Here is a 57,671-nt window from a genome sequence, read left to right on the forward strand (position 1 = left end):
GAGTTAACTGTAAAAGCATTATCTTTTCGTTATCGTAATTTCTAGCTGTTGATTGGAGCAAAAGGCGAAGACTCCTGAGGGAGATAGTGCTAGGTGGAGACCCCGCAGGCTTGCCGAGGAGGCTCCAGCAGCGCCCCTAGCAAAGCGAAGCCATTTGCGGAGATCAACAGTGGTGTCTAACAAAAACTAATCTTTGTAAAAACCTCCACTAATTCCCTCGCTTTATGCTACGTTAATATATATCTACCAAAAAAACATTTTTTTGCAAAAAGTTGAAACTATTTATGATGAACCTGCATCTTTAGTATATACCTCAAAAGAAAGGGGGGTGAGCGAGCTTTGCACCTAGTAGAACGATTAAAAAATAAAGAGGAATCCGCACTAAAAGAAATGATGAACTTTTATGGTGACTATCTGTTACGAACGGCGTATTTACTGGTAAAAGATAATCATCTTGCTGAAGAAATAGTGCAGGATACCTTCATCACAGCTTATCAAAAGATTCATCAACTAGATGAAGAAGAAAAACTAAAAAGCTGGCTCACCTCCATTACAGTCAACCGTTGCAAAATGCAAATGCGTAAATGGAGCTTCAGGCGAATTCTGTTAAACTTTGAATTTGCTGAACGGGTTACAGAGGACGAAGTGACAGATGGTCCTGAAGCGCAGTTATTGCTAGATTTTCAAAATCAATCTTTAAGCGAATCGATACAAAAGTTGGATTATAAATACAGGGAAGTAATCATTCTTTATTATTTCAATGAGATGAAAATAAGCGAAATCGCAGTACTGTTAGCTATTGCAGAAAGTACCGTGAAAACAAGATTAAAAAGAGGGCGTTCTTATTTAAAGGACATTATCGAGAAAGGGGAGGATGAAAGTGCAACACAAAGAAAAACAAGCGGTTAAAGAAAGACTTGACCAAGAATTAAAGGACTTCCATTTTACCGGATGTGAAAAAGTTTTACAGAAAACTCATACGAAAAGTTTTGTAGATAAACTTTCATCCTTCTGGAATAAGGAAATCGAGGTGCCTGTCCTTCCAATCGTAGTGGCCGCAACCTTAATACTCTCGACTATTTCATTAAAGGATGACTTAAAAAACAATGAAATAACCACAACTCAGGCCGAACGTGAAATAATCCAGATAGCCGGATACACCTATTGGAAGGACGACTACGAAAGAGCGGTGAAGTTACATGAAAATAAAAGTGAAAATTAAACACATAGTACTAACTGTGGTTTCATTTGTTTTATTTCTTCCAGTATTCTTCTATTTAATACAACCCCAGTACACTATATACATGGCTAAACAGCAGATGGCAAACGGGGAGCAAATTGGAAAAGAGAGAATACAGGAGCTGCTAGACAATGGAAATATTTTTTCTGAGCAGAGATTTGCACTTATCCGGGAGTTTATGATCGAGGACTCCAATACCATGGAATATGATGTATATGTCGGCACTACCTTAACTCATTGGTCTGATCCTAATCAGGCAAAAGTGAAATTCTCCTTTGAAGAACGCCAACCTTACTTGTTGGAGTATGTAGAAGAAGGACCGGCTGATGGATATATGGAGGCAGCGGCCAAGGAACTAGCGGATTATTATAACCGGGAGGGAGAATGGCAAAAAGGGGACAAAGTGCTGCAATCTGCTTTAGATAGGGGAAGTGAAACTTATTTCAGATCTGAATTGGCAACAAAACAAATCGATTTGGCAGTTCAAAATGAAAAACACGAGCTTGCCTTACAATATATAGAAGAATTTACTTCAAAGGTTTCAAATGAGGACACATATACAAAAGCAATAGTGGATAAGATTAAAAACAGGCTAAACTCAGGTAATACTGTTCGAGGAAAAGTACTAGTCAACTCCGATGGTGAAACACCTGTGGAAGGTGTGGGGGTATATCTGCGTGATAAAAATAATTTATACTATAGTATTGGGGCAGAAGAACAATACCAATCAGTTACGGATAAAAATGGAGAATACGTCTTCCAGAACGTTTCACCCGGCAGTTATCAGCTTGGATTTGGATTTACCTTTGAACAGATAGATGGTTTTGCTTTATCCATTCCTTCTAATCCTTGGATTGAAGTAGACGACAAAAATGTTGTTGCGCAGGATTCATATATTCATCCATTGATTGAAATCCATCAGCCGGTTAATTCCGAAGAGATTTCAGAAGATCAACTTCAGATTTCATGGGAACCTGTGGAAGGGGCGGAATATTACAATATCAGTGTAGGCAGGGAAATTGAAGGTGGCTCCGTATCACATGATCTAAAGAGCGGTATAAAAAGTACAAAACTTACTGTCCCGGTAGAAGACCTCTACTTTTCGCAAGGAGGCATTCAGTTTACGGAAGACAGTGACTGGAAGGGGATTGATTACTCCTCAGTACTTGGTTTCGCAGATCCTCGAGGACGCTTTTTCTGGAATGTGGAGGCATATGATGAAAATGGTAATTTAATCACGCAAAGTCACGGTTACAGATTAGGAGCCGACACATTTGGAAACCTGCCGACTTTTTATTTAAAGAACAGAGAATTATCAAAGGCAGATAAAGTTTTATTAAAGAATAAGCCGGAAGAAGCGTTGGAAATGTATAAGCGGAATTATGCAAAGGACCCAGATGACCTGCATAGTTTGCTAATGATTAGCAAGATTATTGGTGTCGAGGAGTCGGTGGTGAATAAGTCATCAAAAGAGTTGGCAATACCTTACTTAGAGCAATTGGCTGAAAAAGCCCCTAACGAAATCTTGTTTCTCGATATTCTCCAATACTATTATGAAAAGGAAGATTGGCAAACCTATAAAAAATGGTATGAAAGGTTTGGAGTTATTAAGGGAGATATTTTAAATGAATATATTGAGGGGAATCACGCAATGGCCCTCTTAAAGCAAAAAAAGTATGAAGAGGCAAGATTACAGTTTCAACTGGTAATGGAGCAAGGAAATCGCCATGAATATATCGGCGAATGGATAGCATTAGAACTGCTTTTAGGTGAGCCTCTTGATAAGGCAGTAGAATTGGCTAAAGAACATCCAGAGCAAGGGATTTATGATGTGAGAATTGATTGGGAACTTTTGATTAAAAATATCCAGCGAGAAGAAGTGCAGTTTGATGGATATTTGAAAGAACTTGAAAAGGTATTGGGATGGCACTTTAAAGGGGAAAATAAAAGATTGGAAGATTGGTCGAATACCACAGAAAAGGTAGAATTGAAAAGGTTTATGGAAGAGCTTAGAAAATAAAAGGGAAAAGGAACGACTCATTGTGCAGAGAGTCGTTCCTTTTCTACTTAGAAGTTATTCAAAAACCGTTCCATACGGTCCATAGCTTTTTCAAGGGTTTGCATGTCATAGGCATAGGAGAGTCTTACATACCCTTCTCCAAGCTCGGAGAAGGCACTACCTGGTACAACTGCAACTCCAGCTTCCTCTACAAGTTTTAACGCAAAATCAAATGACTTTATGTTAAACTTTTGGATCGAAGGGAAAAGGTAAAACGCTCCATCTGGCTTCACTACTTCAAGCCCCATGTTGACAAGGCGATTATATACATAATTCATTCTCTTCTGATACTGTGTTTTCATAACATCTGCATCATTTATCCCTGCAGTTAATGCTTGCAATGCTGCGTATTGCGAGACGGAGCTTGCGCAAGAAACATTGTACTGATGCACTTTTAGCATCTGTTTCATGACAAATTCAGGACCGAAAACAAGGCCTATTCTCCAACCTGTCATGGAATGAGATTTGGATACTCCATTGATGACGATGGTTTTCTCTCTCATGCCGGGTAGAGTGGCGATGGATTGGTGGCTGCCCTCAAAAACAAGTTCACTATAAATTTCATCTGACAAAATAAAAATATCCTTGTCCTGCAACAAGTCTGCAATTTTTCTTAATTCCGTTTCTGATATTGCTGCACCAGTCGGATTAGAAGGATAGGGCAGAATGATACAACGGGTTTTATCGGTAATGTTTTTTTCTATTAATTCTGCCGTTAATTGAAAATCAGTTTCTCTTGTATCAATATGAACAGGGGTTGCACCGCATAATTTGATAATGGGTTCGTAACCTGGATAGACTGGTCCAGGTAGGATAACTTGGGTACCGGGTTCTAATATGGTACGAAAAGCAATATCAATTCCTTGGCTTGCGCCTATGGAAACGATCACCTCAGAATCAGGATCATAATCCATATTGTATTTCTTTTTAACAAAGTCACTTGCAGCCTTACGGAGTTCAGGAATACCAGCATTTGGAGTATAAACGGTTTTATTCATTTCGATTGCAGCTTTGCCGGCTTCTTTTACATGTGTTGGAGTAGGGAAATCTGGTTGCCCGATGGTAAGTGAAAGTACATCATCATATTTTGCTACAAGGTTGAAAAACTTGCGAATGCCTGAAATTTCAATATCTCGCACATTCGAGTTGATTAGATGTTCCATATAAATTGCCCCTTTATGTATTCAAGCTTTTTAAGTTAGTGTAACTGACTTTTTTCCCCTTGTCCAAGAGATTATTGTAGTAAAATGAATAGGTATGAAGAGGGATTCCTTGATACCTAGAAAGGGAAGGGAAACGTTTGTTTGGTCCTTGACATAATAGGGAAGACCTATAAAAATAAGAAGCTAGTAGGATAGGAAAAAACTTACATAAGATTTATAATAATTATAAACACAGAATATTCACATAACTTTAACTGCCGTCTCCATTGCCTTTGGATGCACTCCTTTCACCTTTGAATTACTGGGATTTGGTGTCTGTTGGATTCCGTCTGAAAGGGGATTGTGTAATGGATATTGTGCTACAAATTTGGGTTACGTTGTTGGAAAGGTATGCAGAGGAGTTATTTTTTCAGGATTCATCATCAGGGGTCTTTTCGTTTATGATTATTGGGGTGCTCGCTTACTTGTACAAGCAGGAAAAAGAGACAAAGAAAAATTGTTCTTGTTGCCAAACAGAGGCGAAAACAGAAGAGAAAAAGCTCCCCGAAAAGCAAGAAGAAGCGGAATGAGTTTCCGCTTCTTTTTTTGTGGGATAAGGTAAACCCGCTGTTGATTTCCGCAAATGGCTTCGCTTTCCGCGGGGCGACCTTGAGCCTCCTCACTTCGTTGCGGGGTCTCAACATTGCCGCTACTCCCCCGCTGGAGTCTTCGCCTTTTGCTCCAATCAACAGCTATAAATCCTCAATTTTTCGAATTCAACTTTAACTTAATTTTACTGTAAATGAGAGAACTGATCTAGTAGGGTGTTATATTCGCTTGATAAGGTTTTGAATTTTTGACGGTTGCCTTCACCTAATGCTTGATCTATTTCGTTCATCAGCCTGTTTTTATGGAATTGAAAGACAGAAGAGTCGACAATGATTTGAGCGACTTTCTCCTCTCTGGTCATATCAAAGCTTTTGAGATTGGAAACAGATTGTTCAGGTTGAAAAGAAAAATGCTTATTCATAATTTCTACCCCCTGTGCGGAATTTTGGAATGCTTATTAATGGGTGAATCATGAAAAGGATGTGAAAGTATGCTTGCTCATCCTTTTTCCTATTATCTGATATTTTGTCCTGTTTGTGAAGTATAATTTTTAGAAAATTTAGATATATCAGAAAAAATAGCGGAAACTTTGTAAAAGAGTGACATTTGATTAAATGATTTTGTTTGGTTACTTATTTTTGAATATACCCAAAATAGCAATGGGGAAAACAAGTAGAGCGTATTAACCTGAAGAAGTTGAAAAAAGTTAGCTAACTTATGAAAAAAGGTGATTCGGAAAAATAATAAAGTCATGGATAGGAATTTTCGATTTTCTCTTGAAAAATCAATAGAAAACGAATATTATTAGTAAGGTTTCAATAATACATTCGTTTTTGGGGGATTTTTAAGTTGGAAAACTATTTTGATTTTAAAAAGTTTAATACGTCAATTAAACAAGAGGTATTAGCGGGGATAACGACTTTCCTTACGATGGTTTATATAATTTTTGTCAATCCGGCTATTCTTTCAGCAGCTGGTATTCCATTTGAGCAAGTGTTTATGGCAACGATCATTGCTGCTGTGATCGGGACGGTAACGATGGGTCTATTTGCAAAGTATCCAATAGCGGTTGCTCCCGGGATGGGCCTTAATGCATATTTTACAAGTGTTGTAGCTACTCAGGGACTTACCTATCAAGCAGTGTTGGGAACGGTGTTTTTAGCTGGACTTGTTATTATTATTTTAAGTTTGACCAATTTAAGAAAAGCGCTTATTGAAGCGATTCCTGCGCCTTTAAAGTATGGGATTACAGCGGGTATTGGCTTATTCATTGCGTTTCTTGGTTTAAAGATGGCAGGTATTGTTGTACCGAGTGAAGCAACGATGATTACACTTGGGGACCTCACAAGTCCGGTTACGGCTCTTGCTATCGGTGGACTGTTCGTCACCCTCATCCTTATGGCAAAACGGGTATCCGGTGCGCTATTTTATGGGATGGTATTGACGGCAATCGCAGGCTATTTCTTTAATATGCTTTCATTTAATGGCATTGTGGATATGCCTCCTGCACCTCAATTTATCCATATTGGAGATGCACTTAGTGGTGTGGTTACAAACGGTTTATATACGGTGGTATTTGCATTCATTCTTGTTACTATTTTTGATTCTACTGGTACGCTTGTAGGAGTTTCAGAACAAGCTGGATTTATGAAGGATGGCAAACTAGAAAGAACGAAGCCTGCGACACTTTCCGATGCGATAGCAACGACAGCTGGTGCTGCCCTTGGGACAAGTCCTTCTTGTGCTTATATCGAATCTTCTGCTGGGGTTGCAGCGGGTGGCAGAACAGGATTGACCTCTATTGTGGTAGCTGGTTTGTTTCTTTTATCGATGTTCTTTTCCCCGGCAATTTCCGCTATATCCAGTTTACCGGCGATCACTGCACCGATATTAATTATTGTCGGGTGTTTTATGATGGAAGGTTTAGCGAAGATACAATGGAGAAATTTTGATGAAGCGTTTCCTGCTTTCGCGATTATTTTGACGATGCCATTGACTTCAAGCATCGCTACAGGGATTGCTGTTGGTTTTATTACGTATCCAATCATGAAAGCTGTAAATGGAAAATGGAAAGATGTTCATCCGCTCATTTACGTATTTGCAGTTATTTTCTTAATTCAAATGATTTATTTTCCGGCACACTAAAGGATAAAAAAACGACGCACCCAACATTTCGGGTGCGTCGTTTCTTATTTAAATGTAGGAAGGTGTAGATTCCAGTTGATTTCCATTCCAGGCGCTTCGCTTGCCTGCGGGCGGTCCGTGAGCCTCCTCGGCTTGCAGCCTGTGGGGTCTCACCTGTCCCTTCCTCCCGCGGGCGTCTGCGCGCCTTCCACTCCAATCAACAAGATGTTTTCATTCACCTTAAGATCAAAGAGGCTATTTAACCGATTTACTGAAAACCCAATAACCATTCTTTAAAGAAATTTCTAGCTGTGTATTGGAGCAAATGGCGGAGACTCCTACGGGGAAGTAGCGGCAATGTTGATACCCCGCAGGCTTGCCGAGGAGGCTCAAGGTCGCCCCGTGGAAAGCGCAGCCATTTGCGGAAAGGAACAGCGGACTAAACAAATAACTTATAATTAAAAAGGGGAGAGGGGGATCCGCTCCTTCTTAGCCTTCCTGATTAAATAACCCTTCTTCTGCATCTTCTTGAAGTCTTTGTAGCCATTTTAATTCTACTTGGCATAGTTCATGGGCATTTTCCATGATGGCTTGTGACCCTTTGGGGGCATGGATACCAAATTGGTTATACACTCTTTCCAGCATTTCAAGTTGCATTTTGGTATGGGAGATTCGCTCAGATAAAGCTTCTCTAATCAGGTTTGCATCCCCAAGATGTATAAATGCAAGTGCGGTGTACATTGGATGAAAGTGCGTGCTTTCTGCTTGTAGCTGCTTTTTCAGTAATTGTTGAAAAGCTTCTATCCCATCAGGAGTAATGCTATATATGGTCTTATCAGGACGTGTCTGGTCCGTTACAACTTGTTTGACTTTAATTAGTTTTTTGTTGAGTAGCTGCTCTACAGCATAATAGAGTGACCCTTTTGCCATTTTGATATATTGATCCATATTGCGGTCATGCATCACTTGTTGGATTTCGTATGGATGCTTGTCTCCTTCCATGAGAAGACCAAGTATTACAAGTTTTATTGCCAAATTCGTTCACACCTTTGTATGTAAAGAGTGGTTTGTCTTCTATTATAAAGGAAAGATGAGATGCCGGATACTAATAATAGGTTTAGTGAAATATTCAAGTATTAATTAATATCCCACTATTCAGGTGAGCTTTTAAGAAAATGTCATGTGCTTCTAGACGAACTCTTACAAGAAGCCTATAATGGATGGGGTGCTGAATTATAAAATTTAACACTTTACCCATTAAATTGAGAAGGGTGGGTAATATAAGTAATGTTGTTATTAATTGGAGGATTTGTTGTGAATGATTTACCTAATTAAACCGCTAATTGTTAATATAACCATCATCTTTTCTTTGATGTTCAATGCGAATTTATTTTTTCCCTTCAGCAAAAGAAAACCCCTTAATTTTAAACAGCAAACCATTCTAGGGCTGTTTAGTGCATTTTCTGCAAAGTTATGTATGCTTTATCCCATTGAAACACTGGAAGACACCAATTTTGACTTTAGGATGATACCTATCCTAATTGTTACGCTGTATGGAGGCTGGTACCCTGGCCTACTTTGTACAGCTATTGTGGTGATGCTGCGATACTTGATTGGTGGAGAATATGTTTACGTTGGTATAGCGGTCTCCATTCTTGCTTTAGGAATCGGTGTTCTGTTCCGTTCTGGTTTTCTAAGGAGTGCCAATAAAGTGTTATATGGAGTAATCGTCATATCCTTTTATTATTTGGTTTACATTTTCATTTTGTTTAGTACGGTATCTTTTTTAGATATTAATTTTTATATTGTTTATTTTCTTGCATTCAGCTTAACTTTTACTGCTTTGATCTATACGGTAGAAAAATTAATCATTGCTAATCAACAGTTTGATGAGACATTGTATCTTGATAAGCTTTCAACAGTCAGTCAAATGGCAGCAGCATTTGCTCACGAAATCAGAAACCCCATTACAACTGTCAGAGGCTTTATTCAGTTTATTAACTCCGACACCAAAGATGAAAATTTAAAGCAATTTGCTCCACTAATTCTTGATGAATTGGATAGGACGAATAAAATAATTACGAATTATTTGACTGTGGCACGGCCGACAAACTTCACTTTATCTTATATCGATGTTAATAAAGCCCTGCAAGACTCCGTTGAGTTGCTCAGACCATTTGGATCATACCGGAATGTTTCCATAGACCTTAAATTAGAGGGGGAGCATTATATCTACAGTGATGAACAACATTTAAAGCAAGTATTAATGAACATCATTAAAAATGGAATTGAGGCAGTGGAAGAGGAACAAGGTGGATATGTGAAAATCGTGAAAAAGCCTGCAGATGAAAGAGGGCAGATTGAAATCACCTTTGTGGATAATGGAATAGGGATGAGCGAGGAGCAATTAGAGAAGCTCGGATTACCTTATTATACGACAAAAACAAAAGGGACAGGATTGGGAAGCATGATAACGAACAGGTTGATTCATGAAATGAAAGGTAAAATACATTATGAAAGCAAGGTTCATAATGGAACATCTGTCACGGTTATATTACCAACTGTTAGCAAAGAGTAAGGAAACAAAAGAGGCTGATGTTGAAAATCAACGCCAGCCTCTTTTTCATTTTTTCCATAAAGAAACTTCACCAGTATTTCGATTGACCTTGTACCATCCGCGTGATAATTTTTCCGGTTGATTATTAAAATGTACAAGATCAGAAACATGGAATAAATAAAATTCCCCATCAATGCCCTCATAAGCAACATCTGTACTATCATGCCTGGTAAGCTCCAAATACTCCATTAAACTTGATCTCGCTTCTTGTCTGGAGATCTTTACTTGATCACTATTGCCATTTGTGTTGTCTACATTTATTAATGCTTCATTCCGTGAATCTCTTATCAATTCATCATTGGACATCAATCCAGGTTGATTTCTTTCTTCTGTAATAGTTGGTCCCTTTGCGCTTGGTTCTTCCCTTTGATTGGCACAACCACAGGAAAGAACCAATACTAATGGGATAATCAGCAGTTTTAGATGCATACATGACACCCTCCTTCATATTTTCCACATGTTGATTATTGATAGTATGAAGTAGGAAGAAAGATTTCATGCAAGTTAGCGCTTTTTGCAGAATTGAGCAGCATATAATGGATAAAGACAGACATCGTGTAAATATTACGTAAAAAATCATGAAGAAAGGAGGAGTGGAGGGTTTATTAGAGAATAGTCTTCTTATCACATTAATTGATGGAGGAAGTTTCAATGGCAAATTTGGAACCAAAAGTGGAACAAGGAAACAATCAAGAAAAACCAAGATCTCCATTGGCCTTATATTTTTCTCTGCCTATTATTTCTTGGGCTCTTTATGATTTTGCCAATACTATTTTTTCATCCAATATCATTACGATCTTTTTCCCTTTTTATCTACAGGAAGTGATAGGGACAAATGAAAGAATGGATCAAATTGCAAGTACATTCCTATCCTATGCAAATGCAACGGCAAGTTTTTTTCTCGTATTGTTTTCCCCGTTATTCGGGGTAATGATTGACCGGACAGGCAAAAGGAAAAAATTTATCATTCCTTTTACCTTAATAGCCGTTTTTTCCACCATCTTAATGGGCGTTTTTGCATCACTTCAAACTTCCCAAACTATGTTCGGATTACCGATTAGTTTCATCCTGGTGCTCCTGTTGTTTGTTGTAGCGAAATTTTTCTTTCATTCCTCGCTCATATTTTATGACACGATGCTTCCTGACCTGGGGACAAAAAAGGAATTGCCGCTAATATCAGGGTTTGGTATCGCAGTAGGTTATATGGGGACATTGCTCGGACTAACCGTGTACCTATATGTTGGGGATAGTGATTTTCATCGTGCTTTCATCCCGACCGGAGTGTTATTTCTTTTATTCTCCTTGCCCCTGTTTTTCATCTTTAAGGAAAAGCCTAAAGAAATACAAGAGAAAAAGTCATTTTTCAGTGGCTATAAAGAGATATACCAGACATTTAAAGAGATGCGTTTGTATCGGCCTGTCTTTCTCTTTATGATTGCATATTTCTTTATCAATGATGCAATTGCAACGGCGATTGCGATGATGGCTATCTATGCGAGGGCAATCGGGGGCTTTTCGGCAACAGAATTTATTTTGCTTTATCTTGTTTCGACTTTTTCAAGTATCATCGGGTCATTTATCTACGGGTATATCTCAAGAAATATCGGATCAAAGCTTGCAGTAGCATCAGTAGCCGGGCTCTTGATAGTGGCATTGTGTTTTGCCGTTTTTGCCATTGTTCCTTGGATGCTTTGGCTTGCAGGAAGTTTATTTGGAGTCGCTCTCGGTGCAACATGGGTAACGTCCAGAACATTTATCATTGAGCTGACACCAGAAGGAAAAAGAGGGCAGTTCTTCGGGCTCTTTGCCTTCTCCGGTAAAGTTTCATCAATTGTTGGACCGCTGTTATACGGAACCATCACCTTAGTCCTTGCAGGGTATGGAAACCTCGCAAGCCGAACAGCACTTGGCTCCCTAATCATCCTAGCCTTCATCGGCCTAATCATCACCCTGAGAGTACCATACAAAAAAGAAGCGTAAGTTAGCTTCTTTTTTTTTATCCCTAAGCATTTTATTTTAATTATCTATTTATAATAAGTATAATCTAGTTGACAGTAAATAATGATATGAATATAATATAAAATGTATTAAATAATAATTATTATAAAAAGATAATTCATATAAAAACAAAAGGGAGAGAGTAGAATGAAATTAAGAGAACAAATGCCCGAACTAACAGGCGCGACGGAATGGATTAATGAAGAAATAACAATGGACGAGCTAAAGGGGAAAGCGACCCTAATCCATTTCTGGTCCGTTAGCTGCCATCTTTGTAAGGAAGCAATGCCTGAAATCAACGAACTGCGTGACGAATATGATGACGACTTGAATGTAATTGCTGTTCACATGCCACGTTCTGAAGATGACCTTGATATGGGCGTAATCCGTTCCATGGCAATGGGGCATGACATCACACAACCGATTTTTGTAGACAGTGAACATAAACTAACGGAAGCATTTGAAAACAAATACGTACCAGCTTACTATGTATTTGACGAGGAAGGAAAACTTCGTCATTTCCAAGCAGGCGGAAGTGGAATGAAAATGCTAAAAAAACGCATCAACCGCGTTTTAGGCATAGAAGAAAAATAATGAGTAATTAAAACCATAGTTGATCGTAGTGGAAAGCGAAGCGCCTGCAACGAAGATCAACAGTCTAAGAGAAACCATAAATACGGTTTCTCTTTTTTGTCTGAATAAAAGCATGAACTCCCCACATATACATAGCTATAGAGTTTTATCGAGAATATAACTGGGGAGGAGGCTGATGAAAAAAAAGCATACAAACCCATGGGAAACGATGAACGATAAAATTGACGAGGTATTGGGAGATAAGTTTTGGAAAGACATGCTCCCGGTCATGCCAAAAAGAATCCCTCTAATCGACATCATGGAAACAGAAGATAAAGGACTAATAATAATGGAACTTCCCGGATTAAAATCTGCTGAAGACATCCAAATCTCCGTCAAAAACAATCAGTTATTCATTAAAGGCAGCATCCCGTACCCATACCCGATACCAAGAGAAAACCTACTCCAAGGAGAAAGGTTTTTTGGTGACTTTCAGCGTGTTGTTCAAATACCCTTTTCATTTGTACCAGAGAAATTGACAGCACAATACAAGCAAGGTTTACTAACGCTCATTTTTCAAAAGAATGCACAAGATGTTTCGGTGGAGATAGATTTTATAGAATAAATTTACTTTGTAAGGAGGGGGCGGCTTGAAGTTTGAGGTGAAAGATTTCAAAGTGGATATACTGATGAACTCATCCTCTTTAAATAAAGGCAAAAACGTAAGTTGGAATACGAAGTCAACCCAAAAGGAAAATCAAGGTTTTGGAATACTTTCGGGTGAAAGAAACACTATCCGACAATCAAGTAATACAGTAAAAAGCCAAGGTGACGGCAACGAACAAACATCTTCCTAATTGGTTGTGATGATTTATGTCTAACAATGATGAAATGGTAAAAAGGCTTGAAGAGCTGGAGCAAAAAGTGGAGCAACTTACAACACTATTTTACAAGATGAATGATACAAGGCAACAGGTTGTCCACTATCATATTAAAACGCTGGAGATTCAAAACGCACAAATTGAAAAGCTTCACTATCATCTCGATAGTATTGGCATAGAACAGCTTAGCGGTACGTTAAATATTGGTAATAATTTTGACGCTAAACAGCCAACTCCCATACAGAAACCCACGTTGAAAAAAGATAAGGAATCCAAAGAAAAAATCAGTACATCGTATCGTCCTTTAAAAAAGCAGAACAACCAAAGCGAGGAAAGCCGTCATATAAGTGTTACAAATAGAAAAAACGGGTTTTTTGTTAAGATAAATGGGAAGGAGGAGAGTTGATGAGTGATTATTCGCCTAATTTCTTCATAGGAAGCATCCGGATCGGAGTGGTGGAAAGTGCTTCTTGCATTAACATGGGGAACAATTACCCCTCCCAGTTTCAAAGTCATAAAAAGCATAACCAGGGGGTAGGAAATATAAGTGGCGATGAAAATGATATTCATGGAACGAAAAGCCAGGTTAGTGACTCTTCCTTTATTGATATGTTTGAACAATCAGATGATACGCAAGAATTGCCGCAATGGCTACAAAATGTGATAAAAGAAAAGGAGGATATGCAAGACGGAGAAAACCCCGATTAATTGCTAGATTTATTCTGTACCGGCATATCCACCACATCAGGGTCATGAACGATATTTACATTGGAATCGGAATCATTATATTCTCCTGCCACCACGCCAAACCCCATATTCGTTTTTTGGTAGGTCCTCCAATTGGCCTGCATGTTTTCTCCTGTAAATATCCCGGAACAATTCATAATGGACATGACTTCAATTTTATCAAGCAGTATGTGAATTTGCGAAGATTGCTTTCTTTTCAAATTAAAGCCCCCTTTAGAATTGTGCGGTCGGTTGCGGGTTGTTGATTTCTGGATTCGCAATGGAAGTATCAACACCGTCTGCATCAAATACTACGTTACAAACATTTGTAACTGCTACCGCTCCTATTTCAATTCCATTTCCCATATTGATTTTTCCTTGTGTGCTCCAATCAGGTTGGTTGTTTTGACCTGTAGCAATGGTAGAACTCTGACTGATGCTGTTAACGTTGATTTGATTAAATATGATGGAAACTGGCAATATGAACCCTCCAATCCGTGGCATTTCGGACTTCTTTAATGTAAGGTATTCCTTTAAAATGAATAACGTGAAGAAAGTAGGGAATTAACAGAAAATAAAAAATGTTTGTTGAAAATAAAAAACGGTATGGTAATATGTAATTACGGCACAATTAAGGAATATTTCCTTTATTTAATTTTACAACTTGAAAGGACGTGCTCCATCGATGACTCAAACAGTTCCAGCAATGGACGATACAATACGGAAACAGTTGATTGAGTTTAGAAGAGACATTCACCAGTTTCCCGAAGTAAGCGGCGAAGAATACGAAACCTCTAAAAAAATTCAGTCGCAACTGAGTAAACATGGCATCCCTTTTCAGACAGGTTTTGCCAAGACAGGTGTCCTTGGAATAATAAAGGGTGCTAAGCCTGGTCCTACAGTTGCATTAAGAGCGGATATAGATGCTCTGCCTATTACGGAGAAAACGGACCTGCCATTTGCATCTCTTAAAGAAGGAAGCATGCATGCCTGTGGTCATGATGCCCATACGACGATGCTTTTAGGCGCAGGAATTTTATTAAACCATCATAAAAATGAACTGGCTGGAACGGTACTGTTGGTCTTTCAACCTGCAGAAGAAGCTTCACCTAATGGTGGTGCGAAACCTATGATGGATGACGGAGTGTTTGATGAATATGTACCCGATGTCATTTTTGGACAACATGTTTGGCCGGATCTGCCTGTTGGCCAGATTGGTGTCCGGTCTAAAGAAATGATGGGGGCAACCGATCGATTCAAAGTGGTGATAAACGGTTCAGGTGGTCATGCGAGCATGCCGCATCAAACCAATGATGCCATCATTGCAGCTAATCATGTGGTGACCATGCTACAAACCATCGTGAGCAGAAATGTGAACCCTATTGATGCAGCCGTTGTAACGGTCGGAAGAATAGAAGGCGGATACAGATATAATGTGATAGCTGATACTGTAACGTTGGAAGGCTCCATCCGTACCTATAAAGAAGAAACAAAAGCAAGAGTAAAACAAAGGTTCTTTGAAGTAGTGGATCATGCTGCAAAAGCAATGGGTGCAACTGCTGAAATTGAATATATTGACGGTTATGAAGCAACCATTAATACACCTGAATGGGCTGAAGTTGTAAAAGAAACAGCCAATAACATACTCGGATCTGAAGAAGCTACCCCAACTGTTGACCCTTCACTGGGAGGGGAAGACTTTTCAAGATTCCTTAACCGGTATCCAGGCGCCTTTTTCTGGTTGGGCTCAGCCATAGAAGGGAGAGAAGTTCAAAAACCTCTCCATGACCCCAAATTTGAATTCAATGAAAAAGCCCTGCCAATAGGTGTGAACATGCTTGTTGAGGTCACATTGAACGCACTGGAAAAACTCCAACATAAAAACTAGGAGGTGGATATGATGGTGATAGACGTTTCAGATTTTGTTTCTTCCATATCGGATTCTTTGATCTCCTGGCGTAGACATTTACACAAATTTCCCGAACTAGGTTGGACCGAATATGAGACAACCTACCTTATTGCCAAGGAACTTGATAAGCTTGGTTATACTCTATTCTTGGGTAAGGATGCCTTAGTGTCCCAAGAAAGAATGGGCGTTCCAACTCCTGATGTCCTTCGTAACGCTGAAAATAAAGCGCTCCAAAACGGTGTGCCTATAGAATGGATGTCAAAAATGGAGAGTGGTCATACTGGTGTAGTTGCTACGCTTGATACAGGAAGGCCTGGAAAGCATATAGCGCTTCGTTTTGATATAGATGCCCTGCCAATATTGGAAAATAAAGATTCGTCAAAGGATCACTTTCCTACTTCAAATGAATTTTCATCACAATGTTTAAACGTGATGCACGCATGCGGCCATGATGGACATGCAGCAATCGGACTTGGTGTAGCTTCTTTTCTTGCAACCTATCAAGGAGAGTTATCAGGAACCTTTACCCTTCTTTTTCAGCCTGCAGAAGAGGGAAGCAGAGGGGCAAAGGCAATGGTCGCTAAGGGATGGTTGGATGATGTGGATGTATTTTTAAGTGGTCATATCGGAATATCATCGATGCAAATTGGAGATGTGGTAGCATCGGCACATGGATTTCTTGCTACCTCCAAACTTGATGTATCGTTCAACGGAAGATCCGCCCACGCAGGGGTGGAACCCCAAGAAGGAAGGAACGCCTTGCTTGCTGCAGCCTCCGCATCCTTACACCTACATGCTATCCCAAGGCACTCAGGCGGTGAAACGAGAATAAACGTTGGGACGCTTCAAGCGGGTAGCGGTAGAAATGTCATCCCGGATCACGCGGTTATGTCATTGGAAACACGCGGGGAAACAAGCATCCTCAATCAATACATGGAGGATGAAGCCACTAAAATCATTCAACATTCCGCTGCTATCTATGGTGTGGAATGTGACATTCGGATTGTGGGTAAAGGAGTGGAAGCCACATCAGAGCAAGGATGGAAAGAATTTTTGGAAGATGCAACAAAGAGCAGCAAGTTGGTGAAGATGGTGAAAGAAACGTTGCCCCTTAAGGCATCAGAGGATGCAGCTTATATGCTCAATCATGTTAGAGACCGAGGAGGGAAAGCCACTTATTTCATCTTCGGTACCCCACTTGCAGCTGGCCATCATCATCCATTATTTGATTATGATGAAAAGGTTCTTGAAGTGGCACTTGACGTATATATCTCCTCTATTCTATCTTTATCCTAGAATAGAAAAGTGTGGTATATCTGCTTTATTATGAGGTGAAGAAGTGAAAGTTAAAATAGGTATAATCGGTCCGAGTGATTCCATCGAGAGAATCATGTTAGTGGGAAAAGAATTTAAGAGTGTAGACATGTTTTCTTTTCCATATACAGCTCTAGAAGAAATCGATTTAATTATCAATAACAACAGGGGATCAGTCGATCAATGGATGTTTTCTGGTCAAGTTCCCTTCACATATGCAATGTCCCTGGATTTGCTGAAAGAAAATGAGGGTGGATTCGCAGAACTTTATGGTTCTAGTTTTCTTGGCACCCTTTTGGAAGCCCAAGTGAAGGAAGAGAAGATTCTTAAAACAGTTAGCCTAGATACAATAAGACAAGACAGAATTGAGATGAACAGAAACTTTTTCTCTCTTCAAGCAATCAACTTCCACTCCTATTCCTATGAGGGGATTGTAGCGGTAGAAGATTTGGTCTCTTTTCATCAAGAATTATATGAAAATAAAAAAATAGAGGTAGCCTTTACCTGCATTCAAGCAGTCTATAGAAAGCTGAAGAAACTAAACATCCCTTGCTACCGGGTCATTCCTTCTGACCTTGCCATATTGTCTACATTGGAAATACTGATTGAACGGGCGCATTCATTGCGTTACAGGAAATCACAGATTGCCATTCTAGGTATTGAAGTCATCCATACCCAAGCTTCGTTAGAAGAAATGCATTACTCTCATAAAATGAAAATCAAGGAGCTGGAATTAAAAAGATTGATGCTCCGATTTGCAGAAGAGGTAAATGGTTCTTTTGTACAGTTTGGTGACGGGCTTTTCTTCCTCTTCACAACAAGAGGGGAGCTTGAGTGGCATATTGAAGGAGAGTCCTTACTTCAATTGGTAGAGGATATTAATGTGCAAAGCGGCTTGAAAGTAAGGCTAGGCCTAGGGTTTGGTGAGACAGTACTTGCTGCAGAAGAAAATGTACGTCAAGCTTTCCACCATGCAAGAGCGCAGGGGTCCTCCACACTTGTTTGTGTCAATGAGGATAGAGAAATCACTGAATTCTTTGGATCGACTGATAAACTTTCCTTTCAATCCCGTTCACTTGGGGAAGAGTGGGAAGAAAAGCTTAAGGATCTTTCTATCAGCCCTACCATCGTTTCTAGAATAAAGTCATTAGCCCACTACTATCAAAAAGATGTCGTCACATCACAGGACTTGGCAAGTTGGCTGAAAAGTACAGAAAGAAATGCACGTAGAATCCTTACTGAAATGGAACGGTCTGGGCTTATAAAAGTTTCAGGAGAAGAACAATCCGGACACCGTGGCAGACCAAGAAAAATATATCAATTATCGTTTCTGTGAATAGGTGGGAAATCTTAGTTAGATTTCCCAGTTTTCAAAAACGGATGAAATGACTGAAAATTTATTTTATTATAAATGGAACAAATCTTTTGACTAGATTGCCCACGATTATTAAGCAGTAATTTCGGAACAAAAAAGGAACTATACCTAAAAGGAGTGAGGAGAATGAGTCAATTACAAACACAGCAAGAGAAATCCACCTCTATGCTTGATAGATTCTTAGGGGGCGTCGAGCGGATAGGCAACAAACTACCAGATCCTTTTATGCTATTTGTCTATTTATCTCTATTCATCATAGGAGTTTCTTTTGCCGTCAATCAATTTGGAGTAACGGTTGAACATCCTGGTACTGGAGAAGAACTGGCCATTAAGAGCTTATTGTCAGGGGAAGGAATTGAATTCATTCTGACCTCCATGCTTACCAACTTCACTGGGTTTGCTCCTTTAGGTCTAGTGTTGGCAATGATGCTCGGAATAGGTCTTGCTGATAAAGTGGGATTAATTGAAGCGGGTATCAAAAAGACCATTTTAAATGCACCAAAAGCATTGATCACTTATGCGGTGGTTGGTACAGGTATTTTAGGAAACCTTGCATCTGATGCAGCGTTTGTTATAGTACCGCCCCTTGCTGCCATGATCTTTTATACGGTTGGCAGACACCCTCTTGCAGGGCTTGCAGCAGGTTTTGCTGGTGTTGGCGCAGGGTTTACAGCAAATGTCATAGTTGCCGGTACGGATGCATTATTGTCTGGCATTGCGACAGAAGCCATTAAACCTTTTGATGAGTCGTTAATCGTCACACCTGTAGACAATTATTATTTTATGGTTGTCTCTGTGTTTATACTTGCGGTGGTAGGTGCTTTAATTACAGAAAAAATTATCGAACCGCGTCTTGGCACATATAAAGGGAAAGTAGACAAGGAACTAGAAGAACCAAACCCTCTTGAAAGCAAAGGATTGAGAAATGCTATTCTGGCTGGACTTGCTTACTTGATCCTGTTGGCAGTTGGAGTATTTTGGCCTGATTCCATATTAAGAAATGAAGACGGTGGACTTGTTCCTTCCCTTTTCCTTACTGCCATCGTACCCATCACCCTATTCTTTTTTATCGTGGTAGGTGTAGCTTATGGGGTGACAGTAGGGAAAATTAAAAATACGGCAGATGTGCCAAAATTGATGACAGAATCCATGAAAGATATGGCGGGATATATCGTCCTCATTTTCGCAGCGGCACAGTTTATCGCATACTTTAACTGGTCGAACCTTGGAATATGGATTGCTGTTAATGGGGCAGGATTCTTAGAAAGCATGAACCTGACAGGAATTCCAGGAATTATTGGTTTTGTTCTTCTTGCAGCCGTGTTGAACCTGATCATTTTCAGTGGATCTGCACAATGGGCTCTGATGGCTCCAATATTTATCCCTATGTTTTGGATGTTGGATTATCACCCTGCATTTATTCAGGCGGCATTCCGTATCGCAGATTCGTCCACAAATATTATTACGCCATTGAATCCCTATATTATCGTCGTCTTGGCGTTTATGAAAGATTATGATAAAAAAGCAGGACTGGGGACTTTAATTGCTCTGATGTTGCCATACAGCCTTATTTTCTTAGGTGTCTGGATCATCCTGCTGGTTATATTTGCACTAGGTGGCATACCGATCGGGCCAGGTGTAGAGATGATGATTAAATAAGTTCAGGTTTAGGCAAAAGTACTATTTTACGAAAATTATTCATGAAGTTATATACCCTCACATACCATATATAAATTTGGTATTGTGGGGGATTTTTTTATGGTATCGAAGCAAATAACAGTCGCACTTGAAAACGGACTTCATTCTAAGCCAGCTCACTACTTTGTGGAGAAAGCAAGTAGTTTTGTTTCAGACATACGTGTAGTAAGGCACAATAAGGTAATTGACGCAAAGAGTTTCCTCGGATTATTGTCCCTGGGAATTTCTAATGGCAGTGTCGTAACAGTGAAAGCGGAAGGTTCTGATGAAAAGGAAGCAGTAGATTGGTTGACCAGGTTTTTAAAAGGAGAAGACGTGTTGTACTGAAAGAGACAGGTGGATGAAGGTGTCCATCTGTTCTTATTTTTTTGTGGAAGATGAAAGGAAATTATTACATTCCTCCAACGGACAAGTTCATGTTATACTCTTCGAATGAATATATGTCCATGTTTATGTGGTGCATAAATGTGGGTAAATACCTTCGTATAACTGGAAATGGAGGAGAACACCATGAAAACTCGCGATTCCTTCTTTGATAATGCGAAGTTTATCTTAATTTTTCTTGTCGTATTTGGACATATCATTTCGCCATATCGTGCAAATGATGAGTGGCTTGTGTCCATCTACCATTTTATCTTTATTTTTCATATGCCGGCATTTATTCTATTGGCTGGACATTTCAGTACCAACTTTCATAAAAAAGGCTATTATGTAAAAATTATTACGAGATTACTAGTACCATATTTAATTTTGCAAACCATCTATACACTGTTTTACAGTCAGCTTTATGCAGATCCTTCCATGACTTTGGAGTACTTTACACCAAGATGGGCTATGTGGTTCTTATTAAGTATGATTGCCTGGAAACTGATGTTGCCACTGTTCGGGAAATTACAGGCGAGATACAGTATACCATTGGCAATACTACTGGGTGTCGTAATTGGGTTTGTTGATATTCCGGAAAGATTCTTAAGCTTGGACAGAACGTTTTATTTCTTTCCATTCTTTTTGATAGGGTACTATTTAACAAGAACAGACTTATTTGAGAAATTGAAAAACGGTGCGTATCGTGTGTATGCAACTGCATTTCTTGTCGTGCTGTTTGCTGGAATTTACGTTTGGTTAGGTGGAATTGACGGAGCGAGTATCCTTTATGGGACTTACACTTTCTCTTCTGTGACCGATCTGTTGATTCGGATTGGCATATATGCAGGCAGCATGCTTGTAACCATTGCATTTTTCGCACTCGTGCCTAAAGATAAATATATTTTTACAGGCATCGGACGAAGATCGTTCTATGTGTATATCCTACACGGCTTTATCATCAAATGGTTCTTTGAAACAAGTTTCGGCCAAGCCGTCAATTCTCCTGCAGGATATATGTTGCTGCTGTTATTGAGTATTCTGGTGACGGTGATAACAGGTAATAAATACGTGGTAAAAGCCATTCAGACGCCATTTGGGTATTTGAAGGAAAGTTTGTCGTTGAAGAATGGTTAATAAGTGAGCCGCCCCGGTAACTTTTATGGTTGTCGGGGCGGTATTTTTGTTGGATAGGAGAAATTATAATATGAGCGTATTGTGTAGTAGTCTTTATGCTGATTCTTCAGGGGGCGTGATGAAGACCTGTGTGACCAGGGAAAAGGTGGGGGGAGGTCCTCATGGTCGATATGAAGACCTCAGTTATTAGGGAAAAGGAGTCGGGAGGTCCTCATCGCGGTAATGAAGACTTCTGTGGCTAGGAAAAAGGAGTCGGGAGGTCCTCATCGCGGTAATGAAGACTTCTGTGACCAGGAAAAAGGAGTGCGGATGTTCTCATCGTGGTTATGAAGATCTCTGTGACTAGAGAAAAGGAAGAGAGAAGTCCTCATCGCCGGTATAAAGAAAGAACTAAATGAATATAGCCGCTTTTTAGGTGTGAAAAAATGGTTCGGACAAAAATCATCTTGCTTCAGACAAAAAAATCTTGAAAAACTGGAAGGTTCGGTCAAGTTTCTGAGGTCTTCGGTCAACTTTTACCGGTGGTTCGGCCATATCAAATTAAATTTTGGTTCGGTCAAATATCGAAAAACTTCGGTCAACTTTCCCAAAACTTCGGTAAACTCTGCGAAATCTTTGGTCAACTTTCAAAAATCTTCGGACATTTGCTTTGGACAGCCCAATATACCAACCAAGTTACCTCAGCATCCTGCGCTATTCAGTAGCAATAAATCCTTATTACTGAAAAGCCTTTTCCCATTCGCTCAAATGTAATACACCTAATTCAGGTTTTGGTTCCTGGTCGATTAGAGCGAGATACTCCAAACTATTGCCGTCAGGATCTGAGAAATAATAGCAGGCTGCCGGCATCCATGCGTGGACAACGGGTTGGCTTGCGTCCAATCCAAAGCTTGGGGAAAGCGCAATACCCTTTGCATCTAAAAATGTTGGAATGCCCAGCAACTGTTCGAGCGTGACCTTAAAAGCAAAATGGGAGCGAACAAATTCATGCTCATTAACCTCCCAAACCCCCAACATCTGTTGTTTCTTATCTGAATCACCTAAAAAGAAAAATGCTACTCTCCGCTCCTCTAAAAAGTATGCAAGCTCCAACCCTAGGCTTTTATAGAAAGCTACCGCCGACTTCAAATTTACCGTTTTCACATGCGTTTCATATAATTCCGCGTTTTTCATTGAAAGTTACCTCCTAATATTTTTTAACTACTTTTATTGTATAGGAGTTTCTAGACCAGACCTCCGGAATAAGTGTGGAGATCCCATTCTACTTGAGACGGAAAAAACACACAACCAAATGTGGTTATGTGCCTTTATCACAATATATTATGGAGTTTGTTTATCTAATTGTTTCGGAGCGATTTTGACAGTACGATAGTTGTTCACAACCCATATCCCTAACAGTGAGAGGACGGTGGACATCGTAATTATGGCAGGTAACCAATCGGTGATTCTTGCAATCAGACTATATAAGATTCCAAAACTGACCATGGTAAGAATCACACTGACAAAATGAACTTTTTTGTTCAAGTATGCCATTAAACTGCCACCTGAAAATACAAGCATACCTAACAAGAATAGCGCAATCACTGGAAAAAGATATTCCATGTCTTGCATAACCTCCGTTATGATGGTTTCTGTTTCTTTATCTATAGTATATCATAAAAGTGATAAAAGATTCAGAAATCGGAAAGTAGGTCGGTTATGAAAGTCAGAAAAGCCGTTGGGGCAATTGTAACGATTGGTGAAGATTATGTTTTAATTTTGAAAACAAAAATACATACAACAGAAGGAAAAAAAGAAATTGAGGGAGAATGGGATTTTATAAAAGGCGGGGTGGAGGAAGAGGATTCTTCTCTTGAGGAAGCTATTTTAAGGGAATTAGAGGAAGAGACGGGAATGAAGGTATTTCTAGTTAAGAAAGAATTTGAAGAAAAAATAAGCTTCAAATTTCCTAAAGAAGTAGCTGACAAGATCGGATATCATTCCCAAGAGACAACCATGTTTCTTGTTGAATATAGAGGGGAAAACAAAGATTGGTTGCCACAAGATGACGAGGTCAGTGAGATTGGTTTTTTCAAAAAAGAAGTGGTGCTTAGAAAGCTTGCACACGAGGAAACAAGGAAATATTTCAAAAAGCATTGTTTGAATTAGGATTGACAATATGTAAAAGGGAAAATATACTAATAGTGCAAGACGATACGAGAAAAGGAAGGTACTAGGTGCGATGTGGAATTAATCTATTTTTTAGGAGTGAACTCATGTGATTAATAAAATGAGAACCCTGGAGAATTGGATTAGTCTGCCCGTTTTTTACCTGCCATAAGTATCGATGTATAGTTTCTTCGCTATCCGTGATGGATTAGTGTTATTTTGTGATACTTACTTGTAGAATAGGCGTTGTTTGCATATGCAATCGACTTTTCTTTTAAACCTCTCCAGGATTCCGGGGAGGTTTTTTGTGAGTGTGCCAGGCATGGCATCTATCTAGGTGGTGAAAGTCCACTGTGGGGGTACACATCGACCAACCACTAAGGAAGCGCAAGGTACTTACCGTGAGGTAAGGGCGGGAGGAAGCGTGGAATAAAATCTTGGCTCGACGAACAGAAATCTGATACTAAGGCTCTTCAAAGGGATGAGGCTCCTCAACAAGTCAAAGTCCAAAAGATGTGCGTAACTTTGTAGGGTAAATCAGGCGAGTAAAAGAGGAAAGATAGTTGTCTTACCCTGGGAGGTCTTGCGGATGTACCAAGGTACAGTCGAAAAAGGTTTGCCGCAAGAAGTCAGCCGAAGCCATAGTAGTGGAATTATTCCATGAAGGGCTGAACAATTTATAGTGTTTCGACACCACGAATGCGTAAGTGAAGTGTTCCGAATGTGTTAATGGTGAACGTATGAGCGTATCTCAGAGGATAACCAAAATGGAATAATCACTTACTACGTGAACGGATAGGAGAAACGAGTGTGGAACTTTTAGAACAAATACTAAGTAATCAAAACATGAATGAAGCTTACCTTCGTGTCTATAAAAACAAAGGTGCGAGTGGGGTCGACGGAATAACGGTCGATGAATTAAAGCAATATCTGAAAGAGCACAAAGACGAGCTGCGTCAGCGCATCAGAACAAGAAAATACCAACCACAAGCTGCCTTAAGAGTGGAAATCCCAAAAGAAAATGGCAAGATGCGCAAATTGGGAATACCAACAGTAGTGGATAGGGTAGTTCAACAAGCCATCCATCAAATACTCAGCCCGATATTTGAAAAGCAGTTCAGCGAATTTAGTTATGGCTTCAGACCCAAAAGAAGCTGTGAGATGGCAATTATTAAAAGCCTTGAATTTCTAAATGATGGACATAACTGGGTTGTGGACATTGATCTTGAAAGGTTTTTCGATACAGTCCACCATGATAAACTCATGCGAATCATCTCTAACACAATAGATGATGGAGATGTCATCTCTCTAATAAGAAAATATCTCGTCAGTGGAGTGATGGTGAATGGAAGATATGAGACCACACCAGTTGGGACTCCGCAAGGAGGAAACCTAAGTCCACTTCTGAGTAATATTATGTTGAACGAATTGGATAAGGAACTAGAAAGTAGAGGACTCCAATTTGTAAGATATGCAGATGACGCCCTAATTTTTGTGAAGAGTGAGAAAGCGGCTAATAGAGTGATGGATTCAATTGTACGGTTCATAGAAAAGAAATTAGGACTGATAGTCAACATGGAAAAGAGTAAAATCTCTCGTCCCAATGACTTGAAATTCTTAGGTTTTGGTTACTACTACGATAGTAAAAGTAAGAAATATCAAGTACGACCTCATCCTGACTCCATTCAAAAATTCCAACGGAAGCTTCGGAAATTAACAAAGCGAAATTGGAGTATACGGTTGGACTATCGAATAATAAAACTAAAACAAGTCATAATCGGATGGGTTAATTACTTTAGAACTTCAAATATGAAAACAGCAATGACTGAGATAGACCAGAAGCTTCGCTCCAGAATCAGAGTTATCATTTGGAAGCAATGGAAGGTACCGAAAAAACAAATCAAATCGCTTGTCCAACTAGGAATTCCGAAGGAAGAAGCGAAAGGGTTAACTTTCTGTCGGAGAGGTTACCGGTTCATCGGACTATCAAAAGTTATTCATAGAGCTATCTCAAACAAAAGATTAAAGCAGAGGGGATTCCCCTCTGCTTTAGAACATTATCTAAAAGTACACACTGTAATATAAATTGAACCGCCGTATACGGAACCGTATGTACGGTGGTGTGAGAGGGGCGAAAATAATTTAAGTTATTTTCCCTCTACTCGATTGATTGATACTATGGCTGCTCATTTATAAACAAAAAAACGATGATGAGGTGCATATGTATGACGATGATACTACAAGTGAAACAAATGAATAAAAGTTTTGGGGAACGGGATATTTTGAAGGATATCTCTTTTGATATAAGAAATGGTGAAAAGATTGGATTGGTTGGATGGAACGGCGCAGGGAAGACGACTTTGATGAAGTTATTGATGGGCTCGATCAAGCCAGATTCAGGAAGTATTTCTAGAATCCCAGCTACATTAAAGGTCGGATATCTGCCGCAAAGCACCGATTATACGATTAATACAGATCAGGAAATGATGGAGGAAGCCAAAGAGCTCTTGCGTACACAAAGTGAGTTGGGTTTGGTTAAATCCCTTACAAAAGATGGAGCTTCCTCTGACAACTTGAGTGGTGGTGAGAGACTTAAGCTAGCGTTGGCAAAAATTTGGACCCAATCACCACAGCTTCTTTGTCTGGATGAGCCGACAAACCACATGGACTTGAAGGGTGTACACTGGCTAGTATCAGAACTGAACAAGTTTGCTGGTGCGGCAGTCATCATCTCTCATGACAGATACTTCTTAGATAAGACGGTTTCTAAGATTTATGAAATAGAAGACTGTAAGTTGATGGAGTATGAAGGTAATTATACAGCTTATCGTCAAGAGAAACAGCGTCGTCTCGATCAGCAAACCCGTGACTATGGGAAGCAACAGCGAAAAATAAAAATGATTGAAGATCAAGTTGCCAACTTGAAGCAATGGTCGGAAAAAGCGCATAGGGAGGCAGGGAAGAGAGATAATCCTGGTGAGCGTAAGCAGATGGGCCTCAAGGAGTTCGAGCGGGTAAAAGCGAAGAAAAAGGATAATCAAATTAAATCAAAGACCAAAAGGCTGGAGCTTGAACTGTCCAAACATAAAGTGGAAAAGCCGAAGGAAGAAGTCCAGGTCAAATTTGAATTTGAAACGGACGGAAAAAGAGGAAAAAGAATTCTGGAAGCGAAAGGGCTGACCAAGCAATATGGAGATCGGCTTCTCTTTGAAAAAAGTCATTTTTATGTGAAACATGGAGAAAGAATAGGGTTAATTGGTGAAAATGGAGCAGGGAAAACCACTTTTATCAAAATGCTGTTGGAACAGGAATCTACGACAAAAGGTTCTCTGTGGAAAAGTGCTTCCCTGAAAATTGCCTATCTGAGTCAGGAAGTCAGTGACATGCCTATGGATAAAACTGCTATGGAATTTTTAGACCTTATTGGATGGGAGCGTGTATCCAAAGCTCGCACGATTTTTGCGAATATGGGAATGCATGAGGAAAAGCTCACTAAACCTCTTGAAACTCTGAGTCTTGGGGAAAAGACAAGAGTCAAGTTGGTCCACATGATTATGCAGGAATATGATGTTTTAATCCTGGACGAACCGACCAATCATCTGGACTTACCAAGCAGGGAGCAGATGGAAGCTACTTTGTCTACGTTCAATGGTACGCTCATCGTTATCTCCCATGACCGCTATTTTATGGAGAAGCTATGTGAAAAGCTGCTGGTGATTGAAAATAAAAGAATCAAACGGGTAGAAACAGGCCTAAAAGAGTATGAAGAGAGTAAAAGGGAGCAGGTGTCATCTTCTGAAAAAGAAGCCAGAGAAAAGGTTGCGATTTTGGAGGCCAGGATTACCGAATTATTGGGGAAAATCAGCATGGTAAATAGGGATAGTCAAGAATATTCCGATATTGATAATGAGTTACTCAAGTTAATGCAATTAAAAAAAGAATTGGCGTAATAAGTGAAGAGGCTGACATTAGGTACAATAATACCCTAATGTCAGCCTTTTTCATTAATCATCATGTAGCTGGAGGTGCAGCGCTGTTTTGTGAACTTCTTCTTTTCTGGATGGCGTTCATTCCCATCACCACTGCTACTAATTCTTCCGTCTCTAAGTCCGTTGTGTAGTCGGATAATTCAAATGCCGCTGACTCAAAGAAGCTATCTGTTCTTTTGAATTCTGCAGCCAATTCATCGTTTTCATCAAAAAGTGTATATTCCCTTGAAAACGCGGGACTTTCCAAGCGATAAATTCCACGACCGTGGGCTTTGTATTCATAAATGGATTTGAAGAATGCGAACCGTTCACGAAGCTCTCCTAACTCTTTTTCTTCATGATCCTTTATATACCACTTATTCGAGAAAAAACCGAAACTTCCACTTAAAATTATTTTCCCGTCAGGAGTTTTGATATCTACAGCAGCAGAAAAAGCACTCCTTAAATCTAACTTTCCAATAATCTTTTGATCCTCGTTAGATATCTCCGTTTCTCCAGAAGAGAAGAAGTTATCTGAAAAATAGACAGTCTTTTTCATTCGCTGTTCCTCCTTTATTCTATATCTACTAATACGAATAAGGATGGAGATAGTTTCATATTTAATTTAGTTTAGTCTCAATTTCTGTCCTGAATAAATGGTATTGGAGGTAAGTTCATTAAGTTCTTTTAAGGCAGCAACTGATGTTCCGTATTTTTTAGATAACGAATACAAGGTGTCCCCTTTTTTTACTGTGATGGTGAAGCTCTCCGGAGAAGTGGAGAGGAAGAGTTTTTGGCCGACCTTAATGGTGTCAGTAGTTAGGCTGTTCCAGTCCTTCAGTTGCTCGACGGAAGTGTTAGCTTTTTTAGCTAAAGAGTATAGAGTATCTCCTTTTTTTACCTCGATAATGACAGGAGCTTTTACTAAAAGTTTTTGGCCGGTATAAATATTGTCATAGGTTAACAGATTCCATTCTTTTAACTTCTTTACGGTAGTTCCGTGAGTTTTTGCAAGGGAGTAGAGGGTGTCACCCTTTTTCACAACGATGTCTGTTGCTTCTTTTATAATAAGTTTCTCTCCCGCAATAATTTTAGAACTTGTTAGATCATTCATCTTTTTGAGCTCGTCGATAGTGACATCGTATTTCTTTGAAAGACTGTAAAGTGTATCCCCTTTTTTAATGGTGATAACTTCATCAGTGCTTGAAGCAAAAGCAGGTTCATAAGATGAGAACCCAAGTGCACCCGATAGGCCAAGGGTAATGGCTAATGCAAGAATGGCTTTTTGATGTTTTTTCATGTTGAACACTCCAATTTAGAATTTTTGATTACACTTACTTTGACGTAGTTGGTTGAAATTTGTCGCTTGTACATGAAAAATAGTTAAGCCCATTTTTATAAGAGGGAGATTAAAACGAAGAAGCCTGCGATTACCAACATCGCAGGCTGTCTTAAACATGATTTATGCTCTTGTTTTCCAAGCATTCAACACATTCTGTTCTTTTTCTCTATGAATTCCAGCTTTTCGCTCTTCATCCACTTTTGATGCCACCCAATCTCGGACATCTTTTACCGTTTCTTCTACGGAACGCACTTCCAATCTGTGCTGCAGCGCTTTTTCAATACTTATGGAGCTAGCGCCACGCCAAGGTTCACTGCCTTCTACTAGTGGATGCTCTTCTGGAATCCAAAGTGGCATTTCTGTCCAAGGTGCAACATTTTGTTCCAATAAGAAGCTTTCCTCTGCCCAGACAAATTCAGCATCTGAACCACTTACTGTTTTGCATACATTAAGGTAATCTTCCATGCTAACAGGTGTTGTCGGTCCTGTTACGTTAAAATTGCCGGTTATTTTTTCATCTGCCATTTTAAGTATCCACAGTGCCATGTCTCTGGCATCAATATATTGGATTTCTCTTTCTTTTCTGCCTGGCGCTAATACCTCGCCACCTTCAGCAACCCGATTGACCCAGTAGCTGAAACGATCAGAATAATCATGTGGTCCAACCAGGAGTCCAGAACGGACATGCAATACCTTGTTAGGCATATTTTGCTCTGCGGCGAGTTCACTTTCTGCTTTCAAAGCTCCATAATGGGCATTGATTTGCTCTTGTGTTCCATAGCCGATTTCTTCTATTTCCTTTTCTGTTAAGGATTGAACGGGATAGTCCTCTTTAATGTCTGTTGGAATCCAATCTTTGTAAACCGAAATGCTCGAAATAAAAGTATAATGGTCGACTTTATCCGCCAGCACCCTTGTGGATTCAGCAATTGCTTTAGGCGTATAACCGCAAGTATCTATTGCTACATCCCATTTTCCAGCTTCAAGAAGGGAAAGGTCTTTGTTGCGATCTCCTACAATGCATTCAACCTGCGGAAACAAATCTACATGATTGCCACGATTGAACATCGTAACTTCATGACCTTGCTTTAACGCTTCTTCTACTATAAATCTTCCTAAAAACCGCGTACCGCCAATCACTAAAATTCTCATATGTAGGCCTCCATGAATAGGTTATAGTTAGCTAATTCTCTATAACAGACAAATAATCCTCTTTTTTGACTTTTACGCAATTTTTTCTTTTGGAATTCTCCTAAAATACCACTTAAGAAGAGGTGGGACAACAATAATAATGAATAATAGACGTATTAATTGCAAAGAGCTGACAACAGCAGGATCTCCTCCTACAGACGTTGCTGTCAACACCATTTCAATTAGCCCGCCGGGTGCGACGCTCAAGATGGCAGTCGGCAAATCCAAACTGGTCATCGCTGCGAGAATCGTCCCAAGTCCAAAAGATACCATTATTAACGTTACCGTCAAACCAAAATAAACAACGCAATATTTACCCCCAAGCTTCAGATCTGCAAATGCTATTCCTTTTCCCATTCCAATTCCTACAGTTATCTGCGCGAGTATCAATAACAAAGGAGGAAGCGTGGCCATTTCTATAAGGGTTATGTTAAACATGGCAGTCAAGGCAAGTGGTACGATGACAATGCCAGCTGGTACTTTATTTTTCAAAAGCACCCCTCCAATTACTGCTGGAAGGAACCAAAGATAGTGCCATCCCCCAAATTCATACGTGCTCCCAATGGTGGCCGTAACATCTTGACCAATCCCATCAGATGAAAAAGTATGGACGACAATAAAAGGAACCAAGAACAACACTGTTAGTAAACGTACTGTTTGGAAAATGACTACCAAGGAACTTTTAGCATTAAGGGATTCACTTGCAATCACCATTTCGGAAAGTCCCCCAGGAATCGAACCAAATACACTCGTAATTTTATCTACGGATATCCACTTCGTAACTAGTACACTGTTTAAAATACTCACTGCAACCAAAGCAATGGTGGATAAGACATAAGGTAGTATGTACGGAGCAACCGTCAATAAGGTGTCTTTTGTAAAATAAAGGCCGAAAAACAATCCGAGAACCAAAAATCCACTTTGTTTTAAAGGATCTGGGCAGTATACCTTCCGCTTAGAAAAACCTTGATAAAGCATGATGGAAGAGAGTGCTCCGAGAACCCAAGGCAGAGGCAGGTTAGCAAGATAAAAGATATATCCTCCAATTCCGCCTAGCATATATGCTTCTATTAGTTTAAAAATAGGTATATTTCGCATGTCTAAATACTCCTTTATCCGAATAAAGCAATTGTAACATATTTTAGGGGGAGTTTGGTTTATATAAAGGGTTTCCTTGACTGTGTGGAAGTCCTCAATCGCCCAATCCATAATTTTGGGTGAAACTGGGAAAACTTCTTCCATTGACACCAGCCTCCAAAAGTCATAAAATACTAAAGTTGATTTAGTAAGAGGCACGAAATAAATAATAGGAAGAAGTGACATAATGGCACCTGAACAACGTAAGAAAATGATCATTTTAATGATAAATATGTTTATTGCAGTGGGGAGTTTCGGAATAATCATACCTATTCTTCCGGCATACTTGGATTCCATCGGTGAAGGCGGATTGGCTGCGGGGTTAATGATTGCCATATTCGCAGGTGCGCAGTTTGTCATGTCACCGTTGGCTGGAAAATGGGCCGATCAATATGGGCGACGTATTATGATTATTTTAGGTTTAGCAGGGTTGACCTTGTCCATGTTTGTTTTTTATGGATTTGATTCTGTGTGGATGCTTTACTTTTCGCGTGTTATTGGTGGAATAGGAGCAGCACTTTTAATACCCGCCCTTTTTGCTTATGTAGCGGATATCACCACGATGGATCAACGGGCAAAAGGGAACAGTTACATTTCCGCTGCCATGTCATTGGGTATCGTGATTGGCCCTGGAATTGGCGGGTTCTTAGCTGACTTCGGATTAAAAACTCCATTGTTGGTATCTGCTTTGATTTCGCTAGTGGCAACTGTTTTCTCTATTCTTGTGTTAAAAGAAAGTAGGGAGAAAGAGACGGTAATGGCACAAGAGGGAAATCCAGAGCCGATGATTAAAAAACTGGCCCTTTCGGTTAACAAACCGTATTTTATCCCGCTAATTATAACGCTTGTGATGAGCTTTGGATTGATGGCATATGAGTCTGTTCTCGGGTTATTCATTGATAATCAGTTTGGCGCAACTCCGCAAGAGATTGCCGTAATGATTACGGCTACTGGAATAATCAGTGTTATCGTGCAGCTTTTTGTAGTAGATCGAATTGTGCGGGCTATAGGAGAAGGAAATGTATTAAATATCTTCTTATGCGTAGCGGCAATCGGTTTCTTGGTTTCTTTATTTGCTTCAAGTTATGGTGTGTTCTTTGGGATCACCTTGATTATTTTCTTGGCAACTTCAATCTTGAGACCTGTCATCAATACCTTAATTTCGAAATTGGCAGGCAATGAGCAAGGATTTGCGATGGGAATGAACAATGCATATATGAGTATTGGAAACGTCTTGGGGCCAACACTTGCTGGATTATTATACGATGTGAATATCATCTACCCGTTTGTGCTTGGACTGTTCGTTTTAAGTGTGACGATCGTTGTATCTTTCACATGGCAATCGAAACAAAAGAAAAGATTGGCTCAGGTGGAAGCAAACTAATTTCTTTTAAGAAAATTCAGATAGCCTATTTACTTTTAGCTAAAAATACCATAATATGAATTGTGTAATAAAAAACGAATGGAAGCGAGGGATGTTTTTATGAAAAAGTTAATTGTTGTAAATGCCAATCAATTAAATAATGAAGCACAGCCCTTGCATAGAAATCGTTAAATTAATCTGTTCTTTTTCTGATGAGATTGTAGATTTCCATGGGCTGTGACGTAACGTCTCATGGTTTATAAATGATTTTGCAAAAGACCGTGCGAACGGTCTTTTTGTTTTGCCAAAAAAATTATCTACTTTCCATTAGGAGGAAAACACATTGAAAAGAAATCAATTAGGTTGGAATGAATTTTTAAATAAAGCTTTCATTGAATATGAAGAGCAAGGATATACAGTGGGCAGAGTGATGCTCGAGCATAAAAGGTTGTACAGAGTGGAAACGGACCATGGTGATTGCCTGGCGGAAGTGTCGGGAAAATACCGGTTTGAAGCTGTAGCTAGAGAAGATTATCCGGCTGTTGGGGATTGGGTTGTGTTGAGTGAACGTCAGGAAGAAGGCAAAGCAACGATCCACGCTTTGTTACCAAGGTTCAGTAAATTTTCTAGAAAAGCAGCTGGTCTAACGACGGAAGAGCAGATTGTAGCAGCAAATGTGGATACCGTATTTCTTGTGCAATCTTTAAACTATGATTTTAATCCAAGAAGATTGGAAAGGTACCTGGTGATGGCGTGGGAAAGTGGCTCCAATCCAGTGGTGGTCTTAACGAAGTCTGATTTGTGTGAAGATATTCCCGGGAAAATTGCCGAGGTGGAAGCAGTTGCCTTTGGTGTTCCAATTCATGCGGTAAGTGTGAAGGCAGAAACGGGATTAGAGGAACTGGCATCCTATTTTACAGAGGGAAAAACAGTGGCATTATTAGGTTCATCAGGAGCGGGGAAGTCCACGTTGACGAATTATCTTCTTGGAGAAGAGAAGCAACTTATTCAAGAAGTTCGTAGTGATGACGACAAGGGGAAACATACGACAACCTACCGGGAATTGTACATGTTGCCTACTGGCGGTCTTGTACTGGATACTCCTGGTATGAGGGAACTTCAATTATGGGAAGCGGATGGCGCGATCGGTCAAAGTTTTCAAGATATTGAAGAGCTGGCTGAGCAGTGCTATTTCCGGGATTGTAAGCATGCTAATGAGCCAAAGTGTGCTGTTCAAGGCGCGATTGAAGAAGGCACTTTGGATGCTGGCAGATACCAAAGCTATGTAAAGCTGCAGCGGGAACTTGCATTCTTGGAGAGAAAAAATGACAAACGTGCTCAACTTGCAGAAAAAGAGAAGTGGAAGAAAATCACGGCTGGAGTACGCGGCGGGAAAAAGAAATAAGGGAGAGAAGCCACAAGGTGCGAGTTAGGTGCCTTGTGGTTTTTTGTTTAAAAAAATAACTAGAGGGTCTTTACGCCTCTAGTTATTTATGCCGTAATTCTGATCTTATCAACACGTTTCATAAAAGAGACGGCAAGATCATTGAATTTGTCACTTTCTTCAATATTACATACATGCCCACATTTCTCAATCACTTCTAATGTGGAGTTTTCTTCCTGCTTAACATATTCCTTCGTATTGCTTAAAAACATATGATCTTCAGAACCGGAAATATATAGCTTCGGAATCTTATTCTTAATTGCTTTCAAGCGATCATAAGTGGTGTAACCGTTCAGACCAGAGAGGACCCATCCTAGATAGGTTTCTTTGGAAAGTTTATAAGCCTCTTTAATGAAAGCTTTTCTTGAATCTGAGTGATTCTTCTTTGGTAGTAGTACCCGTGCAAAAATACGATAAGGTACCATATGTGGCAGTATTTTTCTCAGAGGATAGAATACGGACAGTCGGCAAAGAAACTCACCCCATTTTTTCAGTTTTGGAGTTGCGCCGCCAAGTACCATCGATTTAATGACAGAAGGTTTACGGAGCGCAATTTCCTGCATGATAATGGTTCCAAGTGAAATACCAACAAAGTGAGCGGATTCAATTTTCAGTTTGTTCAAAATCCCAATCGTCTGTTCAGAGGAATACTCAAAAAGATCTACGCCATTCGGGTATGGAGACTTTCCGTGACCAGGCAGATCTAATAAAAGAATATTATATTCAGCGCGGAAAGCTTTCAGCTGCTTATAAAAAATGGAAGAATTCCCCCCAAACCCATGAAACAGCACAATCCACTCTTTCGATGAAGAATGAGTAAGCGTTTTATAATACATAATAGTCCTCACTTAATTTGCATATTTCAAATCAACAATCAATACCCAAAAAACCAAATAAAAAAACTTGTAATACCAAGTATACACATACCACACCAAGATTCTCAACCCGCAAATTCTTACTATTTTGTGAAGAATGAAAAAAGGGGTCTGACCCCTTTTATTCATTTTTTGCATAAATATTCTTATTCTAGTATAACTCTAGTTTTTATTGTGGTTTTCTGGAAAGTTATAGAAGTTTTGTGGGTTTGTTTGGTAGAATAGTAGGTAAATTGGTTTGTAATGGAGGTTGGGGTTATGATGGTACCGGCAAGGCTTAGAGAGGGAGATGAAGTAAGGATTATTGCACCGTCCACTTCTCATTCGATCCTGTCAAAGGAAAATATCGAGTTGTCGACACATAGACTAGAACAATTAGGACTAAAAGTGACATTCGGGAAGCATATCAATGAATGTAACAGTTTGATGACATCATCCATAGAATCTCGAATAGAGGATCTTCATGACGCATTCAAAGATAAAAATGTAAATGCAATACTATCTACAATCGGAGGGTACCAGGCAAATCAGCTATTATCCTATATTGATTATGATTTGATTAGAGATAATCCAAAGATTTTTTGTGGGTACTCAGATATTACTGCGTTGGGTAATGCGATTTATGCTAAATCTGGGCTTGTCACTTACTCCGGGGTTCACTTTTCTTCATTTGGGATGGTGAAGGGCTTCGAATATTCGCTGGAATACTTTAAGAAGATGTTACTTGAAGAAGCTGCTTCCTCTTTTGAGATAGAACAGTCTTCAGAATTGAGTAATGATGCGTGGTATATGGACCAGGATAACAGAAAGTTTTACCCCAATGAAGGTTATCTTGTTATTAATGAAGGAGAATGTGAAGGAACAATAATCGGCGGGAATCTATGTACATTGAATCTTCTTCAAGGAACTGAATTTATGCCAAGTCTTAAAGATTCCGTACTCTTTCTTGAGGATGATAAATTAACGTGCCCGAAGACGTTTGATCGTGATTTGCAATCTCTCATCCACCAACCAGGCTTTAGTGATGTGAAAGGGATTGTGATAGGTCGTTTTGAGAAAGTGTCCAATGTTACTAATGAGCTGATTCAAACAATCATTCACTCGAAAAAAGAGCTATCCCATATTCCAGTTGTGGCAAATGCAGATTTCGGTCATACCAGTCCGATGTTCACTTTTCCGATAGGAGGGAAAGTAAAACTACAAGTGAAGCAAAACGACGTGAAAATTACATTGCATACGATATAACTGAAACATAACTCAACAATCATACGTATTCAAAATATCAGATAAAAAGGAGGCGATTTTTTTGGACTTATGGTTAGCTGTTACCATTATTGCATGTGCATATTTTTTGTTTGAGGCAATAAAAGGTTTCTCACCACAATCCAACAGCAGAAACCCGTTGGATACATTGTTCGATGAGGAAGAAGACCTTATAGTGAAAGAGCAAGATTTGCATTCTCATATTGGTTTAACAAAAGAAGAAACGAGGGCGCTTCTATACCAATACCCCGAAATACCGAAACTTGATATTAGCGGCAGAAACTATTATTCTCCTGAACAAGTAAAAGGCTGGATCAAGAAGCAGATTTCATAGCCAGATATTTAGAAGCAAAAGGAGGTCCTGTGCAGATGTTTAGTACTTATACCGATCCGGAAGCTTATATGGAAGGCTCACTCCTTTTTTCAGCTTCCCACTTAATAAGTTTATGCGTAACTTTAGCACTCCTTCTTTTTCTATTTTTATTTAGAAATAAACCATGGATGAAGCGGGGAGGCAGATGGTTGATTCTCTTGGGCCTGGCTGGCTCTGAGATATGGCTGAACTATTGGTATTTTTCCACCAACATGTGGGATATCCGATACACCTTACCATTCCAATTATGTTCTATAAGTCTATATCTTTGTGTATGGATGCTTCTGATGAGGCAGAAATGGGTATTTGAAGTGGTGTACTTTCTGGGTGTCGGCGGGGCGCTACAGGCTTTGCTTACTCCGGAGCTTTTTTATGACTTTCCTCATTTTCGATTCTTACATTTTTTCATAGCTCATATATCCATCATTCTGGCTGTATTTTATATGCTATGGGTTGAAAAGTTTCAAGTGAAATTCATGTCCGTTTGGAAAGCATTTGCTGCTTTAAATGTTATTGCTTTAGTGGTGTTTTTGGTAAACCGGTTGACGGGTGGGAATTACATGTTCCTCGCTCAAAAGCCTACTAATGCAAGTCTCATTGACTTTTTGGGTCCTTATCCTTGGTATATTCTGTGGCTTGAATTAGTTGTATTAGTTATCTTTTTATTGTTATATGCTCCTTTCTTTATTAAAGAAAAGTTGAAAACAAATAAGCATGAAAAAGCTGGGGGTTTGTAGTAATTGCTAAGTAAGTGGAGGAATTCCTCCAATAGACAATTCCCGTGCTGATTGAGGTGGTTCGGTAGAATAGAGGGGTTCTATTAGACAATTCCCGTGCTGATTGAGGTGGTTCGGTCGAATAGAATGCTACTAATAGACATTTCCACTTACTAGGAAACCATTTAGGGTTAATATAATCCTTTATTTCCCAACGTGTTAGCTATTAGGACCCTAATGCATAAACAAGTTTAAGCACAACCAAAAAAACCGCCCCCAATTCAAAAAGGGAGCGGTTCTTTTAATACTTCCTGATCGTTTTCATCACATATTTATATACGCCAAAAAAGATTAAAGAAAATACAACAACAATTAATATATCAATAAGAATTCCCACTTAAGCAATACCCTCCAATCAAAATCCTTTTACACCAATTCTATCCACATTTCCTTCAAGTTGCAAACCATTATGTAACAGAAGAGTTAATTTGTAATAGTCCTGTCACAATCCCGTATTTCGTCATAGTATGTAGAAAAACGAAGGGAAGATAAAGATGGGAAGCGTAAAGAAATTTTTACTTTTGTACGCGGTGATTGTGGGGTTGTTTTACGGTATGTTTGCCGTATTGAGCTATAACAGTATTCAAATTAAAATAGAAAAGCTTGAAGTATTGGAAGAACAATATCTTGAAAAAGAGGCTCAAGGAGAAGTTCCGTACTCATTTAAGCAACAATATGCGAAGGAATATCATGAATATGATCGTCTTCAAAATAGACTGCAATCCTTTTGGATGAAGTGGGTATTCGACTTTCCTGAGTTCAAACAGCCTTAAATGTTGAAATTGGTACATTAATCTTTTTCTCATGAGGCCTGCTATGAAAGAGTTTAGGGGGAAGCTTGTAAGCATCTAGGAAAAAATTAGTAACGGATGTATGTTACACTATAGCTAAGTCGAATATTTGGAGGTGTCATCTTGAAAATCAACGTATTTCTAGATGATAGTCGAACATGTCCTGATGGGTATATACTCGCAGAAGACATAGACCAATGCCTCACCTTGTTAGAGAGCCATGCAATTTCGCATCTCTCTTTGGACCATGACTTGTTGAATAAACATCGAAATGGTCTGCTTCTCGTTCATAAGATGGTGGAGAACGAGCTGTATGCGGATAGAATTACTATTCATTCTGCAAACTCGGTTGGCAGTAAAGCAATGTATCGATATCTCAAGCAAGCGCAAGAAGATATGAAAATGCCGCCAAACATAAAAGTACTATTAAGACCCCTGCCGCTTTTTTAGGCGTCGCCCCTACATCTTCGTAACACTCATTTTCATCAAACCGCAAAAGGGTTCGTACTTCTTCACACAAATCGGATCTTTCAACTAGAGTAATATTACGGATAATCAAGACAAACAGTAACATTATCCGCTTAATAATAGATAATGAAATGGACTAGGCGGAAAGCTTCCGTTTGGTCTTTTTCGTTATTGTTGTTAGAATAAAAAGAAAAAAGAGGTGAGGAAAATGCAGTCGATATATGACCATATCGACCATGATTTACATATTCTTTTTGTCGGTTACAATCCTAGTATCCGCTCTGGTGAAACGGGCCATCATTATGCAAACCCAACCAACAGATTTTGGAGCATACTTTTTGAGTCAGATATCACGCCCAGAAAATATGCACCAACGGAGGATTTTAAGCTAGTGGATCTTCAATATGGTTTGACCAACATTGTATCAAGGCCTACAGTTGGAGCGGCGGATATAACCAAAGAGGAATACCAAAAAGGTAGAGTGGAGTTGAAAGAGAAAATAGAATACTTTCAACCAAAAATCGTCTGTTTTGTTGGTAAAGGGGTGTATCAGGAATATAGCGGTGTACGTCAAGTTGAGTGGGGAAAACAGGATGAAAACCTAGTAGAAGGGACCATAGATTTTGTAGCGCCATCATCTAGTGGGCTTGTCAGAATGAAAAAAGAGGAGATCGTAGACATCTACCGGAATCTCAATACACTAAAAAATAGTATCGTAGCCCAAAAATTAAATTAAAAAAACACTTCCTCCATCACTGAGCGAAGTGTTTTCTGTGTTCGGAAGAATTACTTTGGAATAACAGGCGGCTTTTGTTCTTGTTCTAAGGACCTTAACGCATTTCTTATTTCTAACATATTTTCAATTTGGAGGGTGAGTGTGTGTTTAATTAATGTATTCTTCTCTTGTTGCCCATCCTTCAAATTGGTAACATCTTTTTTTAATACAGCACTATTATGTTTTAGCGTTTCTTGTTCTTGCAAAAGAGCTAATTGAGCTGCTTTTATTTCTTTTAATTCAACTAGTATGTCATTTAGTACCTTCTCCATCTCTCTTCACTCCTTTTATAAGAAGGAATATCTTCTTATTTTTTCATATACCCTACATACTTAGATATATATAGTTTAAATACTCTTTCTCGAAGGACTTTAAACACAATAAGGCAAACTTGACCGATTTAAAAACGAGGGAATAGAAAAACCCGACAGTTTAACGTCGGGTATTGGATGAATGAGGCAATGTCAGTGCGCCTGCCAATGTAGGCTTTATAGAGATATTATTAAAAGATATACCCAGTTGAACGGTTGTTTGCGCGATTTCGGGTCTGATTCCTGATAGTGTTGTCTTTACTCCAATCAGGTTCAACGCCTTAATTAAATTGAAAATTTGGTCGGCAACAAGTGTATCAATGATAACCACGCCTGAGAGGTCAATATATAAATGATTGATCCCCTTTTCCCCACATTGCTCCAAGGTATTCTCAAGTATGAATTTTGCCCTGCTTGTATCAATATCTCCAACTAAAGGCAAGAGGGCCCGATTATTATCAAGGGCAATGACAGGAGAACTTAATTCTTTGATCATGTCCTGCTGGGCTTGCAGTCGTTCCTCTGAATACTTTTGATTTTCTTCGACGAATTTAAGCACCACATTATCAAAAGCTTTCGTTATCATATGATTCCATAATAACTGATGCTCTTTTTCCTCTTGATGCAGCGCGACAAACTCGTCAATGAAATTCAAATACTGGCCACGAACTCTAAAGAACTCTTGCAAGATATGATGGATTGGTGTTTGTAGATGTTGTTCATCCTGTGCAATAGACAATATCCAATCCTGAAAGTCTTTGAAGAATTTATCTTCTTCTTCAATGAAAATTTTGCATAATTGAAGGTGGAAATCGAAATTCTGCTTTTTTAACGTAGCGACCACCTCAGGGTTTGTGGAAGCATAAACTCCTTTGGAATTTGTTTTATCCAAGGATTCGTACCATTCGTCAGTAAGCAGCTTTGCTTTATCTAATAAAAATGTATGTAATTCACTATTACGATGCATATTCTTTCCTCCTAACATTTCCGTATTTACCCTCTTTACTAGCTAACTAAACCAATATTAATAGCCTTTTTTGTAATCAACCAAATTTATTGAGGGATTTTCCCTTTTTAAATAGTGTTTCAGATTTGGAATGAAAATATCCTCTATGACACGTTTAGTATAGTGCTCTGTGGAACCTGAAGTATGAGGGGTGATAATGACATTATCCATATCCCATAAAGGGCTATTTTCTTCTAAAGGCTCTTTGGTAAAAACATCAAGACCGGCTCCGGCGATGACGTTTTCTTGTAAGGCTTGTATTAGTTCATTTTCCACGATTACTTCTCCGCGCCCTATATTAATGAGGAAAGCTGATTTTTTCATGCTATTAAATTCTTCTGTCCCAAACACTCCTTCCGTTTCATCTGTCAAAGGAAGTGTAATAACCACGTAGTCGCATTTTGTTAAAACTTCATGCAATCTGTCAGGCGTGAACATTTCATCAACATTGTCAGTAGGTTTGCCAGAATGGCGAACTCCAACTACATTCATTCGAAAAGCTTTAGCTATTTTAGCGGTTTCTTTTCCAATCTTACCTACTCCAATAATACCTAGTGTCTTCCCGTGAATTTCAAGGTTCATCTGTGCATGATGCCACTTTTTCTGCTGTTGTTGCTGCACATATGTATGAATCTTTCTGGTCAAACCCAGCATTAGAGCAAAAATCGTCTCAGAAATTGGATAAGCATGAACACCGTTCGCACTTGTTAACACAATACCATTCTCAGAAAGTGTTGTTAACGGCATATTGTTGACACCTGCACTCCACGATTGTATCCAACGAAGATTAGAACCTTCGACCAATGAAAGCTCCTCCAAATCCTTTTTCCATCCAACAACTATTTCAGCCTCTTTTGCATGAGGCGTCCATATTTCTTTGTCTTTTCCTACTATAACTTCAAATTCTGGCGCAAGGTCTTTAATTTGTTGAGTATAATCTTCTCCGATATTTTGAGTGATAAGCATAAGTCGTTTTGACATTTATATTGACTCCTTCAATTGTGGTCTTTAATTCATTTTAACAGATTATAGATAATTATTAGAAATTTAAAGGGGAGTTCCTAGGATTTGAGGGTGAAATGTCGAATATTAGTAGTGGGATTAATAAGTATATAATGAAGGAACTATTCTAGAACGGCAGAAGTAAAGGGACGCAGCTTAAAACCGATGTGTCTCTTTACTTTTATAGTGGTTTTTCCGACTATCATACAGTTTGTACAGATTTCGTACACTTTTTCATATTAAATACTACCAACATTACTGGCATGCTTTTTGCATTAAACATTTAGTAATACATATAAAGGAGGTAGTTTACTATGAACATTCAAAACTGTGTAGCCTTTGTGACAGGTGGAGCATCTGGACTTGGTGAGGCAACCGTTAGAAATATAGTTTCTAAAGGAGGAAAAGCATTAGTTGCAGACCTATCAGAAGAAAGAGGAAGTATCTTAAAGGAAGAACTAGGGGAGTCCATTCTATTTGTTAAGACAGATGTCACGAAGGAAGAGGATGTATCCAAAGCTTTAGAAAAAGGCATTCAAACTTTTGGGTACATAAATACGGTGGTGAATTGTGCTGGAATTGGAGTTGCCCAAAAAGTATTGAACCGAAAAGGACCTCATTCGCTTGACGACTTTTCCAAAGTCATCTCTATTAACCTTATAGGTTCATTTAATGTAATTCGGCTGGCAGCTGAACGTATGAAAGAAAATGAACCGAACGCGGAAGGAGAACGGGGAGTCGTCGTTAATACTGCTTCTGTAGCAGCATTTGACGGTCAGATCGGCCAGGCAGCCTACTCTGCTTCCAAGGGAGGGATAGTCGGAATGACTCTGCCGATTGCCAGGGAATTCGCGTCATTTGGAGTCCGAGTTATGACCATTGCTCCTGGGCTCTTCCATACCCCGATGTTTGATTCCTTACCAGCTGAAGCAAGGGATTCCCTCGGGCAGATGGTGCCATTTCCATCCCGACTGGGTTACCCAGAGGAATATGCCCAACTGGTCCAAAGTATCATTGAAAATCCAATGCTGAATGGTGATACCATACGACTGGATGGAGCAATTAGAATGCAGCCGAAATAAAATAATTATAGCAAGAGTTTCAAACGGATTTCATTTATGAGATCCGTTTTTTTTCGTTTGAATGGACTTTTTGAAAAACTCCTAATGTCTCAAGTCCTCAATGTGTTGTAGAAGAAGTCAAACGGTAACAGAGAGATGCTTTCGTAGTCCATGTAGTACTAAAGTAAGATTTAATCTTCTTTAAAAAAGTTTATTATTATAAGGTTCCATAAAAGACCTACAAATTCAAATATCTTCAATAAAATGGGATTATCTGTTTATTGCATAGGGAATGGTTCTATAGAAATTAACAGATTGTTTGTGGAGGGGGGAAACCCAATGAATGTAAAACTATTTATTGTAATTTCAAGCATTGTATTATTCCAAGTAGGTTGTGGCATCCAAAATACAGAAGAATTACCTGATACAGTGGCCTTTCAGGATGAGTTCACCAGAGAATTCCTAAAATCCTCAGGAGAAGTTGAAGAGGGGTTTTATGGCTTCGAGTCTGCAACAAAAGGTTATACAATGTTTTTTCCTAAAAATGCAAAAATCGAAGGGGAAAGTTATGAAAGAAATAAGGATGGCTTCGAATCAGTTAGTTTCCTTGAAAATGGAGATACAAACCTCACGACCTTTTATAAAGTTATTTATGAAGAAAGAGATAGGACAAATAATATTGAACTACAGAAGGAACTATTATCTTCATATGTTAGCTTTGATGGCGAATATACAAAATTTCTGAGAAATAATAAAAAATATTATTATGGTGAAACCGTATATGAGTTTACTGAAAATAAAAGCTTTGTCTATTTTGTTTACGTAAAAGGTAGTAATAATGATAAAGGTGCAAGTTTTATTGCCGTCGTTTCTTGTAGGGATAAGGAAAAACAGTGTGAGGCGAATAGCAAAGAGGTCAAAGACCATATTGAAAAGGTGATGTATTCTATTGAACTTTAATAATAAATACCATGGCATGATAATAGAACTGGCTAGGAGGAACTTATAGACCCTCAATTTAAATTAAAGTTCTAAAGTATACCAAACAATGCCAGATGAAAAAAGATTAAAAAATGATTCGAAAGACCTGATTGTTAACTTTTTGAATGAAACATTAAGGTTATTAAATTAGAATCGAATTTTTAATAAACAAATCATCCTTCTATTGAACTATAAAATCCCCATATTAGAACTTCATATTTAGTACCTAACTAACAGACAGGATTCGACAAGCGTTTCAGCCAAATTGACTACTTCTAAATCACATGGTAATTATTATATAGCTATAAAAAAGACTGGAAAAATTATTTTTAGAACTTCAAATTATTTTTTTGCATTTTTAGATAAAAAGGGATTATTTGTATAACACATAGGGAATAAGTCTTTTAGAAAATACATATTATGCCACATTGATGGCGCTGCCTAGGGGGAAGGGCTATGAAGAAATCAATGCTTCTAGGATTAATAAGTTCGGTACTTTTGATAGGAGGTTGCGGAATGAAACTGGATACTAATGGGAGTAAAGGTGTAGAAGGTGAGACAAACTCAGTTGCATTCAAAGATGAGTTTACTAAAGATTTTCTGGAATCATCTGAAGAAGTTGTAAAAGGACACTATCTCTTTAAATCTCAGACGGAAGGTTATACAGTGCACTTTCCTATAAATGCTTCCATGGACAAAGCAGTTTATGAGAGAGCTGGAGATGAGTTTGAAGCGGTAGGGTTCGTAGAAAATGACGATAAAGAAAACCTATCTATCTATTACAACATCAACTATGATGATCAACCGAGAGCAAATGATATAGAGTTCAAATTAGATATGTTTGATACTTATATAAACTATACAGGGGACTTTGAAGAGTACACTAAAGGCACTACTACTTACTATTATGCTGAGAATATTTTCGAACATGAAGGTAAGAAAAGTTATAGATATTTTGCCTACATAAAACCCGATATAGAAGATAAGGGCATAAATTTTATTGGAAGAGTTACATGTATTGACTATGATAAACCTTGTTCACAAGAAAGTAACGAAGCTAAAGAAAAAGTGTTAAATATCTTACATTCAATTGAATTTAAATCAAGGTGACCTGCATGGATAAGACAGAGGTTCTACATTCAAAGTTATTGAAAGCAAGAATTACCGAATTAGAATACAAGGATTTAACAATTGAGAATATTAGAAGAATTTATGTTGAAGAAACAGGTGAAGAACCTCCTGGAAAAATTACATTGTACCACTCAGATGAACTACCAAAGTCAGTTAAAGAATATGATTCTGGTTTTGATGGTACTGTTATTCATTTTATGGATTTAGAGAAAGGTCTAAATGAATCCTACACTATTACTAGAGGTAGTGAAATGGGTGAAGATAATGGTAAAGGGCTTCATAGTGATTGGTTTTATAACCTCTTTGGGATTTTTGGAGGAAAGGTACAAAATCAATATCAAGATGCCAGATATTTTGAGAAGTATGTAAATAAAGAGATAAGTAACGTTATAGAAATCGAAGTCGATTATTTGAAAAAACAAGGTATAGATATAAATACTCAACTAACTAAATACGGAATAGGGCACTCTCTTGGCGGTAATCTAATTCAAATGCTACAAATTACGGATGAGCCCTTTGAAAGTGTATTAGCTATAAATGATGCACCTCCTAGTATGTATCAACTTGCAATGCTCGACATTGACTTTCAAGAATCTATTTACCTTGAATACAATATAAACAGTAAAAACTTTAATGATATCTATAAGATAGACCCAGAAAAACTAAAAGAATTCGCAGAAGAATACTACCAAGCCCAAGGGCAGAGTATTCATCACTTAACAATAAAAGAAGAAATTTTATACTCTGTCATAGGGTTTAGGGGGTTTTTAGATCTTGGTTCTCGTGAAGTTCTAACTACCTACCCTCACACAAACGGTATTGCCAAATACATGAATAGAGTCTCAGACGAAAACCTTTACAGCATCCAACAATTCGTAGCCAAACACGCCCCAGCCTATGAAAAGTCAGGAATAGACGGCCTCAACAGAAGCATGTTCGGAATTGACCAGGAACTCTTCACTCTAATTGATGATATCAAACAAGATTGGAAGAAAATATTCGAACCGCCGAAGTGGAAGCGTGGAGCGGTTCCAATGACGATTGGTGTTATTGGATTTGGAAGCTTTACAGTGGACATGCCCTTTGCGTATCCAGTTAAAGAATTTCCAAGTGATTTCTTTTCTAATCAACAAGAGTTTATTTCAAGAGCGTTGGAGATTAAAGCTAAGTTGGAAGATTTAACAGAAGTTCTTCCTTCCTTACTTGCCTTGGTCGGGGAGATCAGTGAGGATCTGTTGAAGCTGTTTCAGGTTCATGTAGAGGAAATGCTCGGTAGCATACAGCGTATGATTGAGGCGATTGGCAGTGCTGCTTTAGACATTGGAAAAAATCTGGTTAAAGGGTCCTTTACCCATAACTTGTCCCAGCATGAGAATATCCTGACGTTAATTGAACTGTCACAAACAATAGAGCTTGAAAGCAGTAATATCCAAAATAGTTATCAAGCAATCATAAATGACACGAATGACTTTGTTGGCGAGTTTGGGGATGCGGCACATGCTCATGGCATGGAGCATGTTGTAAACTCACTGAATCAAGAAGAAGGACGACGCTACGAAGGATCTGATTTAATCCGTTATAAAAATGCCACAGATGGCAGGACCATTGAGGTCAACCTTTCTTCTGCAGTGAGGATTTATCAGCTTGGTCTGGATAAATGCATGGAAAAGGAAGAGGCGCTCACTGCATGGAGAAGACTGTATTATACAGAATACGTCGATGATCTGGAATTCAGGAAACAGCGGGTGATGAATGCCATTCACCAGATGGAAGCAAATCCAAGAAATTACAGCCATCTTCTTCCGGTTTCGAGTAGCAATGTGAAAGTTACCAAGATTAATGTTCACGAGTTTATCAGACCGCTCGATCCTATGTTTCAGGATTCTTTTGAAGGAATGTATCACTACCTCCGAGAGGAAATTGAAAAAAATAAAGCCATGATCAGCCGGGTCCGAAATTCCATTGAAGAACTATTTGAAGAAGATCAAAGTATTTCGAAGTTGTTTGAATTACGGTAAAGGGGGTGGTAGGAATAGGACAGTATAAAACTTCGTATGTTTTTGCACCATATGAGGATTTGAGATTTAAGTATTTTTTCTTCAATGCTGAGTTAGGTAGAGTTCGAGAAATCAGTGATGAGTTGGCAAGTATCATTAACGCGGAACTCGAACGGAGTAAAGGTAAAGTTATTGAACAATCATTATTGGAATTTAATAAGAATCACCGGCTGTTTACGATTATCACCAATGATCAGTCAAGGCTGATGACAACCCTTTCCAACAAATACCACGAACATGTCGATGAGATGAACAGGCAAGAGTTGACAATCTTCTATGAAGAGGTCAATGAAACAATAAGTTAATTTAGTCGAAATACCTAGAAAAATATCAATCTGTGAAAAAAATACTATATTTAGAGGTTTCATAAATTAGAAATGCGGGTATTTGTGGGTATATATTACTCATTTACCTATAATTCCTACTTTAGAATTGACCTCTTAGTTGTGTATTTTTTACAATAAAAGTAACTTATTAAAGAAATGGAGAGATGTTAAATGTCAGGAATCATTCGCGTTACCCCTGCAGAGTTAGTTGGAATGTCCACTCGTTACAGAAGTGAAAGCAGCCAGGTTGGAGATCAAATCAACCGTTTGGACAACATGATTCGTGAGCTTGAAAGTGTTTGGGAAGGTGAATCAAGCCGTGCATTCAGTGATCAATACCAATCCTTGAAGCCTTCTATCATTCAAATGCAGCAATTACTTGAGGATATCTCCGTTCAACTTAGCAACACTGCTAGAGCACTTGAAGATGCTGATACTCAAATTGCAAGCCAGATTCGCGGGTAATTTGTTCTTAAAGAAATAGCTCCCTCCTATAGGGCAGCCAAAAAGAAAGAAGGAGCGCCATTCTTTAACAGTCGAATGCGTTCCTTCTTTTATGAGGTGAAAAATATGTACATAGAAATAACAATCGATCTAAAAAACTACCAAAAGGACTCTTTTGACCTTCGACTATCTAACTACCATACAGTAAAAAAAGTAGTCGATATCGTTTGGCAAGCCGCCTCCCCCGCAACACCTCCAAGGGATGGGGATTGGGTAAAGGTTGTGAACAAGCACTTGATACTATCAGGTTCAGACAAGCTTGTAGACCATGGCATTACGTCTGGTGACCGTCTGGAAATTTTATAAAGGAGCAATCTATCATGGCAGATCAAAGTCGAACATATCTGGAAGAAGAAATAGGAGCTACACTTTCCAAAGAAGGTGAAACGATTAAGCTTGTCTTTCAAAAAGAGAAAATAAAATTGGAAGATGCTGCTGAAATTCGGATGCTTCAAGAAATAAATCCAGCCATACATAAAAAAATTAAAGAAACAGAAGACGAGTTAACACTCATCTATCATCCCCCTCCTGCCTTTTCATCTTTCGCTAAAATGAAAAGAAAAGATGAGAAAAGCAGATGGATTTTTGCCTCTCAATTAATTAAGAGTGTTAGGAATCACTCTCTTTCAAGACTACATCTTCTTATATGTCCCGAAAATATGGTGGTGGATGAAAGTTTGACCCCCTATTTTCTTCACTATGGCGTGATGGAAAGTCTACCACCCTATGAAAAAGAGACAGAAAAGCTATGGCAGGAAACGAAAGCGGTCATTGCTGCTACCATTGATGGCAAATACACCTTCAAAGAGTATCTCAAACTATATCAAACATTAGAACTATCATCTAATGCCAAATCCATTATGAATGCCAAGGATGAAGAGGAACTATTAACGTTCATTCGCAATGGGATAAAAGGGTTGGAAGAGAAAGAAAAACACTTTATCCGACTTCCAGAAAAGCGATGGAAGATCACAAAATATGTCACGATTGGTCTTAGTGTTCTTTTATTACCTGCACTCGTATTAGCGATATATTCCTTTCTTTTCGTTCAACCTAAACAGGCGGCATATATACAGAGCTCCGAACACTTTCTTAAAAGTGAATACAGTCAGGTGGTTACTACCTTGAATGGTTATGAAGCACAAGAGATGCCAAGAGTGGTGCAATATAAATTAGCCACTTCCTATATCACTAATGAATCTTTAAATGAAGACCAAAAGGATGCCCTGCAGAACCGGATTACCTTGCAATCTGATCCACAGTATTATCAGTATTGGATTCATATCGGACGCGGGGAAGCACAAGAAGCCCTTGATATTGCAAGGTCATTGGAGGATTCAGAGATTATTCTTTACGCCTTATTGAAATATAAGGAACAAATCAGAGCACAGGACGACCTCTCAGGTGAAGAGAAGCAAAATCAACTAGAAGAAGTCCAGGATGAGATCGATGAGTATGCAGAGGCAATTGAGGCTTTAGAAGAAGAGCAAGATGAGCAATCAAATTAACTGCAAGGTTGAAATGAGGTGAGTGTATGAATAATTTCTGGTTGTTCTATCAAAACAACTATCAAAAGATATCTTTAGAGACTGGTACGATTACTGTAAGTTCTGAAGTAGAGGACCAGCTTACCGTCCGTAATTTTCCTTTTACGGATGGTTCTTTGCTTGTCGATATCCAGAATGACAAATTTACAGTAAAACAACAGGCCGGAATAATAGGAAGCGGTACATATACCCAACCCTTTGAGTGGAAAGACAACGGGAAAGTGCTAAAGATGGTGCTCACTCCCAGTCCCTCGCATTCCCAGACATACTATATAGGAAGCAGAGAACAAGTGTCTTTTACCTTGAAAGGTAATAAGGAAAGCGACACGATTACGTTCACCAGAAACTTCTCAAGAAAATGGGTTGTAAATATTTCAGATGAAAATTGTTACATGAATGGCCACAAAATCTTTGACGGCACCGTCCTAGAAGTTGGAGATTTGTTGCTTTGGTCCTTTATGGAGATCCGGTTAGTAGAAGAGGATATCTTGGAGGTTGCAAGTCATACGAAGTATGAGACAGACCTCTCTGACATACAGCGACCTCAGTCAGAAATGAAAAAGAAGTATCCAAGCTATCGTAGAACACCGCGGATGGTTTATGAGCTTCCTGAAGAAAAGGTGTCTCTGCAATTCCCTACACAGGAATCGGATGACAATAACAAAGGTCTGTGGCTGATTATTATGCCGCCTCTCATTATGCTGATTGTCATGGGAGTTGTAGCGCTCGTTGCACCGAGGGGAATATTCATCATCATTTCCATGGTTATGTTTATGACCACACTTATTACGTCAACGGTCCAATTTTTTAAAGAAAAAGCAAACCGTAAAAGAAGCGAAGAACGCAGAAGAAGAGTTTATACCCTTTACCTTGAAAATAAACGAAGAGAACTGCAAGAATTAGCAGATAAACAGACTAATGTTCTCACATTTCATTTCCCTTCTTTTGAGCGGATGAAATACCTTACAGGACAAATCTCCGACCGGATATGGGAAAGGTCATTAGAAAGTCATGATTTCTTACAATTCCGTTTAGGACGTGGAAAAGTCCCTTCCAGTTATGAAATATCTATTAATTCTGGTGATATGGCCAATAGGGAAATTGATGATCTTCTTGAACAGTCACAGCATTTGGAAAAAGTCTATAGGGAAATCGACCATGTTCCGGTTGTAGCGGACTTATCCAAGGGTGCGATCGGATTAATTGGAAAAGAATCCGTCATGAAAAACGAAATTCATCAGATTATTGGTCAGCTTTCCTTCTTTCATAGCTACCACGACCTTAGATTTGTATTTATTTTCAATGAGAAAGAATATGAACAATGGGAATGGGTGAAGTGGCTTCCGCATTTCCAGATACCGCAATCATTTGCTAAGGGTCTCATCTATAATGATCAGACTAGAGATCAGTTGCTTTCTTCCATTTATGAAATGCTCAGAGAAAGAGATTTGATGGAAGAAAAAGAAAAAGTAACTTTTTCACCTCATATCGTATTTATAATCACAGAACAGCAGTTGATAGCTGATCATGTCATTCTTGAATATCTCGAGGGAGACCATAAAGACCTTGGCATTTCGGTCATATTCGCTGCTGATTCCAAAGAAAGTCTGTCCGATAATATTGAAACCCTTGTGAGGTATATCAATACCCAAGAGGGAGACATTCTAATCCAAGACAAAAAGGCAGTTTCCATACCCTTTAGATTGGATTCGCATAAAAGAGAAGGAAACGAAGTCTTCTCTAGAATGCTTAGAACCCTTGATCATCAGGTGGGTATGACAAATTCCATCCCAAACAGCATCTCTTTTTTAGAAATGATGAAAGTAAAAGAAGTAGGGATGCTTCCAATCCAAGAAAACTGGCTTACAAGAGAGTCATCTAAATCCTTGGCGGTACCGATCGGGTTAAAAGGGAAAGAAGACATTTCCGTACTGAACTTACACGAAAAAGCTCACGGTCCACATGGTCTTTTGGCAGGTACAACGGGATCTGGGAAAAGTGAATTTTTGCAGTCTTATATTTTGTCACTTGCTATTCACTATCACCCGCATGAAGTAGCTTTTCTGCTGATTGACTATAAAGGTGGGGGAATGGCACAGCCGTTTGAAAAAATGCCTCATTTACTAGGAGTCATCACAAATATTGAAGGAAGCAAGAACTTCAGTGCGAGGGCGCTTGCTTCGATTAAGAGTGAATTAAAAAGGCGACAGCGATTGTTTGATCAATACAAAGTCAATCATATTAATGCTTACACAGACCTTTATAAGCAAAATAAAGCGGAAGAACCATTGCCGCACTTATTCCTTATTTCCGATGAGTTTGCAGAATTGAAAGCAGAAGAACCGGAGTTCATCCGCGAGTTGGTTAGTGCGGCACGTATAGGAAGAAGTTTAGGTGTTCACCTAATTCTTGCGACCCAGAAACCAGGCGGAGTCATTGATGAACAGATTTGGAGTAACGCCCGCTTCAAAGTGGCCTTAAAAGTGCAAGATGCAGATGACAGCAGAGAGATCTTGAAAAATGGAGATGCTGCATCCATTACCGTTACAGGTCGGGGTTATCTTCAGGTAGGGAATAATGAAGTATATGAACTATTCCAATCAGCATGGAGCGGAGCACCTTATCTTGAAGATACATCGGAATCAGAAGATGAGGTAGCATTTGTAACAGACCTAGGGCTTGTCCCATTGTCAGATGTGTCAACATCCAAAAAGAAAAAGAAAAGTGCGCAAACTGAGATTGGGGCAGTGGTGGAAGAAATCCACTCCGTTCAACAACAGATGGGCATCAGACAACTTAATAGTCCATGGCTTCCTCCTTTAGAAGGAAGACTTTCACGCAAGAAGTATACTTCCAAGGAGCATGGATTCATTCCGCTCGCATTGATGGATGAGCCTGAGAAACAATCGCAAACGGTTTATGAATATGAACTGGTGGAAGACGGCAATATCGGGATATTCGGATCATCCGGTTATGGTAAGTCCCATACGATTTTGATGCTATTGTTAAGCATGGCAGAAAAGTATACGCCAGAAGAGCTGCATTATTATATCTTTGATTTTGGTAATGGAACCTTGCTGCCAATGCGTCAACTTCCACATACAGCAGATTTCTTCTTGATGGATGAGGAACGTAAAATTGAGAAGTTCATGCGTATTTTGAAAGATGAAATGGCTAGACGTAAAAACCTTTTCCAACAGCAAGAAGTAAGTTCCATTAAAATGTTCAATGCTCTCAGTGAAGAAAAATTACCTATCATATTTATGACAATCGATAATTTTGATCTTATCAAAGAGGAAATGCAGGATCTTGAAATGCAAATTAACCAGTTTGTCCGTGATGGTCAATCACTGGGAATTTATATGATATTTACAGCCACAAGAGTTAACTCCATCAGACAATCATTGATGAACAATTTAAAAACGAAAATTGTCCACTATCTGATGGATAATAGTGAAGCCTTCACTATTCTTGGGAGGGTTCCGTATAATCCTGAACCAATTTCAGGTAGAGCAATTATTAAGAAGGATGAAGCATTTTTCTCGCAAGTCTTCTTGCCTGGTGAAGGGAAAGATGATTTTGAAATACTGGATTCCATCCGTAGTGATATCGCATCTATTAAAGAAAAGTATCGTGAGTACAAGGAACCGCAAGCTATTCCAATGCTCCCTTCAGATCTTAATGTCATCAACTTTGCAAAATATACAGAAGGCAAGCTAAAAAAAGGTCTTGTTCCTATTGGACTGGATGAAGAGTATGTCCAACCTGTATTTATCAATTTTGAAAAATATAAGCATTGCATGGTTGTTGGACAAGCTCAAAAAGGCAAAACAAATGTCATGAAAGTGATATTAAACACGACGCTAGATCAGGGTGCTGAATCTATTGGACTCTTTGACTCCTTTGATAGAAGCCTTTCCAATTATACAGAAGAAGACAATGTCACCTATTTAGAAACAAAAGAGCAAATAGCAAAATGGGTGGAAGAAGTGGAGCAGAAGTTGTTTGCTAGAGAAAGTGATTACTTGAAGAAGGTTCAATTCGGTGACACATCCATGGATTATCCGCCAATTTTCCTTGTAATAGACGGATATGCAAGATTTATTCAGACGCTTGATCCGATGCTGCAAGACAAGTTTGCGAGGCTAATGAAAAATTATAGCCACCTAGGGTTTAACATTGTTGCCTCAGGCAGTAACAATGATCTGTCAAAAGGCTACGATACACTTACGATGGAAGTAAAGCAGATACGACAAGCACTCGTTCTGATGAAAAAGTCAGAGCAGAATATTTTCACTCTCCCATATGAGAGAAACGAAGAAGAAATTCATCCTGGATATGGTTATTACGTAATCAATGGGAAGGAAATGAAAATTCAGATTCCGCTTTGCACAACGGAAAGGAAGGTATTTACATGACGGGAAAAACCACCTATATCATAAAAATGGTGTTGGTTATTCTCCTTATCCTAGTGACACCTGCAGTTTTCTTTGGATCTGTCGGGGAAAACCCGATGGAAGTAAAAAGAACAGCTTCAAGAGTAATTGCAGTAGTAAATGAAGACACAGGAATGGAAAAGGATGATAAAGCCCTTGAGTTTGGAAAGGAGATCTCCTCCATTTTTGAGGAGGATTCCAGATATGAATGGACGGTAATCGGTCGGAGTGCGGCAGTAAATGGCCTAAAAGATTCCAAGTATGATGCAGTTGTTTATATCCCTTCCAACTTTTCTACCAACATCATGACCTATGAAAGTAATCAGCCGGTAAAGGCAAACTTTGAATACAATGTACAAGATCAATTGAATACCATTGATCGAGAAAAAGTGTTACGTGAAATCGAAAAAGCGACAAGTAAGGTAAACAGTAGAATTTCTACTCTTTACTGGACATATGTTTCGCAGGACTTAGAAAATGTCCGAACTCATTTTGATACGATTTTGCAAAAGGAAATAGATTTTCAGAATGCCATGTTAGCATTCTATAAACCTACTTCCTTAAATCTTGCATCCGAAATTGAAAGACAGCGTTCGATGCTTGAAAACCTTCAATCAACCGTTGCGACTGTAAGCCAAGATGCACCCGGAAGAGCAAGCACGGTACAACAATTTGAAGACAACCTAACCTCTTTTGTCCAATTTGTAGACCAATTTAAAGAATACCAAGATAGCCAACAATTGGTGTTACAAGAACTTCAGGATGAAAGCATGGGAAGCATCCAGCTCTTAGCAACGGCCCAACCATCCCGTTATGCACAAGTACAGGACTATTTGTCTCAAGAGGGAACAGAGATAAATAACGGGCTCGAGACAATTAATAACAGTATGGAGATTAACAATACCGCCCTTAATGAGCTTTCCGAATTAAGGAAGTCTGAAGTAGGCAGGCAAACAGGAGATATGGAAGCATTCTTTGAACAACAAGAACAGATTGCCATCGCACAAAAGAATGAGGACCTAACTAAATTAGAGGAAACGATAAAGAACCTTAAAGGAGAGCTTAAAAAAGAGGGCGACAAAGAACCTGGAAAACCTGAAGATCCTAAACCTACTTTAACCACTTCGTCTAAGAATGAAGTGAAGGATGATGATTCGGAGGTAGAGGTTCCAGAAAACAGAAGTTTTGAGAATGAAATAAAGGAATTAAATGCGATTGCCACTGATATTAACACTATCAAAACAGGTATTGATAACCTGGAAGTTATAGTGCCAGAAGAAGTACTGACTGTTCTAAGTCCTTTAGAAAGTTTATCTTCAAGAATATCTGCTGTAGAAGAAAGCCTTAAAGGGGTAGAAGAAGAAAACCCATTATTAAAGATAATTGAACAGCTAGAAGCAGAAAAGCAAGCATTAGAAGAAGAAATAGTAGGATATCTTGAACAGATTTCCGAACTGGAAGAAGTTATTGAGTCTTTAGAAGGGGACAAAGAATCCTTATCCAATAACCTTCAGACAGTTATTAATGAAATTGAAAAGCAAGAACAGGGAATCCTCGATCAGATTGAAAGTGAAGAGAGAAAAACACGATTAGATACTATTTTTAAACAGGAAATAAATAATAGTAATACCAAAGATCTATTAAATTATCATGCTTCCCTTGTTCAATACGAACAAACATTGAATCGGGATGTTAATGAAGATGTGGAAGCACTCCTTGAAGATATCCAAACCATTTTAGATGTGTCCGACCCTGAACAAGATGGATGGAACAGTATTACAGCTGCTCTACCATCTACCATGGAACAGATGCAGGCACTTCAAGACAATTTCTCGGTCTTCATGGAAGAATACAGAGCGAATATTGAAGAGCAGCAAACTGCTATCATGAATGACATCTCTTCCCTTGAAGAGAGTGCAAACAATGTAATGGAGCAGGTTCAATTATTCGCAAATAACGAACCAACTCCAACGAACGGCAACGATGGCAATATGGTAGTAACAAGACAGCAGACCATTAGTCAGGAATTATTGACATTGAATGAACTAGTAACTTCCGTAGGGGAAAGTCAGTCCAACATTGTCTCTTATACGACAGAACTGCAAACAAATGTAGAGAATGTACAAAATGATGCGGACACACTCAATGCCAAATGGGCAGAAAATGTAGATGCAACTAGAATGTACCGAGATGATATCTTTAATGTCCTAAGAAATGCTTATGTGGACGGACAGAAGAATGGTCCTGTTTATGAGCACCTTTCCAATCCATTGCAAATAAGCGGAGATGCAGCAAGCGGCACAGAGGACAATAGAATTCCTCCAGTTGTAGTACTTGCGATTATCTTGATTAGCAGTCTATTAATCGGATATTTCAGCCACTATTTCAACAATGCGCCAATGCTCGTGCAAGGCTCCATGTTTATCCTATTAAATATCATTGTTGGCTTGATCATCAGTCTGTATGGTTTAAACATCTATCCATTGGCAGAAGATCGTGCGATACAGTGGTCAATATTCACAATTCTTTTGCTTACTGCTGCGTCAGCGGTTGTGCTTGCAGGATTCAGCTTGGGGAAATTAGTTGGATGGATTGCAAGTGTTGGATTGGTTATTTTCTTCATCAGCCCATTCCTTACGCTGACAGCACCAAATATCAACTACGAAGACCCGATGTCACGTGTTTATATGTCCATTCAATATGGCACAAGCTCACTCTTTATGACAGCGGTAATCACCTTGATTGTCATTCTCTTGTTGCTTCTTGTTTTGCCGCAACTGGTAAAACTGTTTAAGAGTAGTAACGATAAAAAGAATGAAGAGGAAGCATATGAAGGCTAAGGTTGCTTTATTCTTAATAGCGCTTTGCGTTTTGTTTGCTTTACTGCCTCTAAATGGAACAGTGACTTCGGCTGATTCTGATATTGAATCTCTAGAACCAAACAGTTATGAGAAGAGAGATTTTAAAGAAAATACAAATTTCCTGCGTGAAAATAACCTTAATGAGCGCAGGGAATCTGTTCCTGAAGAACAAAAACTACTAACTTTCAAGGAACGAGAAAAGAAAGCGGAAGAGGACTTCATCGGAACTTTATTTATGACCGGTGAAAAAAAAGCCACCACCATCCAAGCTACCTCTCAAGAGTTGAAACTGTTCACCGAACAAGACAACTTAAGGTACCAAGCGGTGGCTGCCTCCGAAAGCTCGTCCAAAACTAATAGCATCACCATTCTTCTATACGGATTCCTAGCCATAGCATTAATACTATTACTGGCAATCATCCTACCAAGAATGGCAAAAGGAAAAGCATAACTTGACCCCCTCTCCTAAATGAGAGGGGGTTATTTCATTTTAAATAGATAAAACATTCTAAAAAATAGAAAACTAAGCTACAATAGAGATACATTGTGACAAGAAGGTGGAAAGTCCGTGATTTCATTAAAAGAAATGATAACGCCAATTCCATATCAAATAAAAGAAGATACAACTCTCATAGAAGCATTAAATATCATGAAAGAAGAAAAATATGGTCTTTTGCCTGTAGTGGATGAAAATCTGAAATTAATGGGTGTATTTACGCGAAGCAAACTATTCCAAATGGTTAAACAGGAAAGGTCACTTACCACTCCC

Annotated in this window: 57 protein-coding genes (1 of these 57 cut by a window edge); 41 read left to right on the top strand and 16 right to left on the bottom strand. The window is 38.9% G+C overall.

Annotation, left to right across the window (positions count from 1 at the left end; translation table 11 throughout):
* Window positions 1–339 precede the first annotated feature (339 nt).
* From K7887_RS07960 to K7887_RS07970, 3 genes are all read left to right on the top strand, one after another.
* Window positions 340–909 (top strand): RNA polymerase sigma factor, encoded by a 570-nt coding sequence (locus tag K7887_RS07960; protein ID WP_223493005.1) that lies wholly within the window; start codon window positions 340–342, stop codon window positions 907–909.
* A complete protein-coding gene (locus K7887_RS07965; RefSeq protein ID WP_223493007.1) occupies window positions 881–1,222 on the top strand; it encodes a hypothetical protein in 342 nt (113 codons plus the stop codon). The genes K7887_RS07960 and K7887_RS07965 overlap by 29 nt, the downstream gene beginning before the upstream one ends.
* An 82-nt stretch (window positions 1,223–1,304) precedes the next feature.
* Complete coding sequence (locus K7887_RS07970) at window positions 1,305–3,260, top strand: hypothetical protein (RefSeq protein WP_223493008.1); 1,956 nt, start codon at window positions 1,305–1,307, stop codon at window positions 3,258–3,260.
* A gap of 47 nt (window positions 3,261–3,307) precedes the next feature.
* Here K7887_RS07970 and K7887_RS07975 read toward each other — a convergent pair whose 3' ends face one another.
* Window positions 3,308–4,462 (bottom strand): aminotransferase A, encoded by a 1,155-nt coding sequence (locus K7887_RS07975; protein WP_223493009.1) that lies wholly within the window; start codon window positions 4,460–4,462, stop codon window positions 3,308–3,310.
* Window positions 4,463–4,809: 347 nt separating this feature from the next.
* On the opposite strand from K7887_RS07975, the gene K7887_RS07980 reads away from it, so the two are divergent.
* The gene (locus K7887_RS07980; RefSeq protein WP_223493010.1) at window positions 4,810–5,031 is read left to right on the top strand and encodes a hypothetical protein; all 222 of its coding nucleotides are present in this window, start codon (window positions 4,810–4,812) and stop codon (window positions 5,029–5,031) included.
* A 203-nt stretch (window positions 5,032–5,234) separates the two neighbouring features.
* On the opposite strand, the gene K7887_RS07985 is transcribed toward K7887_RS07980, so the two are convergent.
* A complete protein-coding gene (locus tag K7887_RS07985) occupies window positions 5,235–5,471 on the bottom strand; it encodes an IDEAL domain-containing protein (protein WP_223493011.1) in 237 nt (78 codons plus the stop codon).
* A 428-nt stretch (window positions 5,472–5,899) separates the two neighbouring features.
* Here K7887_RS07985 and K7887_RS07990 point away from each other — a divergent pair, with 428 nt between their 5' ends.
* Window positions 5,900–7,195: an NCS2 family permease gene (locus K7887_RS07990; protein ID WP_223493013.1), complete on the top strand. Its 1,296-nt coding sequence runs from the start codon at window positions 5,900–5,902 to the stop codon at window positions 7,193–7,195.
* Window positions 7,196–7,663: 468 nt separating this feature from the next.
* Here the strand turns inward: K7887_RS07990 and K7887_RS07995 are convergent, their stop codons facing one another.
* Complete coding sequence (locus K7887_RS07995; RefSeq protein WP_223493015.1) at window positions 7,664–8,209, bottom strand: PadR family transcriptional regulator; 546 nt, start codon at window positions 8,207–8,209, stop codon at window positions 7,664–7,666.
* Window positions 8,210–8,492: 283 nt separating this feature from the next.
* Here K7887_RS07995 and K7887_RS08000 point away from each other — a divergent pair, with 283 nt between their 5' ends.
* Entirely contained in the window at window positions 8,493–9,752 is a 1,260-nt protein-coding gene (locus K7887_RS08000) for an ATP-binding protein (protein WP_223493016.1), read from the top strand.
* Window positions 9,753–9,797: 45 nt separating this feature from the next.
* On the opposite strand, the gene K7887_RS08005 is transcribed toward K7887_RS08000, so the two are convergent.
* Window positions 9,798–10,220: a hypothetical protein gene (locus K7887_RS08005; protein ID WP_223493017.1), complete on the bottom strand. Its 423-nt coding sequence runs from the start codon at window positions 10,218–10,220 to the stop codon at window positions 9,798–9,800.
* A gap of 222 nt (window positions 10,221–10,442) precedes the next feature.
* On the opposite strand from K7887_RS08005, the gene K7887_RS08010 reads away from it, so the two are divergent.
* From K7887_RS08010 to K7887_RS08035, 6 genes are all read left to right on the top strand, one after another.
* The gene (locus K7887_RS08010; protein ID WP_223493018.1) at window positions 10,443–11,771 is read left to right on the top strand and encodes an MFS transporter; all 1,329 of its coding nucleotides are present in this window, start codon (window positions 10,443–10,445) and stop codon (window positions 11,769–11,771) included.
* 165 nt (window positions 11,772–11,936) lie between these two features.
* Complete coding sequence (locus tag K7887_RS08015; protein WP_223493019.1) at window positions 11,937–12,383, top strand: TlpA family protein disulfide reductase; 447 nt, start codon at window positions 11,937–11,939, stop codon at window positions 12,381–12,383.
* A gap of 175 nt (window positions 12,384–12,558) precedes the next feature.
* Window positions 12,559–12,987, top strand: coding sequence for an Hsp20/alpha crystallin family protein (locus K7887_RS08020; protein ID WP_223493020.1), 429 nt, complete (start codon window positions 12,559–12,561; stop codon window positions 12,985–12,987).
* A gap of 25 nt (window positions 12,988–13,012) precedes the next feature.
* Window positions 13,013–13,219, top strand: a complete 207-nt coding sequence (locus tag K7887_RS08025; protein WP_223493021.1) for a hypothetical protein — start codon at window positions 13,013–13,015, stop codon at window positions 13,217–13,219.
* A gap of 16 nt (window positions 13,220–13,235) precedes the next feature.
* The gene (gene gerPC, locus K7887_RS08030; RefSeq protein ID WP_223493022.1) at window positions 13,236–13,649 is read left to right on the top strand and encodes a spore germination protein GerPC; all 414 of its coding nucleotides are present in this window, start codon (window positions 13,236–13,238) and stop codon (window positions 13,647–13,649) included.
* Window positions 13,649–13,951, top strand: coding sequence for a hypothetical protein (locus K7887_RS08035; protein ID WP_223493023.1), 303 nt, complete (start codon window positions 13,649–13,651; stop codon window positions 13,949–13,951). Before gerPC ends, K7887_RS08035 begins: the two co-directional genes overlap by 1 nt.
* Here K7887_RS08035 and K7887_RS08040 read toward each other — a convergent pair.
* Together K7887_RS08040 and K7887_RS08045 are read right to left on the bottom strand one after the other, a co-directional pair.
* Window positions 13,948–14,190, bottom strand: a complete 243-nt coding sequence (locus K7887_RS08040; RefSeq protein WP_223493025.1) for a hypothetical protein — start codon at window positions 14,188–14,190, stop codon at window positions 13,948–13,950. The two genes, K7887_RS08035 and K7887_RS08040, sit on opposite strands and share 4 nt — an antisense overlap.
* Window positions 14,191–14,203: 13 nt before the next feature.
* Window positions 14,204–14,449, bottom strand: a complete 246-nt coding sequence (locus K7887_RS08045) for a hypothetical protein (protein WP_223493026.1) — start codon at window positions 14,447–14,449, stop codon at window positions 14,204–14,206.
* 205 nt (window positions 14,450–14,654) lie between these two features.
* On the opposite strand from K7887_RS08045, the gene K7887_RS08050 reads away from it, so the two are divergent.
* The 6 genes from K7887_RS08050 to K7887_RS08075 all read left to right on the top strand — a co-directional run bounded on the left by K7887_RS08050 (window position 14,655) and on the right by K7887_RS08075 (window position 21,765).
* Entirely contained in the window at window positions 14,655–15,857 is a 1,203-nt protein-coding gene (locus K7887_RS08050; RefSeq protein ID WP_223493028.1) for a M20 metallopeptidase family protein, read from the top strand.
* A 9-nt stretch (window positions 15,858–15,866) separates the two neighbouring features.
* Entirely contained in the window at window positions 15,867–17,174 is a 1,308-nt protein-coding gene (locus K7887_RS08055) for an amidohydrolase (RefSeq protein WP_317849244.1), read from the top strand.
* Between the two features lie 43 nt (window positions 17,175–17,217).
* Window positions 17,218–18,528, top strand: a complete 1,311-nt coding sequence (locus tag K7887_RS08060; protein ID WP_223493030.1) for a helix-turn-helix domain-containing protein — start codon at window positions 17,218–17,220, stop codon at window positions 18,526–18,528.
* 165 nt (window positions 18,529–18,693) lie between these two features.
* Entirely contained in the window at window positions 18,694–20,226 is a 1,533-nt protein-coding gene (locus tag K7887_RS08065) for an AbgT family transporter (RefSeq protein ID WP_223493032.1), read from the top strand.
* Window positions 20,227–20,325: 99 nt separating this feature from the next.
* The gene (locus K7887_RS08070; protein ID WP_223493033.1) at window positions 20,326–20,592 is read left to right on the top strand and encodes an HPr family phosphocarrier protein; all 267 of its coding nucleotides are present in this window, start codon (window positions 20,326–20,328) and stop codon (window positions 20,590–20,592) included.
* A gap of 183 nt (window positions 20,593–20,775) precedes the next feature.
* A complete protein-coding gene (locus tag K7887_RS08075; protein WP_223493035.1) occupies window positions 20,776–21,765 on the top strand; it encodes an acyltransferase family protein in 990 nt (329 codons plus the stop codon).
* Window positions 21,766–22,482: 717 nt separating this feature from the next.
* Here the strand turns inward: K7887_RS08075 and K7887_RS08080 are convergent.
* Both K7887_RS08080 and K7887_RS08085 read right to left on the bottom strand, forming a co-directional pair.
* Window positions 22,483–22,938 (bottom strand): VOC family protein, encoded by a 456-nt coding sequence (locus tag K7887_RS08080; RefSeq protein WP_223493036.1) that lies wholly within the window; start codon window positions 22,936–22,938, stop codon window positions 22,483–22,485.
* A 147-nt stretch (window positions 22,939–23,085) separates the two neighbouring features.
* The gene (locus K7887_RS08085) at window positions 23,086–23,367 is read right to left on the bottom strand and encodes a hypothetical protein (protein ID WP_223493037.1); all 282 of its coding nucleotides are present in this window, start codon (window positions 23,365–23,367) and stop codon (window positions 23,086–23,088) included.
* Window positions 23,368–23,463: 96 nt separating this feature from the next.
* Here K7887_RS08085 and K7887_RS08090 point away from each other — a divergent pair, with 96 nt between their 5' ends.
* The 3 genes from K7887_RS08090 (at window position 23,464) to abc-f (ending at window position 27,863) form a co-directional block, all read left to right on the top strand.
* Window positions 23,464–23,913: an NUDIX hydrolase gene (locus K7887_RS08090; protein WP_223493038.1), complete on the top strand. Its 450-nt coding sequence runs from the start codon at window positions 23,464–23,466 to the stop codon at window positions 23,911–23,913.
* 810 nt (window positions 23,914–24,723) lie between these two features.
* Window positions 24,724–25,998, top strand: a complete 1,275-nt coding sequence (ltrA, locus tag K7887_RS08095; protein ID WP_223489544.1) for a group II intron reverse transcriptase/maturase — start codon at window positions 24,724–24,726, stop codon at window positions 25,996–25,998.
* A 140-nt stretch (window positions 25,999–26,138) separates the two neighbouring features.
* Entirely contained in the window at window positions 26,139–27,863 is a 1,725-nt protein-coding gene (gene abc-f, locus K7887_RS08100; RefSeq protein WP_223493039.1) for a ribosomal protection-like ABC-F family protein, read from the top strand.
* A 61-nt stretch (window positions 27,864–27,924) separates the two neighbouring features.
* Here the strand turns inward: abc-f and K7887_RS08105 are convergent, their stop codons facing one another.
* The 4 genes from K7887_RS08105 to K7887_RS08120 form a co-directional block, all read right to left on the bottom strand.
* Window positions 27,925–28,440 carry an LURP-one-related family protein gene (locus K7887_RS08105; RefSeq protein WP_223493040.1) on the bottom strand — a complete coding sequence of 172 codons (516 nt, stop codon included), beginning with the start codon at window positions 28,438–28,440 and terminating at the stop codon, window positions 27,925–27,927.
* Between the two features lie 66 nt (window positions 28,441–28,506).
* A complete protein-coding gene (locus K7887_RS08110; RefSeq protein WP_223493041.1) occupies window positions 28,507–29,181 on the bottom strand; it encodes a LysM peptidoglycan-binding domain-containing protein in 675 nt (224 codons plus the stop codon).
* A gap of 162 nt (window positions 29,182–29,343) precedes the next feature.
* On the bottom strand, window positions 29,344–30,375 hold the full coding sequence (locus K7887_RS08115; protein ID WP_223493042.1) for an NAD-dependent epimerase/dehydratase family protein: 1,032 nt from the start codon (window positions 30,373–30,375) through the stop codon (window positions 29,344–29,346).
* Between the two features lie 72 nt (window positions 30,376–30,447).
* Window positions 30,448–31,512 (bottom strand): AbrB family transcriptional regulator, encoded by a 1,065-nt coding sequence (locus tag K7887_RS08120; protein ID WP_223493043.1) that lies wholly within the window; start codon window positions 31,510–31,512, stop codon window positions 30,448–30,450.
* Between the two features lie 226 nt (window positions 31,513–31,738).
* Here K7887_RS08120 and K7887_RS08125 point away from each other — a divergent pair, with 226 nt between their 5' ends.
* Complete coding sequence (locus K7887_RS08125) at window positions 31,739–32,935, top strand: MFS transporter (RefSeq protein WP_223493045.1); 1,197 nt, start codon at window positions 31,739–31,741, stop codon at window positions 32,933–32,935.
* Window positions 32,936–33,257: 322 nt separating this feature from the next.
* Entirely contained in the window at window positions 33,258–34,319 is a 1,062-nt protein-coding gene (gene rsgA, locus K7887_RS08130) for a ribosome small subunit-dependent GTPase A (RefSeq protein ID WP_223493046.1), read from the top strand.
* An 86-nt stretch (window positions 34,320–34,405) separates the two neighbouring features.
* On the opposite strand, the gene K7887_RS08135 is transcribed toward rsgA, so the two are convergent.
* Window positions 34,406–35,194 carry an alpha/beta fold hydrolase gene (locus tag K7887_RS08135; RefSeq protein WP_223493047.1) on the bottom strand — a complete coding sequence of 263 codons (789 nt, stop codon included), beginning with the start codon at window positions 35,192–35,194 and terminating at the stop codon, window positions 34,406–34,408.
* Between the two features lie 300 nt (window positions 35,195–35,494).
* Here K7887_RS08135 and K7887_RS08140 point away from each other — a divergent pair, with 300 nt between their 5' ends.
* The 6 genes from K7887_RS08140 to K7887_RS08165 all read left to right on the top strand — a co-directional run bounded on the left by K7887_RS08140 (window position 35,495) and on the right by K7887_RS08165 (window position 39,640).
* A complete protein-coding gene (locus K7887_RS08140; RefSeq protein ID WP_223493609.1) occupies window positions 35,495–36,478 on the top strand; it encodes a S66 family peptidase in 984 nt (327 codons plus the stop codon).
* 61 nt (window positions 36,479–36,539) lie between these two features.
* On the top strand, window positions 36,540–36,830 hold the full coding sequence (locus K7887_RS08145) for a hypothetical protein (RefSeq protein ID WP_223493048.1): 291 nt from the start codon (window positions 36,540–36,542) through the stop codon (window positions 36,828–36,830).
* 35 nt (window positions 36,831–36,865) lie between these two features.
* On the top strand, window positions 36,866–37,606 hold the full coding sequence (locus K7887_RS08150; RefSeq protein ID WP_223493049.1) for a YwaF family protein: 741 nt from the start codon (window positions 36,866–36,868) through the stop codon (window positions 37,604–37,606).
* Between the two features lie 533 nt (window positions 37,607–38,139).
* On the top strand, window positions 38,140–38,418 hold the full coding sequence (locus K7887_RS08155; RefSeq protein ID WP_223493050.1) for a hypothetical protein: 279 nt from the start codon (window positions 38,140–38,142) through the stop codon (window positions 38,416–38,418).
* 141 nt (window positions 38,419–38,559) lie between these two features.
* A complete protein-coding gene (locus tag K7887_RS08160; protein ID WP_223493051.1) occupies window positions 38,560–38,886 on the top strand; it encodes a cyclic-phosphate processing receiver domain-containing protein in 327 nt (108 codons plus the stop codon).
* A gap of 226 nt (window positions 38,887–39,112) precedes the next feature.
* Window positions 39,113–39,640: a mismatch-specific DNA-glycosylase gene (locus K7887_RS08165; protein ID WP_223493052.1), complete on the top strand. Its 528-nt coding sequence runs from the start codon at window positions 39,113–39,115 to the stop codon at window positions 39,638–39,640.
* Between the two features lie 50 nt (window positions 39,641–39,690).
* Here the strand turns inward: K7887_RS08165 and K7887_RS08170 are convergent, their stop codons facing one another.
* The 3 genes from K7887_RS08170 to K7887_RS08180 all read right to left on the bottom strand — a co-directional run bounded on the left by K7887_RS08170 (window position 39,691) and on the right by K7887_RS08180 (window position 41,977).
* A complete protein-coding gene (locus K7887_RS08170) occupies window positions 39,691–39,951 on the bottom strand; it encodes a hypothetical protein (protein WP_223493053.1) in 261 nt (86 codons plus the stop codon).
* 160 nt (window positions 39,952–40,111) lie between these two features.
* On the bottom strand, window positions 40,112–40,957 hold the full coding sequence (locus tag K7887_RS08175; RefSeq protein WP_223493054.1) for an STAS domain-containing protein: 846 nt from the start codon (window positions 40,955–40,957) through the stop codon (window positions 40,112–40,114).
* 57 nt (window positions 40,958–41,014) lie between these two features.
* Window positions 41,015–41,977, bottom strand: coding sequence for a D-2-hydroxyacid dehydrogenase (locus tag K7887_RS08180; protein WP_223493056.1), 963 nt, complete (start codon window positions 41,975–41,977; stop codon window positions 41,015–41,017).
* 335 nt (window positions 41,978–42,312) lie between these two features.
* Between K7887_RS08180 and K7887_RS08185 the strand changes: the two genes are divergently transcribed.
* The 12 genes from K7887_RS08185 to K7887_RS08240 all read left to right on the top strand — a co-directional run.
* The gene (locus tag K7887_RS08185; RefSeq protein ID WP_223493057.1) at window positions 42,313–43,080 is read left to right on the top strand and encodes a 3-hydroxyacyl-CoA dehydrogenase; all 768 of its coding nucleotides are present in this window, start codon (window positions 42,313–42,315) and stop codon (window positions 43,078–43,080) included.
* A 318-nt stretch (window positions 43,081–43,398) separates the two neighbouring features.
* The gene (locus K7887_RS08190; protein WP_223493058.1) at window positions 43,399–44,019 is read left to right on the top strand and encodes a hypothetical protein; all 621 of its coding nucleotides are present in this window, start codon (window positions 43,399–43,401) and stop codon (window positions 44,017–44,019) included.
* A gap of 477 nt (window positions 44,020–44,496) precedes the next feature.
* A complete protein-coding gene (locus K7887_RS08195) occupies window positions 44,497–45,150 on the top strand; it encodes a hypothetical protein (protein ID WP_223493060.1) in 654 nt (217 codons plus the stop codon).
* Window positions 45,151–45,155: 5 nt separating this feature from the next.
* On the top strand, window positions 45,156–47,189 hold the full coding sequence (locus tag K7887_RS08200) for a DUF6792 domain-containing protein (protein WP_223493061.1): 2,034 nt from the start codon (window positions 45,156–45,158) through the stop codon (window positions 47,187–47,189).
* 5 nt (window positions 47,190–47,194) lie between these two features.
* Complete coding sequence (locus K7887_RS08205; RefSeq protein ID WP_223493062.1) at window positions 47,195–47,533, top strand: hypothetical protein; 339 nt, start codon at window positions 47,195–47,197, stop codon at window positions 47,531–47,533.
* A gap of 192 nt (window positions 47,534–47,725) precedes the next feature.
* Complete coding sequence (locus K7887_RS08210; protein WP_010192515.1) at window positions 47,726–48,019, top strand: WXG100 family type VII secretion target; 294 nt, start codon at window positions 47,726–47,728, stop codon at window positions 48,017–48,019.
* Between the two features lie 105 nt (window positions 48,020–48,124).
* A complete protein-coding gene (locus K7887_RS08215; protein ID WP_223493064.1) occupies window positions 48,125–48,364 on the top strand; it encodes an ESX secretion system protein YukD in 240 nt (79 codons plus the stop codon).
* A 14-nt stretch (window positions 48,365–48,378) separates the two neighbouring features.
* Window positions 48,379–49,566 (top strand): type VII secretion protein EssB, encoded by a 1,188-nt coding sequence (essB, locus tag K7887_RS08220; RefSeq protein ID WP_223493065.1) that lies wholly within the window; start codon window positions 48,379–48,381, stop codon window positions 49,564–49,566.
* Window positions 49,567–49,592: 26 nt separating this feature from the next.
* The gene (essC, locus tag K7887_RS08225; RefSeq protein ID WP_223493066.1) at window positions 49,593–54,023 is read left to right on the top strand and encodes a type VII secretion protein EssC; all 4,431 of its coding nucleotides are present in this window, start codon (window positions 49,593–49,595) and stop codon (window positions 54,021–54,023) included.
* On the top strand, window positions 54,020–56,881 hold the full coding sequence (gene esaA, locus K7887_RS08230) for a type VII secretion protein EsaA (RefSeq protein ID WP_223493068.1): 2,862 nt from the start codon (window positions 54,020–54,022) through the stop codon (window positions 56,879–56,881). Before essC ends, esaA begins: the two co-directional genes overlap by 4 nt.
* On the top strand, window positions 56,871–57,353 hold the full coding sequence (gene essA, locus K7887_RS08235) for a type VII secretion protein EssA (RefSeq protein WP_223493069.1): 483 nt from the start codon (window positions 56,871–56,873) through the stop codon (window positions 57,351–57,353). Before esaA ends, essA begins: the two co-directional genes overlap by 11 nt.
* 117 nt (window positions 57,354–57,470) lie before the next feature.
* Window positions 57,471–57,671, top strand: the beginning of a protein-coding gene (locus K7887_RS08240) for a sigma-54-dependent Fis family transcriptional regulator (protein WP_223493070.1). The gene runs 1,542 nt beyond the window's last position; 201 of the gene's 1,743 nt are visible here — the first part of the coding sequence; the start codon lies at window positions 57,471–57,473; the stop codon falls past the right edge of the window.

Source organism: Sutcliffiella horikoshii (assembly GCF_019931755.1).
Lineage (GTDB): Bacteria > Bacillota > Bacilli > Bacillales > Bacillaceae_I > Sutcliffiella_A > Sutcliffiella_A horikoshii_E.

Bases quoted from the DNA above. Each gene is read 5' to 3' on its own strand.
- K7887_RS07970 (WP_223493008.1), top strand. From the start codon at position 1,305: ATGGCTAAACAGCAGATGGCAAACGGGGAGCAAATTGGAAAAGAGAGA.
- K7887_RS07975 (WP_223493009.1), bottom strand. From the start codon at position 4,462: ATGGAACATCTAATCAACTCGAATGTGCGAGATATTGAAATTTCAGGC.
- K7887_RS07980 (WP_223493010.1), top strand. From the start codon at position 4,810: ATGGATATTGTGCTACAAATTTGGGTTACGTTGTTGGAAAGGTATGCA.
- K7887_RS07985 (WP_223493011.1), bottom strand. From the start codon at position 5,471: ATGAATAAGCATTTTTCTTTTCAACCTGAACAATCTGTTTCCAATCTC.
- K7887_RS08000 (WP_223493016.1), top strand. From the start codon at position 8,493: ATGATTTACCTAATTAAACCGCTAATTGTTAATATAACCATCATCTTT.
- K7887_RS08005 (WP_223493017.1), bottom strand. From the start codon at position 10,220: ATGCATCTAAAACTGCTGATTATCCCATTAGTATTGGTTCTTTCCTGT.
- K7887_RS08010 (WP_223493018.1), top strand. From the start codon at position 10,443: ATGGCAAATTTGGAACCAAAAGTGGAACAAGGAAACAATCAAGAAAAA.
- K7887_RS08015 (WP_223493019.1), top strand. From the start codon at position 11,937: ATGAAATTAAGAGAACAAATGCCCGAACTAACAGGCGCGACGGAATGG.
- K7887_RS08020 (WP_223493020.1), top strand. From the start codon at position 12,559: ATGAAAAAAAAGCATACAAACCCATGGGAAACGATGAACGATAAAATT.
- gerPC (WP_223493022.1), top strand. From the start codon at position 13,236: ATGTCTAACAATGATGAAATGGTAAAAAGGCTTGAAGAGCTGGAGCAA.
- K7887_RS08035 (WP_223493023.1), top strand. From the start codon at position 13,649: ATGAGTGATTATTCGCCTAATTTCTTCATAGGAAGCATCCGGATCGGA.
- K7887_RS08050 (WP_223493028.1), top strand. From the start codon at position 14,655: ATGACTCAAACAGTTCCAGCAATGGACGATACAATACGGAAACAGTTG.
- K7887_RS08055 (WP_317849244.1), top strand. From the start codon at position 15,867: ATGATGGTGATAGACGTTTCAGATTTTGTTTCTTCCATATCGGATTCT.
- K7887_RS08065 (WP_223493032.1), top strand. From the start codon at position 18,694: ATGAGTCAATTACAAACACAGCAAGAGAAATCCACCTCTATGCTTGAT.
- K7887_RS08070 (WP_223493033.1), top strand. From the start codon at position 20,326: ATGGTATCGAAGCAAATAACAGTCGCACTTGAAAACGGACTTCATTCT.
- K7887_RS08075 (WP_223493035.1), top strand. From the start codon at position 20,776: ATGAAAACTCGCGATTCCTTCTTTGATAATGCGAAGTTTATCTTAATT.
- K7887_RS08080 (WP_223493036.1), bottom strand. From the start codon at position 22,938: ATGAAAAACGCGGAATTATATGAAACGCATGTGAAAACGGTAAATTTG.
- K7887_RS08085 (WP_223493037.1), bottom strand. From the start codon at position 23,367: ATGGAATATCTTTTTCCAGTGATTGCGCTATTCTTGTTAGGTATGCTT.
- K7887_RS08090 (WP_223493038.1), top strand. From the start codon at position 23,464: ATGAAAGTCAGAAAAGCCGTTGGGGCAATTGTAACGATTGGTGAAGAT.
- abc-f (WP_223493039.1), top strand. From the start codon at position 26,139: ATGACGATGATACTACAAGTGAAACAAATGAATAAAAGTTTTGGGGAA.
- K7887_RS08105 (WP_223493040.1), bottom strand. From the start codon at position 28,440: ATGAAAAAGACTGTCTATTTTTCAGATAACTTCTTCTCTTCTGGAGAA.
- K7887_RS08110 (WP_223493041.1), bottom strand. From the start codon at position 29,181: ATGAAAAAACATCAAAAAGCCATTCTTGCATTAGCCATTACCCTTGGC.
- K7887_RS08115 (WP_223493042.1), bottom strand. From the start codon at position 30,375: ATGAGAATTTTAGTGATTGGCGGTACGCGGTTTTTAGGAAGATTTATA.
- K7887_RS08120 (WP_223493043.1), bottom strand. From the start codon at position 31,512: ATGCGAAATATACCTATTTTTAAACTAATAGAAGCATATATGCTAGGC.
- K7887_RS08125 (WP_223493045.1), top strand. From the start codon at position 31,739: ATGGCACCTGAACAACGTAAGAAAATGATCATTTTAATGATAAATATG.
- K7887_RS08135 (WP_223493047.1), bottom strand. From the start codon at position 35,194: ATGTATTATAAAACGCTTACTCATTCTTCATCGAAAGAGTGGATTGTG.
- K7887_RS08140 (WP_223493609.1), top strand. From the start codon at position 35,495: ATGGTACCGGCAAGGCTTAGAGAGGGAGATGAAGTAAGGATTATTGCA.
- K7887_RS08150 (WP_223493049.1), top strand. From the start codon at position 36,866: ATGTTTAGTACTTATACCGATCCGGAAGCTTATATGGAAGGCTCACTC.
- K7887_RS08155 (WP_223493050.1), top strand. From the start codon at position 38,140: ATGGGAAGCGTAAAGAAATTTTTACTTTTGTACGCGGTGATTGTGGGG.
- K7887_RS08165 (WP_223493052.1), top strand. From the start codon at position 39,113: ATGCAGTCGATATATGACCATATCGACCATGATTTACATATTCTTTTT.
- K7887_RS08170 (WP_223493053.1), bottom strand. From the start codon at position 39,951: ATGGAGAAGGTACTAAATGACATACTAGTTGAATTAAAAGAAATAAAA.
- K7887_RS08175 (WP_223493054.1), bottom strand. From the start codon at position 40,957: ATGCATCGTAATAGTGAATTACATACATTTTTATTAGATAAAGCAAAG.
- K7887_RS08180 (WP_223493056.1), bottom strand. From the start codon at position 41,977: ATGTCAAAACGACTTATGCTTATCACTCAAAATATCGGAGAAGATTAT.
- K7887_RS08185 (WP_223493057.1), top strand. From the start codon at position 42,313: ATGAACATTCAAAACTGTGTAGCCTTTGTGACAGGTGGAGCATCTGGA.
- K7887_RS08190 (WP_223493058.1), top strand. From the start codon at position 43,399: ATGAATGTAAAACTATTTATTGTAATTTCAAGCATTGTATTATTCCAA.
- K7887_RS08195 (WP_223493060.1), top strand. From the start codon at position 44,497: ATGAAGAAATCAATGCTTCTAGGATTAATAAGTTCGGTACTTTTGATA.
- K7887_RS08200 (WP_223493061.1), top strand. From the start codon at position 45,156: ATGGATAAGACAGAGGTTCTACATTCAAAGTTATTGAAAGCAAGAATT.
- K7887_RS08210 (WP_010192515.1), top strand. From the start codon at position 47,726: ATGTCAGGAATCATTCGCGTTACCCCTGCAGAGTTAGTTGGAATGTCC.
- K7887_RS08215 (WP_223493064.1), top strand. From the start codon at position 48,125: ATGTACATAGAAATAACAATCGATCTAAAAAACTACCAAAAGGACTCT.
- essB (WP_223493065.1), top strand. From the start codon at position 48,379: ATGGCAGATCAAAGTCGAACATATCTGGAAGAAGAAATAGGAGCTACA.
- essC (WP_223493066.1), top strand. From the start codon at position 49,593: ATGAATAATTTCTGGTTGTTCTATCAAAACAACTATCAAAAGATATCT.
- esaA (WP_223493068.1), top strand. From the start codon at position 54,020: ATGACGGGAAAAACCACCTATATCATAAAAATGGTGTTGGTTATTCTC.
- essA (WP_223493069.1), top strand. From the start codon at position 56,871: ATGAAGGCTAAGGTTGCTTTATTCTTAATAGCGCTTTGCGTTTTGTTT.